Source organism: Ensifer sp. LC11, assembly GCF_001695835.1.
Taxonomy (GTDB): Bacteria; Pseudomonadota; Alphaproteobacteria; order Rhizobiales; family Rhizobiaceae; genus Ensifer.
Genome location: NZ_MBSO01000021.1, coordinates 1 through 56059 on the forward strand (window position 1 = coordinate 1; position 56059 = coordinate 56059).

Consider the following 56059-nt stretch of genomic DNA (forward strand, 5'->3'; position numbering starts at 1 on the left):
TCCACCCACCTGCAGGGCCAGCTCGTCGCCGTGCACCCGGCCTATGACGAGGCCTTCGACGGGTTTGCGGCACCCGAAGTGCGCGGCAACCCGAAGGCAAGGCAGGCCTGGGCGGTGGAACAGGTGAAGCTGGCGCTGACCGCCTCGAAGAACCTCGGGCTGAACGCGATGGCGAGCTTTTCCGGCGCGCTTGCCTGGCCCTTCGTCTATCCCTGGCCGCAGCGGCCGGCAGGTCTCGTCGAGACCGCTTTCGACGAGCTGGCGAAGCGCTGGAGGCCGATCCTCGACCATGCCGAGGAAAACGGCGTCGACATCTGCTACGAGATCCATCCGGGCGAGGACCTGCACGACGGCATCACCTACGAGATGTTTCTCGAGCGCACCGGCAACCATGCCCGCGCCTGCATGCTCTATGACCCCTCGCACTACGTGCTGCAGTGCCTCGACTATCTCGACAACATCGACATCTACAAGGACCGCATCCGGATGTTTCACGTCAAGGATGCGGAGTTCAACCCGACGGGGCGCCAGGGTGTCTATGGCGGCTACCAGGGCTGGGTCAACCGCGCCGGGCGCTTCCGTTCGCTCGGCGATGGCCAGGTGGACTTCGGCGCGGTGTTCTCGAAGATGGCCGCCAATGATTTCGCCGGCTGGGCCGTGGTTGAGTGGGAATGCGCGCTGAAGCATCCGGAGGATGGTGCGCGCGAGGGTGCCGATTTCGTCAAGCACCACATCATCCGCGTCACCGAGAAGGCCTTTGACGATTTTGCCGACGCCGGCACCGACGAGGCGGCCAACCGGCGCATGCTCGGCATCTGAGGTTGGCGTAACCGGAGGGGGCGATTGCCCCTCTCCTCGGGTTTAACCCGAGGACTAACCCTCTCCCCGCAGGCGGGGCGAGGGGACGCGGACTGTGGCCGGCGATGGTCGTGGTCAGGTTTCTGTGGTCCGAGCGGGGCCTGCATATCCCTTCTCCTCGCGCGCGGGGAGAAGGATATGCAGGCGGATGAGGGGCACTTGCTCGAAACAAACAACACACGAACGGAAACAGGGGAGACGACAATGGCAGAAGGAACGAGCGAGAAGCGCGAGCGCCGCATCCGGCTCGGCATGGTGGGCGGTGGCTCGGGTGCCTTTATCGGCGCGGTGCACTGGTGGTTCCAGTTCGCGTAATCTATCGAGTGGAATTCGACACACAAGCTACATCGCTTCCTGGTATCTACGAGACCAGCGCGGACATGTGCTTTCATCAATCACTTTCACCCGGCACGAGATCCATGGGCCAGAGCAGTCGCGCAGATCTTGCCGGATAGAAGTGGGCAAAAGCCGGCATCGTTGCGAGCAGAGATTCGGCAAGTGCAATCCCGAGGTCGCGCAGGGAAAGACGGAAGGATGTCAGCCGCGGCGACAGGAATTGCGAATGCGGACTCTGGCGACCGATGATCGCCATGTCATGCCCGGGCCTTATTCCGGCCTCCACCAGCCCGCGATAAAGGCCGACGGTGATCGCTTCATTGATGAGCACGACTGCCGTCGGTCGGGTCTCAAGCGCGCTTAGTTCACGGGCGATCTGGTAGCCGCCCGCCTCGTTCGGGGTTGAACGGAATATGTGGCGCTCGTCGAGGCGAAGCCCGTGGCGGGCAAGGGTCGCCCGGCACTGATCTTCAAACACATAGCCTAAGTTCATGTCGTCATGCGGTCGCGTAATCGCGACGTGCCTGTGGCCGCGGGCGACGAGTCGATCAATGGATGCCTCGGCCATGCCCTCGAAATCCAGATCGAGCCAGGGTTGACCGACATCCGTCAGGCTTCGTCCCAGTGTGATGAACGGGATCTTGCGCTTGGCCAATAGCTCGAAACGTGCATCGTGGCGCCGGGTCGCCGAAAGGATGATGCCGTCGGCAAATCCACGGGCAACGACACGCTTCAAGTAGTCGTTCGGATCCTCCTCAGAGGAGCAGAGCAAGGCGACGAGATCGAGCTTATGACGAGCAAAAACGGTTTGAACACCGTCGAAGACGCTCATGAAGAAGGTGTCGCCCTGACCGGTAATTTCGGACCCGGTCTGCATCATGAAGCCGATGACGCCGGTCGCCCCCTTCCTGAGCGCACGGCCCGATTGGTTGGCGACATAACCAAGGGATTCCGCTGCTTCCAGCACCCGTTTTCTGGTCTCTTCGTTGACGTCGGGCTTGCCGTTCAGCGCGCGGGACACCGTGCCGATCGAGATATCGAGGTGTTCGGCAAGTTCGCGAATCCCCTTCATTTTTCCGCGTTCCTCCCCAGACCCGCGACTGGCCATTTTCTCACCTCTTGACATAAAAACCCGTTGCCGCATAGTATCGTAAACGTTTACGGAAGCCAATTGAGGAGTTGCCGCTTCCGTTTCTTGGAGGAAATCACGTGCGATACAGGGCCGTTTTGTGCGGGTGCGGAGCTATGGCCAAAGGCTGGCTGAGAGCGCTTTCGGAGAGCGATGTTCTTCGGGAGAAAGTGGAAGTCGTCGGCTTGGTCGATCTCGATCGGGCGACCGCTGAGGCGCTCGCCACCGAATTCGAATTGGGCGACATCATAATCGGCACGGACCTGCCGACGGTTCTTCGCGAGAGCCGGGCCGACCTTTTGTTCGACATCGTCGTTCCGGCCGCGCGCCGCGCGGTGGTCGCCGCCGGTCTTGCCCACGGTTGCCACGTTCTAAGCGAGAAGCCGATGGCTGCTACGCTCGAAGAGGCGCGCGAGTTGCGGCGGCTTGCTGCAGAGACTTCGCGCACCCATGCGATCGTTCAAAACCGCCGCTTCATTAGTGGCGTTCGCCGCATACGCCGCCTCATCCAGTCCGGCGCACTCGGTGAACTGACGGCGCTGCATTGCGATTTCTTTCTCGGGCCGCATTTCGGCGGGTTCCGTGAACAGATGGACAATGTCCTGCTGCTCGACATGGCCATTCACACCTTCGATGCAGCGCGTTTCATGTCGGGTAAGGACCCTCTTTCGGTCTACTGCCACGAATACAATCCCGAGGGCTCCTGGTATCGCCACGGCGCTGCCGCCAATGCGATCTTCGAGTTCTCCGATAATGTCGCCTTCACTTACCGCGGCTCCTGGTGCGCTGAGGGCGCTAACACCAGCTGGGAAAGCACGTGGCGTATTACCGGTTCGAAGGGCACGCTGCTTTGGGATGGCGGCGATCGCTTCGACGCCAATGTCGTCACGGGTCGTGAGGGCTTCATGCGGTCTGTCGCGCCGATCGCGGTGCCCGAGGCCGAAGACCGTGCCGACACGCACGGTCATGCGAGCGTGATCGAGCATTTCATCCGCGCAATCGAGGCGGGAACCGTGCCGGAAACAGACGGCAGCGACAACATCAAGAGCCTTGCCATGGTATTCGGCGCGATCGACAGCGCCCGGGATGGCAAGCGCGTCAACATTGCAGCTTAGGGAGCCTGTTTTGACCGACCCCAGTAAATCTATCCGCATTGGCACGATGATCTCGGCCACGAAGGGCGGCGCCGACAGGCGCATCGGCCAGATCGCCGACATGGGCTTTGAGAGTTTCGAGCCCTTCTTCTGGCAAACCACCAATGGCCAGGACCTCGCCGAACTCGGAAAGCGTTGTGTGGCGGCGATCGGCGACCGCGACATCACCATCTCCACGCTCGGCATGTTCGGCAATCCGCTGGAGACGACCGCGCTCGATGAAGAGACCCTGCAGGGGTGGCGAGACTGCATCGACAACGCCCACCACTTCGGCGCCAGTTGCGTTGCCGGGTTCACCGGCCGTGTTCGTGGCAAACCTCTGACCGACAGCCTGCCGCGCTACCGGGAAATCTGGTCCGAATTGTCAAAACGAGCGGCCGACAGGGGCGTGAAGATCGCATTCGAGAACTGCGCGATGGACGGCAACTGGCAGAGCGGCGACTGGAACATCGCGCATAATCCGGACGCCTGGGAGCTGATCTTCAATGAGACGCCGGATGATCACATCGGGCTCGAATGGGAGCCATGCCATCAGATGGTCTACCTGATCGATCCGCTGCCGCAGATCCGCAAATGGGCGAAAAAGATCTTCCACGTGCACGGCAAGGACGCGACCATTCGCTGGGACGTCATTCGCGAACACGGGATCTTCGGCAAGGAGAAATTCGTCTTCATGCGCACGCCCGGCTTCGGCGACACCAACTGGACCGACGTGATTTCCGAACTTCGGCTGGCCGGCTGGTCCGGCTCGATCGATATCGAAGGCTGGCATGACCCGGTCTATCGCGACGATCTGGAAATGACCGGTCAGGTCCATGGTTTGAATTACCTCAAGACCTGCCGGGGCGGCGACTTCGTCATCGACCCGGCCTGAGACGTGCATGTCGGCCGGCATGGAGGATGCCGGCATGGGGATAACCAAAGGAGGAGAAAATGGCTATCCGCGGATCCGCAATCCTGGGCGCTCTCGCCCTTGCAGGTGTTTCTCTGTTCGGTCTCGCTGCCAAGGCGGAAGATGTGACGATCAGCGTCTGGTCGCTCGATCGGGACATACAGCCCGCACCGAACCTGATATCGGACTTCAACAAGCTGAACACCGGCATCAAGGTCGAATATCGCCAGATTCAGTTCGACGACGTCGTCAGCGAGGCGATGCGCGCCTACTCGACCGGGCAAGCACCCGACATCATCGCCGTCGACAATCCGGAACACGCGCTCTTTTCGTCTCGTGGCGCATTCCTCGATCTTACCGACATGATTGCCAAGTCGACCGTGGTGAAGACCTCGAACTATTTCCCGGGACCTCTCGCCTCCACCATGTGGGACGGCAAGAACTACGGCCTTCCCAAGGCTACGAACACGATTGCACTCTACTACAACAAGGACATGTTCAAGGCGAAGGGGCTCGATCCGGACAAGCCGCCACAAACCTGGGACGAACTGGTCGATGCAGCCCGCAAGCTAACGGATCCTGCGGCCAATGTTTACGGGCTCGCGTTTTCGGCCAAGGCGAACGAGGAGGGGACGTTCCAGTTCCTGCCCTGGGCCCAGATGGCAGGCGGCGGCTACGAGCACATCAATTCGGACGGTGCCGTCAAGGCGCTCGACATCTGGAAAACCATCATGACGGAGAAGCTGGCTTCTCCAGATACGCTGACCCGCGGACAGTGGGATTCGACTGGTACCTTCAATTCCGGCAACGCCGCCATGGCTATCTCCGGTCCGTGGGAACTCGACCGAATGGTGAGCGAAGCGAAGTTCGACTGGGGCGTCGCGCTGCTGCCGGTGCCTGAGCTCGGCGCGGAGCGTTCGTCGGCCATGGGCGATTTCAACTGGGCGATCTTCTCCAATACGCAACACCCGGCCGAAGCGTTCAAGGTGCTCGAGTATTTCGCCTCCCAGGACGACCGGATGTTCAAGGACTTCGGCCAACTGCCCGCCCGTTCCGATATTGCTATTCCGGAGACCGGCGTCCCGCTCAAGGACGAAGCCCTCAAGGTCTTCGTCGAGCAGCTCAAGTTCGCAAAGCCGCGTGGGCCCCATCCGGAATGGCCGAAGATCTCCAAGGCGATCCAGGACGCGATCCAGGCGGCCCTGACCGGACAGATGACGTCGAAGGATGCCCTCGACCAGGCGGCGGAAAAGATAAAGGCGGTCCTTGGCTAAAGCCTCGGGGCAAGGCGGCCCGCACGTTCCAAACTGACCGGAGCAGCCGGCCGCCTTTCACAAGCGCTCAATCGCATCGAGGCGATGGGGCGGGAAAACCGCAAGATCATGCCGGGTAGGCTGGTCGTTCTAGTTTGCAGGCCGAGTTGTGCGAGCGGTGTATGCTGGTGCCTTGGCGGCGGAGGAGCTCATGAAACGCTTTCTATCCAGCATGATCGACGGCCGCGGCTTCGATATCGGCCTTGTCAGCCTGCCGCTCGCATTCCTGCTTACTCTGTCCGGTCTGCCGCTGCTCTACAATATCGTCATGAGCTTCCAGGAGGTCGACATGTTCAGCCTCGGCAGCTTCTGGCGCCCCTTCGTCGGTCTCAAGAATTATCGCGATCTGTTCGCTCAACCGGAAACGTGGCCAATCCTGGCCAACACCGCGACCTTTGTCGCTGCCTCGATCGCCGGCCAGTTTCTCGTCGGTTTCGGTCTGGCATTGTTCTTCTGGACGAGCTTTCCAGGCGCCTCGTGGCTGCGGGGACTTTTCCTGGTGTCCTGGGTGATGCCCGGCCTTGTGGTCGGTGCGATTTGGAACTGGATCCTCTCGGGCGACTTTGGCGTGCTCAACTTTATCCTGCGCGAAACGGGGCTCATCGACGGCAATATCTTCTGGCGGTCAGACCCCGGCTTCTCCCTTTGGGCCGTGATCATCGCAAATATCTGGCTCGGCACATCCTTCAACATGATCCTGCTGTCCGTTGGCCTTTCGGCCATCCCGCGGGATCTTTATGAGGCGTCCGAGCTGGACGGCGCCAATGTCTGGCAACGATTCTGGACGATCACGCTGCCGATGATGCGCTCATCCATCGGCGCAATCATGGCGCTCGGGCTGATTTTCACGCTGCAGCAATTCGATCTTTTCGCAGCCATCACCTCGGGAGGGCCGAACAACGCCTCCAACGTTACGCAATACTGGGCCTGGGACTTGTCGTTCCGCCAATACGATTTCGCCAAGGGCGCGACGATTTCCGTGATCATGATAGCCTTCGTGATGGTCGCATCAGTCGTCTACGTGCGCTCCACACGGCATGAGGTGCGCGGATGAGCAATGTATCCCGCGACCGTCTGCTTCTTGCCGTCGCAATCATCCTCGCCGGCATCTATCTGTTCCCGCTCTACTGGATGTACATCACCACGATCAAATCCGGGTCGGAGATGTTTGCCACCCCGCCGACCTTCTGGCCAACAGATCCCCAATGGCAGATCTTCGGCAACGTCTGGCAAAGCCGCAACATGGGCCGGTACATCTGGAATTCTCTGGCCATTGCCTGCGGAGCAGTCTGTGTCATCACCGTGCTCGGTGTCGGCTGCGCCTACGTGCTGGCGCGCTATCGCAACATCTGGGTCGATATCGGGCTCTTCCTCATTCTCATGTTGCAGGTGCTTCCTGCCTCACTGATGGTCACGCCGATCTTCGTGGGTTTCTCTCAGATCGGGTTGCTCAATTACCCCCGCCTTGCGGTGATCCTTGCGATCGCGGCGAAAAGCATGCCGTTCTTCGTGGTATTGGTGCGTGCGACCTTCATGAGCGTGCCACAGGAATTGGAGGAAGCGGCCCTTGTCGACGGTAACTCGAGGGTCGGCGCTTTCTTCAACATCGTCCTGCCGCTCGCCCGAAACGGCATTCTCGTCAGCGCCATTTTGATCTTCATGCAGGCCTTCGGCGAGTTCGTCTATTCGAAATCGATGATCCAGGCCGTCGAACTGCAACCGGCCAGCGTCGGATTGAATTCCTTCATGGGGCCGAACACCAACGAGTGGAACAATATCATGGCCTATGCGGCGATCTATGTGACGCCGATTCTCGCCATCTTCGTCCTCCTGCAACGCCGCATCGTCTCTGGCCTCACCTCGGGAGCGCTCAAATGACCGCCCAGATCGAACTGACCAACGTAAACAAGTACTATGGCGCCTATCATGCCCTGAAGGACATCGAGCTTTCGATCCGCAAAGGCAGCTTCACCGCGCTCGTTGGCCCTTCCGGTTGTGGAAAGTCGACGTTGTTGCGATCGCTGGCCGGGCTGGAAAACATATCGTCCGGCACGCTCAAGATCGCCGGCGAGGTGATGAATGCCGTGCCGCCGCGCAAACGGGATGTGGCAATGGTTTTCCAGTCATACGCACTCTATCCGCACATGACCGTTGAGGAAAATCTGACCTACAGCCTGCGCATCAAGGGTGTTGCCAAGGCCGAACGCAAGAAGGCGGCAAATGAAGTTGCCGCCGTAACCGGGCTTACGCATCTGCTCGGGCGCTACCCGCGTGAGCTTTCCGGCGGCCAGCGGCAGCGCGTGGCGATGAGCCGGGCGATCATCCGCCATCCAAAGGCATTTTTGTTCGACGAGCCGCTTTCCAACCTTGATGCGGCCCTTCGCGTTCATATGCGCAAGGAAATCCGCGCGTTGCACGACCGCCTGGGGGCCACGTCGGTCTATGTCACCCACGACCAGGTCGAAGCGATGACCATGGCCGACCACGTCGTCATCATGCGCGACGGAGTTATCGAGCAACAGGGCAGCCCGCTTGAGCTTTATGACCGGCCGGCCAACAAGTTCGTGGCCGGGTTCATCGGATCCCCGGCCATGAATTTCTTGCCCGCGATCGGCGGTCAAGATGGACGGTCGATCATTTTGGACCTTGGTCTCAAACAAACGATCGCCCTCGGCCGTACCGTGCAGCCGGGGCAGGCCCTGAGCATCGGCTTGCGTCCGGAGCACATCGAACTTGCTGCGCCAGGGGAGGGCATTCTCTCGGCGCCAGTGGCGCTGGTCGAATCGACCGGGGCGACGTGCTTCCTGACAATGGCAACGACGCCCGAGCTATCGGTGGTCTTCAATGGCCGATCGGTGGCAAGAGCCGGCGATAGGGCCGGCCTGAACTTCGTGCCCGGGAGCATGCATCTCTTCGACGCCGAGACCGAACGGCGTTTGCCCGGTTGAACGGTGGAGGAGTATACCGCACCGAGTTGCTGCTCAGCGAGCACGGCAGACCTACAAAGCGAAGAAGAGAAAGGAAGCTAGTTCGATTCCCTTCAGGGCGGCTAGATTTTCCCGTGGTCCGATCGTCAGTCGATTCCAACGACCTTCGTCGGTGTCCATTACCTCCACCCTCCCTTGACATTGTCTCGTTCACGTGGCGGATGTTCGTCCTCCGGCATGTTCGTCGATAGCGGAAATGATCTGTTCCCAATCTCCGGGATGAATTTCGTGGCCGCCGCCTTCGATCTTCACGAACTTCGCATCCGCTACAGCGCGCGCGAGTGCCTCGCCGTGCTCAACCGCGAAAACCGGATCGGTCGTGCCATGAATGACGAGAAGCGGCACCCTTATTTCGTTCAGCCGGCCTTGCCATGTCTCGCCAACGTCAAAAAGGACGATATGGTTGGCAGTGTTGAGATAGCCTCCGGACCGGTCGAAGTCCCGTTCAAGGAAGGCACGGATCCTGGCTTCGTCAAATGGATGCGCCTTGCTCGCTGTCAGGCGAGCATCTTCGACCAGGTAGGCGACCGTGTCTGCTCGGTCCGACCAGTCCGCCTCCACGGACATATGTTCCATCCAGGCCTCGTCGCTTGCGGGAAACTGGGACGTGTCCATCCCGACCGGCGACGTGCTGATCGCCGTCAGCGAAAGCACATGCTCCGGATTCTTCAGTGCAGCCACCTGGCCGAGCATGCCGCCGAGAGAAAAGCCGACAATATGACTGTTCGAAATCCCGTAGCCGTCGAGCACGCGGAAGACGTCATCGACGGCGTCATCGAAGGTGTAACCCGGCTGACCGGCGGGATATTTCGTTGAAAGACCGGTGTCGCGTTGGTCGTAGCGGATGACGAAGTGGCCCGTTCGGCGAGCCGCTGGCAGAATTCCTCCGGCCACCACAGCATCGAGGCCATTCCGCCCATGATCAGAATTAGCGGCGGCTGGGCTCGCCAAAGCTCTGCGTTGCGAGTTCGACCCCATCGGTGCGGATCACCAGCTTGCTCATGCGACACCCTCGCGCAGCAGCGCCGCTTGTACCGCAGGCCGCTTTTCGATCCTGGCAACATAGTCGCCAAGCGGCTCGGGCAGGGGAAATCCGAGTTGAGCCGCGCCCCACGCAAGTTGGAAGAGATAGGCATCCACGACCGTAAAGGTCTCTCCGAAAAGGTAGTCCCGATCCAATCGGCCCGCGAGGAAGCCGAACCAATGCAGCAGTTGCTGGCCCGTGGGCTCCCTGACATCCTCCGGAAGCGACAGGTAGGTGGGAAACCGCTTGTGAATCTCAGTCGCGATGAAGCTCAGCATCTCGAGCAGGCGGTAGTGGCCCAGATGACCCTGGGGTGCAAGTTCGGCCGCCCGGTCGGCGATCCAAGTCAGGATCGCGACATTTTCGGTCAGCACTTCGCCATCGTCGAACATAAGGGCGGGCACATTAGCCCGTGGGGTTGATGTCCGTGTAGCGGCCGCCGCCTTCGATCTGTTTCGTCTCGAGGTTGACCTTGACCAGGTCGAACTCAATGCCAGCCTCCAGCATCGAGATATAGTCGGCCAAGCTGGTAAAACCTGGCGCCGAGTAAAGCTTCATCGATCCAAGTCCTTCCTTAGTGATTGGAATTAACAACCAGTTGTAGCTTAGGCACGGTATATTCGATAATGCAAGCGGTTCCTTGAAAGATGAGGAAGGAGGTGAAACGCCCATCGAACGGCGGATCAATCGCGCGGTTGCAGCGCTGGTAGCCTCTTTGTCGCCCGCGCTCAGGCGGAGGCCGATTGGAAATCTGGCACGTGGAGGACCACTCGGTTGCGTCCGTTTTTCTTTGCCTCATATAACGCTTCGTCGGCTTGCCGCTGCAACACCTCCGAAGATACTCCCTCGCCGCCGTGTTTCAGGACGGCCAGTCCAACGCTGACGGTGACATAAGCGCCAACGCTTGATCTCGGATTCGGCAAGGAAGCGGCTTCGACGCGGCGTCGAATTCGTTCCGCCACCGCCACGCCTTCCTCCTCATTGGCATCCCGCAGAAGGATGAGAAACTCTTCGCCGCCGTAACGCGCAACCTGATCGCGATCGTCGCGCAGGCTGCTCTGGATGATGCCGGCCACTTTTACCAGACAGCGATCCCCTTCGGCATGGCCGAGGCTATCGTTGAGTTGCTTGAAGTGGTCGATATCGCACATCAGAATAGCTGCGCTCTGGCTTTGCGCGGCCTCGTCGCTCCACACTTTGAGCGCGTCCATCATCCAGCGGCGGTTTGCGATACCTGTGAGCGGGTCTGTTCTTGCGAGCAACTCAAGACGTGAATTGGCGTCCGTCAGTTCGGCGAGCCGAGACCGGTCGCGCAGTTCGAGCAGAAATGTCTTGTGCGCCAGAATGCTAGCTGTGCGGCGCGCGACAACCGTCGCCACCACTCCGCTTGCAAAGAAGAGTGCTCCGGCCAGCGCATTCCCGGAAGCGATTTCTGGGTTTTGCAGCTGAAAGACAAGATAGAGACCGAGCACAAAGACGGCGATCGCCATCGACCATTCGAGCGGAACGGGAAATATGATAATCGCGGTCACGGCGACGAAAAGCATGATCGCGTGGGACTGGCATGGGGGCGCGGTGGGCTTGACAAAAGGACACCGTTCAAAATATAGGGTAATCGTTAACCCAAATTAGGTCGTGTAAAGATCGTGGCAATTTCGCTTTCTGATATCGCGGAGCGTGCGGGCGTCTCGGTAAAGACGGTTTCCGGCGCGTTGCACGGTGGCTCCGCCCGCATGTCGGATGATACGCGCCAGAAGGTGAAGGCGATCGCCGAGGAACTCGGTTACGTGACCAATCTCGCCGCGCGCGGTGTGCGTCAGGGGTGGCTGCCGCTGGTCGGTGTCGTTTCCGATGGCTTGATCACGTCACCGTTCGCCACCGAAATCGTGCGCGGGCTTGACGGTGCTGCGCGCAGTGCCGGCATGGCGGTGTTTGCGGTCAACCACAGCAGCGGACAGTCAATCGGCTCGGTGGTCGACGAGGTGCAACAGTTCCGGCCCCGTGCCGTTGCCTATGCCGCCATGTACCACAAGGACATCGACCTGCCGCCGACACTCGCGGGCTCCGTCGGCGTGATGATCAATTGCCGCGAGGCCTCCGGGCGCGTCACGTCACTGGTGCCCGACGAAGAAGGTGGGGCGCGGGAGATCGTGCGTTACCTGCTCGCCTCTGGCCGCCGCCGGATCGCCTTCATCAACCTGCCGGGCATCCTTGCTGGGGCGCTACGCGAGAAGGGTTTCCGCGCCGCTCTTGAAGAGGCAGGCATCGAACCGATTGGTGTGCTTCCAGCCGTGCGCCGCAGCGTTTACAGCGATCGCGCTCCGAGCCTCGTCGCCTCGCATGTCGAGACATTGCTGGCCACCGGTCAGCGACCGGACGCGATCCTGTGCGGCAACGACCGTGTCGCGATGGAAGTCTACGCGGCCCTTGCGCGCGCCGGCCTTAAAATTCCGGACGACATTGCGGTAGCCAGTTTCGACAACCAGGTCGAGCTGGCCTCGCGGCTGGATCCGCCGTTGACGACGATGGCCCTGCCGCACCGCGCGATGGGCCGCCTGGCCATGGAGATCCTGCTCGCAGGGGAGCCTGAGCCGCCGCATCTGCGAAAGCTGCCGTTTCATCTGGTCGAGCGGGCATCGGTTTAGCAACCAGCATTCTTGTCGAATTGAATAGGAGGAGAAGATCAATGACGACATATTTGGGTAATCGTTTACTTAGTTCACTTTTCGCGTCTTCTGCACTCTTGTGGAGTGCGGGTTTTGCAGAGGCAAAATCCGTCATCCACGTGATGCACCAGGGTGATCCGGGTTGGGTGAAGGCCTATGGCGACGTCGCCAAGCGCTTCGAGGAAGCCAATCCCGATATCGACGTCGAGATGATCTACGCGCCGCACGACGCCTATAACGAGAAGTTCAGCGCCGCCGTCATGGCCAAGCAGTTGCCGGACGTGATGGAACTCGATGCGCCGTTTCTGGCGAACTACGTCTGGTCGGGCTACCTGCAGCCCATCAAGCCGCTCGTCGACAAGGATGTGCTCGACGACATGACGGGCTCGAACATCGCCCAGGGCACCTATCCGATCGACAAGGATCTCTATGCGATCGGCCTTACCGACTCCTCGGTCGTGCTTTACGGCAACAAGAAGTATCTCGAAGCCATCGGGGCACGCATTCCGAAATCCGTCGACGATGCCTGGACGCGCGAGGAATTCGAAGGCTACCTCGAAAAGCTCTCCAAGCTCGAAGGCGTGAAGTGGCCGATCGACACGTTCCGTGGCTACGGCATCAAGACCGAATGGATCACCTATGCTTACGGCCCGCTGCTCGAAAGCGCTGGCTGCGACCTGATCGATCGCAAGGCGTGGAAAGCGAGCGGTACGCTCGACAGCGAAGCCTGCGTCAAGGCGCTGACCATGATGCAGACGTGGGTGAAGAACGGCTGGGTCGTCCCCACATCGTCCGGCACCAACCAGTTCTATGCGGAGGGGCAGCCGGCAGCGCTCGCCATGGGTGGGCACTGGTTCTACGCGGAAGCCGCCGCCGCGATGAAGGACAATATCGTCGTCATACCGCTGCCGAAGATCGGCAACAAGGGCGTCAGCCCGAACGGCACCTGGATCTGGGGCATCTCCGCGAGCTCCGAAAACCCTGAAGCCGCCGGAAAATTCCTGAGCTTCCTTCTGAAGGACAAGGACTACCGCGACTATGCAAAGACCCAGTCGGCCTATCCGGGCTTGAAGAGCTTTGCCGCTGAATCCCCGCTCTACGCTGAAGGCGGGCCGCTTGCCGTCGCCTTCGAGCAGGCCTCGAAGACCGCCGTCGCCCGTCCGCCGCACCCGGCCTATCCGACGATCACCTCGGCCTTCATGCAGGCGGTCGACAAGATCTTCAACGGCGGCGATGCGCAGGAGGCGCTGACGGCCGCGGCGAAGAAGATCGACCAGGACATCGAGGACAACGCCGGCTACCCGCCCTTCGACGAGCAGCAATAGGGCATCCTTTGCAAGGCCGCCCGGCTGGCCGGCCCTGCGCCACCTTGGGAGGATGAGCAAATGAGGAGGAGACCATGACCTTGCAAGAGACGTCCGCGGCCGCGCTGCCGCGCCCCGCCAGGCGGCGCGACCGGCAGCGGTTCTGGCAGGAAGTCGCGATGATCGCACCGGCCGTGCTGCTGCTCGCCGTCTTCCTGATCACGCCGTTTCTTTTGTCCTTCTGGACGGCGATGACCAATCAGCCGCTGGTGCCGCGTCCGACGCCGGTGCGTTTCGTCGGCTTCTTGAATTTCCAGCGGGTCTTCACCGACCCGCTGTTCTGGACCTCGCTCTGGAACGTCACGCGCTTCACGGTGTGGGTGCTGCCGGTTCAGTGCGGCATTGCGTTCCTGACCGCGCTGCTGCTGCACCAGAAGCTGCCGATGCAGAACGTTCTGCGCGGCATGTTCTTTCTGCCGGCGATCACCTCTATGGTTGTCGTCTGCGTGATCTGGGGCACGCTTTTCCAGTATCCGAGCGGTCCGCTCAACCAGATCGTCGGTTTTCTGTCCGGTGGCATGATCCAGCCGATCGACTGGCTCGGCGACCCCAATTGGGCGATGTTTTCGATCGTGTTGCTGTCGGCCTGGCAGGCCTATGGCTTCCAGATGATCATCTATCTTGCGGGCCTGCAGGGTATTCCGGAGGAGCTTTATGACGCGGCCCGCATCGACGGCGCGAGCGCGCTTCGCCGCTTCTGGCACGTCACCATGCCGGGCCTGCGTCCGACCCACGTCTTCGTGCTGGTCATCACCACGATCCAGGCCTTTAAGCTTTACACCCAGGTTGCGATCCTCACCCAGGGCGGACCGAAGGAAAGCACGGAGACCGTGGTGCACTACATGGTGCGCGCCGGCTTCGAGGAACAGAAGCTCGGATACGCATCCGCCGTCTCCGTCATTCTCTTCGTCATCGTTCTTCTGATCGCGCTCCTTCAGCGCAAACTCCTGAGGCGCTTCGATGTCTGATCTCGTTCTCAGCCAGCCAGCCCCGCTAGCGATCCCCCGCGGCAACAGCAAGACGGGCCTGCGTATCGTCCAGACCGTCTGCATCTTCATCATCGCTCTGGTAATGATCTCGCCGCTCTTCATGCTGCTGATCGCCAGCCTTAAGGATGACCGCTTCCGCATCCTTGCCGACATGGGCAGCTTCCGCGCCTTCTGGGTCAGCGAGCCGACCCTGTCGAACTACCGCGAGATCGCCAACTTTTCAGGCGAACTTGCCTATGGCCGCTACCTCGTAAATTCGCTGGTGATCCTCGTCGTCACCGTCGTGTCCGGGCTGATCATCAATTCGATGGCCGGCTTCGTGCTTGCCTGGGGGACGCTGCGCGGAAAGGCAATCCTGCTCGCTCTCGTGGTCGCGCTCTACGTCATCCCGCAGGAAAGCATTATCATGCCGCTCGTCGTGATGATGTCGCGCGCCGGACTGACGGATACGTTCGCAGTGCAGATCCTGCCCTGGGTGGCAAGCCCGCTCTATGTCTTCCTGTTCTACCAGTTCTTCGCGCAACTGCCGAAGGAACTCTACGAAGCTGCGGAGATGGATGGCGCGTCGGCGTTTCGCATCTATCGGTCGATTTACATGCCGCTGAGCCTGCCGGCGCTTGCGACGGTCTCGATCCTCATGGGGATCGAAAGCTGGAACCAGTACCTCTGGCCGACGCTGGTCACCCAGACCGACTATGCCCGGCCGATCTCGGTCGCGATCGCCACCTTCTTCGGACAGGACAGCATTTACTGGGACCGCGCAATGGCCGCGTCTGTCTTGATGATGATCCCCGTCCTCATTCTCTACCTCGCCTTCCAGCGCTGGTTCGTAAGTTCGTTCGTCGGCTCCGCCGTGAAAGGTTGACTATGACTTCGCAGACAAAACCCGCAAGCCCCGTGCTTGAAATCGTCGAGGCCGAACTCCCGGCCGGGACCGTGCTGCATCTCTGGTTGAAGGCGCGCGAAATTGGCGACGAGGCGAAACTGTCGGTCACCTTAGATCGCAGTGAGATTGCCGGTCCGTCCACGCGCCGCGCCGGGGAGTTCGAATTCTTCGCGGTGACGCTCGGGACGGCGGGTCGCACCGTGCTTGCCTATGATGCCGAAACAACTGCGCTCTCCGTCGCCTATGCGTTCCACCCGCAGACGGTGCTGGAGGAGGGGATCCGCGTCCTCCATCACGCCGTCCGCACTGCGCCGCCTGAAGTTGCCGGCGGCTACCACTTCCGCCCGCCCTTCGGCTGGATGAACGACCCGAACGGCTTCGGCCGGTTCGAGGGCCTCGGCCATCTCTTCTATCAGCACTATCCGCATGGCTTGCGTTGGAACACCATGCACTGGGGCCATGCGGTCTCCAAAGATTTGATCCGCTGGACGCACCTGCCCATGTTCCTGTTTCCGGCGGATCACCTGTCGGAAAAAGACGATGGCCGTGGCGGTGCCTTCTCCGGCTCGGCCATCCCCGTGTCAGGGCCGGACGGGGACGAAATCCGCGTCTTCTACACCGAACATGTGCGAGATCGGGAGCCGGAGGAGCAGATCCAGCTCTCCGCCGTCAGCCGTGACGGCATCATCGCCGGCCCGTCCGAGGTGATCCTGCCTCTCCGTCCGGAGGGCCTGAACCTCACCACTGATTTCCGCGATCCCTATGTGTTCAAGGGCCCGGACGGCCGGTGGAAGATGTTGCTAGGCAGTCGCGACCGATTGGGCGGTGTCGTCCTGCTTTACGAGACGGCAGATCTGCAGGGTGCCACGGGCTGGACCTTCCTCGGCATCATCCATCGCGAGGACGGTTTCGGCATGACCGCGGCGGAGTGCCCCTGCATGCTGCCGGTCGGCGGCATGGCGGATGATCCGCAGACCCGCTGGGCGCTGATCTTTGGCCTGCTCACAAGCCGTGACCCGGCCACCGGCCGGCGCAACCTCACATCTGTCACCGTCGGCCGCTTCGACGGCCGGGCGTTCACGGCCGAATTCGAACAGGAACTGGATTTCGGCTCCGACGCCTACGCCTTCCAGGGCTTCGTCGACGGCGACGAACCGGCTGGCATCGCCTGGCTTGCCAACTGGACGGATTTTTCCAAGAAGGACGATTTCCCAACGGCGATGACCCTGCCGCGTCGCGTGCTCCTCGACGGGGACGCCGTGTTGACACCGCCGGTCGCGGCCGTCGAAAGCCTGCGCCACAGGCTGCTCGATGAATCAGCCCTTGCTGCGGGCGAAACGGTTCCACTCGAAAGCGGTGCGGTTGAGATCGTGCTTGCACTGCCCGAGGCCGGCGCGGCCTTCGAGCTCGTCCTCGATCACCCGGATGTCACACTTGGCGTCAGTCTCGATGACGAAGGCCTTGCAATCCTCTTCGATGCCGCTACCGGCAAGCCGCCACCGCGATATCTCGCATCCGGCGCCAGGCCTTCGGAACTGCGCATCTTCCTCGATGCCGGTTCGATCGAGGTCTTCGCCGACAACGGCCGCTGGACAGGCACCAAGCGCCTCCCGGGATTTGCCGCCGCGCGATCAGCAAGGCTGACCGGCGCCGTCATGGGCGCGAAAATCTGGCAACTCAAGCTTTGAGGGAGGAAGAAAAATGGCATCGGTAGCGATCGATTGCGTTCTGAAACAGTACGGCGCGGCCTCCGTCATCCACGGCGTTTCCGTGGACATCGAGGACGGAGAATTCGTCACGCTCGTCGGACCTTCCGGCTGCGGCAAGTCCACACTCCTGCGCATGCTGGCGGGCCTCGAGGACATCAGCGGCGGCGAAATCCGCATCGACGGCCGCGTCATCAACGACGTGGCGCCGAAGGAGCGCGACATCGCCATGGTGTTCCAGAGCTACGCGCTCTATCCGCACATGACGGTCGCGGAGAACATGGGTTTCTCCCTGAAGCTCCAGGGTCGCGACAAGGCGACGATCGATAAGCTGGTGAAGGAGGCGGCCGGCATCCTCGCCCTCGACCCATTGCTTGACCGCCTGCCAAAGCAGCTTTCCGGCGGCCAGCGCCAGCGCGTCGCCATGGGGCGGGCCATCGTGCGTCACCCCAAGGTGTTCCTGTTCGACGAGCCACTCTCGAACCTCGACGCGAAGCTGCGTGTGACCATGCGCAGCGAGATCAAGGACCTGCACCGGCGCCTCGGCACCACCATCGTCTATGTCACGCACGACCAGATCGAGGCAATGACCATGGCCGACAAGATCGTCGTCATGCGTGCCGGTCGGATCGAACAGATCGGCAGACCGCTCGACCTTTACGATCGCCCGGGCAACACCTTCGTTGCCACCTTCATAGGATCGCCCGCGATGAACCTTTTCGAAGGCACCATCAGCGATGGCGGCTTCTGCATTGAAGGCGGGGTTTGCCTGCCACTACCGGCGTCGGTTGGCACCGGCACTGTCCGCACCTACGGCATTCGCCCCGAAGACCTGGAGCTTGCCGAAACCGGTATCCCGGCGACCGTGCTTACGGTCGAGCCGACCGGCGCCGAAACCCATCTTCTGGTGCGCGTTGGCACTCAGACTGCCGTGCTGGTGTTGCATCGCCGCGTGGACCTTAATCCTGAGGAGCAGATATACCTCTCGCCGAAGAACCAGAAGATCCATCTGTTCTCCGCCGAAGGCGCCCGGTTTAACTGATCTTTTGGTACCCCTAGACGCGGGTCGCCAGTTCGAATCTTTTCAAGGTGAGGGAGAGAAAACGTCCGCGAAACAGGCTTTCGGTCATCGGGGGTGAGTTGGCGTTACTACCAGAGAGCTCGTCACTCGACTGGTATGGCTCCCGGGAACTTCTACGAACCGCCGAGGACTTCTGAGTGTGGCCGGTACAGCCGGACTATGTAGTTCCAGCCGGCCTCGATCGGAAGGCCGTTGGGTATTTTGCCGTCGCAGCCGCCGAATTTTACGTCGAGCCGACGGCCGAGTGCCGACTTCTGCGCGGTGACGTTGTTGATGGAGTAGGCATTGAGGTCGGTGGGCGACGTCATTCCTTCGCTTGTTTCGACAGCTGCGGCTGCTTCCACGAGCCGTCGAGCGCTTCAGACTTCGGCCACTAGAGTCGCATGGCCAGGATAATGGGCCCCTCCGGTGCGGGCAGCCAGTTCACTTCCTTCTCCCCGCCCGGCGAGTCGTGCTGTACGAAGAGCGTGAGACCGCCGTCGGCGTCCTGTTTTAAGTTCGGCAGCATCGACGAGTTAACGAGGTAGCGGTTGATCGGGTTGTCGTAGAGCAGACTCATCGCGTCGACAAACCGCATGATCGCCTCGTCGAAACGACCGCCCAGGTACCCGGCGAGTACGCCAAGAATGCCGCCAATCACGAGAGCGATTGCTACTCCGCAAAAGGATACCATCGGGGCAATTCGCTCCCCTCGAGGATGCGGCTAAAATAGTCACGCCCGATCTGGTCGGTGCCCATCAGGAATTCCGACGACGGCGGCATGAGCGGGGCGCCGACGAGAGCACTGGCGTCGTACGGCGCGATCAGCGGGCTCAGGGCGCCGAGCAACAGATGCATGACAACGACGATGACGATAGCTCTTGCGAACGCGTGGATCGAGGACGAGGACGGCAAGATCGGCCACAAGATTTGCGGCGATCACTGTGAGAGCGGCAAGAAAGGCGATTGCCTGAATGGTCGGAATTTCGCGCTGGGAGATCGCCCGCAGCAACTCGCCACCGGCGCGGCTTCAATCCGCGCCCGTCGTCTCTACCGAGGTCTGGCCAAAGGAGTCCGCAGGATTGAAGCCGCGCGTCAAGCGCCGCAGTGGCAGCATCACAGCACGGCTTCCAGAAAAGCGTTGATCTTGCGTGACGAGCGTCGTTCCTGGAGGCAGGCCAGCCGATATTCGGTTCTCACGGCGCAATCGGCGATGCGAATGGTTTTCAGGCGGGAATGGGAGACAAACTCAAAATCGGCGACGACGCCAATACCAAGCCCTCGCTCGACAGCCTTCCACACCCCTTCTCGACTGCCAATTTCCAGGAACGGGCTCAAAGCTATGCCGGCACTCTCAGCAATTGTCTCCAGAGCTCGGCGCGTCGTTGACCCTTGTTCGCGAAGAATGAGCGGCTGCCCTTCGATCTCCCTGATGCTGATCGCGTCTCGACCATACCAAGGATGATCGCAGTTCACGAAGACGACGACCTCATGCGTACTGAAGGGCACGGTGTGTACTCTGGGGTCGTCAACCAGGTGGGCCAGGATCGCGACATCGGCTTCGAGATTGAGGATCCGGGAGAGCGTGAGATCGGAGTTGCCCAGCAGCATGCTGACCTTGAAGAGGGGGTAACGCGCCACAAAACGTGCGATCATTTCGGTTGCGTGGAATGGACCGACGGCAGCGATCTGCAGTTGCCCGGTCGTCAGGTGACCGCTGCTGGATAGAAGGTCTTCCGCTTCTTCGTGCAGCTTCAAGATGCGCGTGCTTATCTCGTAAAGGGCACGCCCGGTTTCCGAAAGTTCGACGCGACGGCCCTGCCGAAGAAACAGTTCCACTCCGTAGCGCTCTTCAAGCTCCCTGACCTGTGTCGTCACCGTCGGTTGGCTCACGCGCAGCGCGTTTGCTGCGGCTGTGAAACCGCGATGTTCGGCCACCGCATGAAATGACCGAAGATGGGTAAAAACGATGGCCACGACCATGCTCCTACAAACTGAGGCAGGCCACCATGCTGTGCGCACCGCTCGCTGTCCATAGGTTTTCTATATGAATAAGCAATAAACTATCAATTGGACAAATGTGACGCACGGCGCGCTTAATACCGTCCGAAGACGAAATTCGGAGGAAAGCGATGTCGCAATCGTGGAAATACGCCAACCCGGTCAACGTCACCTTTGGCGCGGGATCCATATCCAGAATCGGCGAGAAGGTTGCAGGCCGCAGCTACTGCCTGCTGACATACAATGATCACCCGGCTTTCGATGCGTTGGTGGACCGCGTCTCCAAGGAAGCCGGCCGACCATCGGTTGTGGTACGCGACGTCGAGCCCAATCCGAGCTTTCAGGGCCTTCGCGCCGCATGCGCCGCGTTCGCTGCGACTGCGGAGGTTCCGCAGGTGATCGTGGCAATCGGCGGCGGCTCCGTGATCGATACGGCAAAGGTCCTGGCCGCTTCGGGTAAGGATTTTGCACGCGTCCAAGCCTATCTTCAGGGCCGCGCTGGCGCCGACACCCTTCTTAATCTGCCGATCATCGCGGTTCCGACCACGTCCGGCACTGGGAGCGAGGTGACGTGTTGGGCCACGGTGTGGGACACCGACGCGAAGAAGAAATATTCGCTCGCCCACGAAAGCCTTTATCCCGAACATGCGATGCTTGATCCGGAACTCACGCTTGGCATCCCCCGTGCGCTCACGCTGAGCACGGGTCTCGACGCTTTGTCACATGCGCTTGAAAGCATCTGGAACGTGAATGCCAATCCGGTCTCATCAAACCACGCCGTTTTCGCGGCGCGTGAGATCATGGTGGTTCTGCCCCACTTGCTGGAACGTCTCGACGATCTCGATCTCAGGTCACGTATGTCCCGGGCAAGCCTTCTTGCAGGTCTTGCGTTCTCGAACACCAAGACGGCGCTGGCACACTCGCTTTCATATTACCTCACGCTTCACCACGGCACGGTTCATGGGATCGCGTGTTCATTCACGCTGCCGGCGATCCTGCGCAGCGTGATCGGGAAAGACGCGGCCTGTGATGCGGCACTCATGCAAATCTTTGGAGAAGATCTCGTTCGTGGCGCAAATGATCTCGACGCCTTTTTAGCGGGCCTTGGCGTGTCCACCCAGGCGACGGACTACGGCGTGACCCAAGACAACTGGCTGAGCGCTATCAACGACGCACTTCTGGGCGAGCGCGGCCGCAACTTCATCGGCAGCCGCGACGCAATCCTCGCCGCAGCATAAGGGAACCATCATGAACACCTACGTCAATTTCGATGCCGAGGTCGTCGCGAACGGTCGCAGCTACAAGCGACCCGACAGGCCTGTGGTGGTGATCTGCATCGACGGGTCGGAACCGGGCTACATCGAACAGGCGATCGAGAAGGGGCTGGCGCCGAACCTCGATCGGGTGATGAAGTCCGGTGCAAACACGAGCGCTCTGTCGGTAATCCCGAGCTTCACCAATCCCAACAACATCTCGATCATTACCGGTCGCCCTCCGGCCGTTCATGGCATCGCCGGCAATTACTTTTACGATCGGGAGAGTGGCGAAGAGGTCATGATGAACGATGCGCGCTTCTTGCGCGCGCCGACCATTCTTGCCGAATTCCAGAAGGCGGGCCTTAAGGTCGCGATGGTAACCGCCAAGGACAAGCTACGCACGCTGCTCGGCAAGGGACTCGATTTCACCAAGGGAACCGCCATCGCCTTTTCTTCCGAAAAGGCGGACAAGGCGACCGTTACTGAGAACGGCATCGCAGATGTCCTCGATTTCGTCGGTCTACCCTTGCCGGAGGTCTACTCGGCCGATCTCTCCGAATTCGTCTTTGCCGCAGGCGTCAAGCTGCTTAAGACGTTCAAACCGGACCTGATGTATCTGTCAACGACTGACTATGTGCAGCACAAGGCGGCACCAGGTTCCAAGGTCGCCAACGACTTTTATCAGATGTTCGATCGATATGTTGGCGAACTCGACAGCGCCGGCTGCACACTGGTCATGACGGCCGACCACGGCATGAATGACAAGCACCTGAAGAATGGCGAACCGGATGTCATCTACCTTCAGGAGATACTCGACGCGCGTTATGGCGCAGGTGCCACTCGCGTCATCCTGCCGATTACCGATCCTTACGTTGCCCATCACGGCGCGCTTGGGTCCTTCGCCACCGTTTACGCCGAAGAGAACGATCACGAAGATATCATCGATTTTCTGAATGGGATCGAGGGAATAGACGTCGCCGTTTCGGCGGATGAAGCCTGCGAACGGTTTGAGCTGCCAGCTGACCGGATCGGTGATGTCGTGGTGCTGTCTTCCCGCCACAAGGTACTCGGAACGGCAAGGGCACGCCACGATCTTTCCGGTCTGACCGAACCGCTTCGTTCGCACGGCGGTCTCACCGAGCAAAGGGTCCCTTTGATTGCCAACCGCAAGATCGAGGTTCCCGGCGGACGGATTCTCCGCAATTTCGACGTCTTCGACGTCGCGCTCAATCTGGTGCGCTGAACCATGGATACCAACATCACACTCTCTCCTCGTCGCGAGGCTATGCGGATCGCTGGCAAGCTGGTCGATACGGATGATCGCATCGAGGTGCTCAACCCCTATGACAATTCGGTTGTCGGAACGGTGCCTGCCGCCCGTGCGGAACACGTTCGCGACGCCTTCGCCAAGGCACGGGCGTTCAAGCCCAAGCTGACACGTTACGAGCGCCAGACGATCTTGCAGCGAGCGGCCGAATTGCTGCGCGACCGAAAAGAGGACTTCGCACGCCTCATCACAGCGGAAGCCGGCCTTTGCTGGAAGGACTCACTCTACGAGGCAAGCCGCGCCTACGATGTCTGGTCCTTCGCCGCGCAGCTTTCGATCAAGGATGACGGAGAAATCTACTCCTGCGACATCTCGCCGAACGGCAAAAACCGGAAGATTTATACGACCAGGTTGCCGCTGCTCGGTGTCATCTCCGCGATCACACCTTTCAATCATCCACTCAATATGGTGAGCCACAAGATCGCGCCCGCCATCGCGACGAACAACAGGGTGGTGCTGAAGCCGACCGAACTCACGCCGCTGACTGCCTTGGCGCTGGCCGATCTGCTCTACGAAGCCGGGCTGCCGCCCGAAATGCTGTCTGTCGTCACCGGCAATCCATCGACGATGGGTGATGCGATGATCACCGATCCGGACGCGGACCTTGTGACGTTTACCGGCTCCGTTCGTGTCGGCAAGCATATTGCCTCAACCGCCGGCTATAAGCGCGTGGTGCTGGAATTGGGCGGTAATGATCCGTTGATCGTCATGGAAGATGCCGACCTCGACAAGGCGGCGGAACTGGCTGTGACTGGCGCCACCAAGAACTCCGGTCAGCGCTGTACTGCCGTCAAACGCATTCTCGTGGTCGAAAGCGTCGCCGATGCCTTTTCCAAGCTGGTCGTCGAGAAGGCGAAACGGCTCAAATGCGGCAACCCGATGGATCCGGAAACCGATATCGGTACTGTGATCAACGAGCGCTCGGCGGCTTTGTTCGAAACGCGCGTCAAGGATGCCGAGCGCTTGGGAGCCGAGGTGCTTCATGGGCCGCCACGGCGAGGAGCCCTCTTTCCACCTGCTGTCGTCGACCGCGTTCCATACGATTGTGAGCTCGTGCATGAAGAGACCTTCGGTCCGGTCATTCCGATCATCCGTTGCCCGGATGATATCGCCGAGGTCGTCCGCATCTCGAACTCCACCGCCTACGGCCTGTCGTCCGGCGTCTGCACCAACCGTTTCGATTATATCTCGCACTTCGTCGCCGAGCTCGAGGTCGGCACGGTGAACATCTGGGAAGTACCGGGGTACCGGATTGAAATGTCTCCGTTCGGCGGCATCAAGGATTCGGGCCTCGGTTACAAGGAAGGCGTTGTGGAGGCGATGAAGAGCTTCACCAACGTGCGGACTTGGTCGATGCCATGGGGCTGAGGTAGGGCGGATCGGAGCCGCGCCGCGGATTGGCGCGCCGGCTCCGGTTCATCACTCGGTTCATCGGAAAACAGCTGCGGCGAAGGAGAGGAGCCTTCGCCTGCCACTGAAACCAGGGGAGGTTACCATGAGTTCTATCGACACGTCCCGCTACGCCGTCCACACCGTGGCTGGCAGCGGTTTCCGTCGGGCGCAGTGGCGAATGCTGCTTGCGGCCATGTTCTGCTACCTGTTTTTCTATACTGGAAGGCAGACCTTTGGGTTTGCCATCCCCGGCATCCAGGCCGAATTCGGTGTTTCCAAGGAAGCGCTGGGTTGGGTCAGCGCCGCCATGCTCTGGTGCTATGCGATCGGGCAGGCCATCAATGGCAATCTCGGCGACAAGTTCGGCGGAAGGCGCGTGATGAGCGCCGGCGCCATTCTTTCCTGCGCCATGAACTGGGCAACGAGCTTTGCCGGTGGCGTGCTCAGCCTGGGCATTCTGTGGGGCGCGAACGGCTACTTCCAGGCGCTGGGCTGGGCGCCCGGCAGTCGACTTCTTTCCAATTGGTGGGGCAGGCACGAACGGGGCAAGGTGTTCGGCTGCTACGTCTTTGCCGCTGGGCTTGCCTCCGTGCTCTCCTATGTGACCTCGCTGTTGGTCGTACACTATTTGCAGCTCGATTGGCGTTGGATCTTTCGACTGCCTGTGCTCCTCCTCCTGCTTGGAGGGATTACCTTCTACTTCGTTGCGCGTGAACGGCCGGAGGACCTCGGGTACCGCTCCCCGCACGACGACGCTATCGACGACGGTGAGGCGGCCAAGGTCGCCGACGATGAGACTTCACTGGAGCGCTACAAAGGTGTCCTCAAGAACTGGCGCCTATTGGTTGGCGGTCTGGCGATCGGCTTTCAAAACGCAGCACGATACGGCCTCCTCGTCTGGGTGCCGGTGCATTTTCTTGGCTCCAACTGGGCAAAGGCGAGTGCCGAAACCGCTCTTATCGACCCGAAATGGATCAGTGTGGCATTACCGGTCGGCATGGCTATCGGCGCGGCCACCAATGGCTGGGTCTCGGATCGGCTGTTCAACTCGAAGCGCTACATCGCCATCGTACTGTACATGGCGCTGGCGGCCGTAACGTCGCTCTACATGTACACGATTCCGGTTAGCGACATTTACAAAGGCTTGGTTGTCCTCTTTCTCTGCGGATTCTTCGTATACGGCCCGCAGTCGTCGTTCTGGGCACTGTGCCCCGACCTCGTCGGACACAAGCGTGCCGGTACGGCCATCGGGGTGATGAACTTCTTCGCGTATCTGTTTGCGGGGCTCGGCGAACCGCTCATCGGCAGCTATATGGACACCCATGGCGATACATCAGCGGTCTTTCTCATCGTTGCAATTGCCAGCGCGATTAGCGCGACCGTCGCGCTCTTTATCCGCCGGTGACTGGTTCCTCCCGGCCGGCAGCGATGGATTTGCCGACCGTCATTGCGGCGATGCTCCAGCATTTAGGGGCATCGCCGCTCTTTTTGTAGGAACGAGTGTTCACCCTACGGCAAATGTCTCGTGTGTTGGTTCGAATCTTTTCAAGGCGAGCGATGCGGAACCTAAGGTTACTTCGGCGAGTACCTGGGCGGGTTCGAGCTACGGCCCGACCACAGCATGGCCATCTTGGTGCAGTGGCGGCCTCACATGGATTAATCCTTGAGACCGAACTGTGGTGATGTGCCTGTTCTTGCTTCGCAAGACATGCAACGGCAAGCGCTGGCAGATCGCCTACGCGATAGCTGCCGCCTGGCGAAGGAAGGCTTGAAACTGTTCCTCGGGAACATACGAGCCGCCAGTAGTCCAAAGAACGTGGGTGCCCTTCGCCATCTTGTCGCGGAGGCCTTGTTCATCCTGGAACCTTTTGCCCTCCTTGTGGCAGACGAGGAAGTTTGGCCCTGCAAGTGCTGCCGCAGCCGATGGCTCCAACCTCTGGCCCTGGTGAGTCCATGCTGTCTGAACCAGCCTGAGCAGTTCATCGTCTGCGACGGTGAAGACGCCCGCAAGCATTTCACGCATCACTGTCGCCACAAATGCAGACATCCGGGCGACGGCCATGCCATCTGCTTCCGTCTTGTTCGTCAGCCCGACGTCGTAGACCGAGACCAGTTCCTGCGAGCCGGACATCATGTGGACGAGGGCGCACGGCGACTGCACGGGTTCGACGAAAAAAGCATGCACGTTGTCTCCGAAGATCGCTTTGGCTCCGAACGCCACACCTCCGGGGGCACCTCCGATGCCGCAAGGCAAATAGAGGAAGAGTGGACTGTCAGCGTCGACCGTGATCCGGCGTTCGGTGAGCTGCGTCTCCAGCTCCGATGCGGCCGCGCTGTAGCCGAGGAACAGGTGTTTGGACTGCTCGTCGTCGACAAAATAGATGGTCGGATCGGCGTCAGCGATCTCGCGGGCGTTTTCCACGGCGATCGTATAGTCGGCTTCGTGCTGAATGACCTCGACGCCAAGTTTCCGGAGCCGCTCGACCTTCCACCCCTTGGCATCCGAGGACATGTGGACGGTGGCGTGGAAGCCGAGCGAACGCGCGGCGATCCCGACGCTCAGGCCCAGATTGCCCGTGCTGCCGACGGCGATGGTGTACTTCGAGAAAAACATCCGAACTTCATCGGTTGCCAGCTTGCGAATGTCGTCGCCGTCGGCAAGCAGCCCGTTTTCGCGCGCCAGGGTCTCCGCAAACAGGAACACTTCGTAGACACCGCCACGGGCTTTGATCGAGCCGGCGACGGGCAAGTGGCTGTCAGCTTTGATGAACACGTTTCCGAATTCCCGTCCGTCGTAGCCGAGGGCTTTGCGGAGTTCCTTGAGTTCGACCAGTTCGGAACGGATTGCACCCTCCGAGGATTCAAGTTCTGGGAAGCACTTGGCGAGGAGGGGGGCAAGGCGGTGCCAGTTCGTGCGGGCCTGATCAACATCGGCAGTCGAAATCGGCAGGTTCGGAGAGACGATCGCCTGCTTTCGGTACCGTGGATTGAGCCAAAGTGTCGGGCGGGCACCAAGGACGTCGTCCCGAGCGGGTTCGGCAGGCAGGATTGCGTTCATCTCAACTTCCGATGGTTCCGTGGAGCGGGACATCTGGCTCACCCTTCAGTGCTTCAGGACACGCGCGAGGAAGGAGCGCGCGCGTTCGTTCTTGGGATTGTCGAAGAATTCTTCAGGCTTGCCGATCTCGAGGATTGATCCCTGGTCGATGTAGACCACCCGGTCTGCGACTTCTCTTGCGAAACCCATCTCGTGTGTCACGACCATCATGGTCATGCCGGAGGACGCAAGCTCGCGCATGACATCGAGCACTTCGCCGACCATTTCCGGGTCGAGCGCGCTCGTGGGCTCGTCGAACAGCATCAAGTGCGGTTCCATCGCCAACGAGCGGGCGATCGCCACGCGCTGTTGCTGGCCACCGGAAAGCTGCCCAGGGTACTTGTGGGCATGAGCCGTAAGACCGACGCGGTCGAGAAGTTTCATCGCCGTCGCCTCGGCTTCTACGCGCGTCTTCTTGCGCACGCGCATCGGAGCAATGGTGATGTTGTCGAGCACGGTCTTGTGGGGGAAGAGGCCGAACTGCTGGAACACCATGCCGACACCCTTGCGGATCTGAGCCAGTTCGCGCTCGCCGCCAAGCTTCCGATCCGCCTCGACCGGCATATCGAAGCCGTCCACGACGAGGCTGCCGTGCTGGTACATCTCGAGACCATTGACGCATCGGATCAGCGTCGACTTGCCGGATCCGCTGGCCCCGAGGATGACCATCACTTCACCCCGGGTGACGGCGAGATCGATGTCCTTGAGCACGTGGTGAGTGCCGTAGAACTTGTTCATGCTCTTCATTTCGACGATGGCCTTCATCGTGGTGTCTCCGTTGTTCATCAGATCAGCGCGTGCCCGTTGCCATGTGGTCTTCGAGCTTTCTTGCCGCATAGGTGATCATCGAGCCGATCACGAAATAGGTAACGAGAAGGAACGAGAGGACTTCGAATGTCCGGTCGCCATACTGCGGGTTCGCGAGAATCATCTGCCCGGCGCGCAGGAAGTCCGTGAGGCCGATGATGAACACCAGCGGCGCCGAGTTGAAGATGTCGAGCACGTTCCCGACAAGAGGGGCGACGACCACCCGCAGCGCTTGGGGCAGAACGATCGAGCGGTTGATATCGAACTCGCTCATGCCAAGAGAACGCGCTGCTTCGATCTGGGCCCGTGGCACTGCCTGAAGGCCGCTTCGTACGTATTCGGCCACGTACACGGAGTAGAATATTGTGAAGCCGATCATGCCACGCGCGACGTCGGCCAGTCCCCACTGCGGCGCCAATACGGGCATCAGGATCCAGATCCAGTAGACGACCAGGATCAGAGGGACCGATCGCATCACTTCAATGTACCAGGCAGAGATGATCCGCAAGCTCGACAGACGGCTCTGGCGGCCGAACGCAAGAAGGATTCCGATCGGCAGGGAAAGGACCGATGTTACGAGCGTAAGAAGGACGCTCAGCAGCAGCCCGCCCCAAAGTCCGACGCCCGGAGGGGCCATGACCGCAACGACGACTATGAAACCTGTAAATGCTGCCGCCGGAAGAACCTTCCGGGACAGGGGCGCATAGGAGGTCAGTGCCCAGCCAAGGATTGTCGATGCGATGATGCCGGTAGCGGGCAGTGCGTTCGTGAGTCCACCATCCACGATCAGCAGCAGGGCCGGCACCAACAGAAGAACGAGGCCGTGGTGCGGCTTGAAACAAAAGACACAGCCAAAGCCCGCCCCGAGGATTGCGCCGATGATTGCCGAAGCGGTCCAGGCACGCCACGCCTGGTCTGCCGGAAACACGCCGATCATGAGAACCCGAAGGCTCTGCACGACGATGTCCCACTTCGCTGACGCAAATGCCCAGTCGGTTATGGAGTAGACGAGCCAGAGGAGGCCCGGAATGACAAGCAGGGACAGGACGACGTCGAAGGGCTTGCCGAAAAGGTTGTGACGGGTCCACTTGATTGAGGTGGCGATCATCGCGGAACTCCCGTTGGATTCAGACGGCGGTTTGCCAAGTAAACGAGCGTGCTGATGATCCAGCTCAGGATCAGATAGGATGCCATCACGATGATGATGCCCTCGAGGCTGTGCCCCGTCTGGTTGGCAATCGTTCCGTAGATGTTGAAGAGGTCGGGATAGCCGACAGCAATGCCCAGGGCCGTGTTCTTCGTCAGGCTGATGTACTGGTTGCCGAATGACGGCAGGACCACGCGGAACACCTGGGGAAGCACGATGTCGTTCACGGTGTAGCGGCGGCTCAGTCCGAGTGAAGCGGCGGCCTCCCATTGCGACTTGGGCAGCGCGTCGATAGCACCACGGACGGTCTCTGCGATGAACGAGGCGCTGTTCACGACGATCGCGAGGAGGAGAGCTGCCATTTCCGGGCTGATGCTGGTGCCGCCGCTGGCCTTGAACTTGTTGGCAACCGGGAAGTTCAGTTCTGCGCCGCCCGTGACGAAGAGGAGTGCGAAGCAGACGACGGCTGCGGCAACGCAGATGCGGCGCATGCCTTTGACAGGATCGAAGATGGCTCCGACAACGGAAACCAGAATGAGCGTGGCAAGGGCAATCGATAGCATGGAATCGCCGCCGACCCACGAAAGGGAAGGGACATAGACGCCTTGCTGGCTAACGATAAGACCGTAGAAATGCGCGGCCGATGCCATGGGCGGAAAGCGCAGGACGACAGCGAAATACCAGAATACGAGCTGGATCAGCAACGGCGTATTGCGCACGAACTCGACGATCCAGAAGCAGAGATTGCGCACGACCCAGTTTGTCGAAAGGCGGCCGACACCGAGCATCGTGCCGAGAACGGTGCTGAGAATGATCGCAAGGATCGAGACCTTCGCGGTATTGAAGATGCCGGTGACGAAAGCCGAAGCAACGGTCATATCGGGCGAAAAGAGCGTGAGGTCGGGAAGGAAGCTTTCGCCGGAGGCCAGAGTCCAGCCTTCACTGATGTCGAAGCCCGCCGTGTTCGCAAGGAACGAGAAACTGAACCGGATGCCTCTCTCGGCCAGTCCGGACTTGATCGCGTAGGCCAGCAGTCCGAGCAGCGCCACGACGATGGCGATGACGCCAAACTGGATTGCTTCATGCCGTATTCGGTTGCGCAGGCGCCGTGACTTCAGGTGATCATGGTCTGCCATGCCGCGGACCGCACTCGTTTCATGGATGGTCATTTTCAGCTCCCAGTACCTAAGGGTCGGAGCTTGAGCTCCGACCCTCGGCATGCGTCAGTTCCAGAGCGGGGAGTAGATTGCGCCGCCCTGCGTCCAGAGCGCATTGGGCGTGCCCTTGCGATCGAGGTACATCTTGGTCCTCGGGCCGAGATTGCGGTCGTAGACTTCGCCGTAGTTGCCGACGGCTTTGACCGCCTGAGCGATGAAGTCGTCGGCGAGACCGAAGTCCTTGCCATAGCCGCCGTCCACACCCAGGAACTTCTGGACGAACGGATCTTCGCTCTTGAGCTTCTCGGCGAGATTGGCCTGCGTGATGTCGGATTCTTCAGCCTGGAAGAGGCCATACTCGATCCAGCGCAGGGCGTTGCGCCACTTGGAGTCGTTGGCGACGACGAAGCCGCCGAACGGTGACTTGTCCAGTGTGTCGGGGAGGATCAGATAGTCGGTAGGCGTCGGCGCATTTCCAGCCCAGGCGGCGAGCGCCGACTTGTCGGTGCTCATCGCGTTGCAACGGCCGGAATTGAGCGCGGAGAAAAGCTTCTCGAGGTTCTCGTAGGTCAGGACCTTGGAGTCCTTCCAGCCACGCGCCTTGAAGGCTGCCGTCAGGACGGTTTCGGTCGCCGACCCCTGCGTCGTGCAGATCGTTGCGCCGTCGAGATCACCGAATTCCTTGATACCGGCGTCCGCCTTCACCATCAGTCCCGTGCCGTCGTAGAAGTTGACCGGAAGGAAGTCGATCGCGATCGATGATTCACGCGCCGGCTTGATGGTGGTGTGTGCAAAGACAACGTCGACTTGGCCCGTCAGCACGGCGTCAAATCGGCTCTTGTCGGTCACGGTCATGAATTTTACCTTGGACGCGTCGCCGAGGACCCCGGCCGCTACCGCCTTGCAGAAGTCGACGTCGAGGCCCTCCATCTGACCTGTCGTCGTATTGAGATAGCCGAATCCCGGAGCGGTATTGTCGGTGCCGCAGTTCAGTACGCCGCGCTGTTTCACAGTATCCAGCACCGATGCGGATGCCTGGGCGGCACCGAATGCGGCGGCTGCAAAAACGCCGCCGGTCAGGATTTTCAATAGATTCATCTTGGTTCCCCTTTCGGATCGCGATAGCGAAGGTGATGCCAAGCAATGAGGGTCGGCCTGATCGAAAGTTTGGTCGGACGCTCGTGGCGTTATCGCCGTTCTGGACGCGTCGTCCCGTTGTTGGCCAAGGTCGACATGCGATCCTCGCTCCCAGTCCCATCAGTTGGCGTCAGGATCATAGGAAGCGGATCAATTCAAATATACTTAATTCTCCTTGATGGATACGTTAGCAGAACTGTTGAGTATTCGCCTTCCGTCGGTTGAAGAAGCGACCTCTGCCGGAAGTCGCCATGGCCGGAAAAGCCGCGAGGCGCACAGCACGGTGATGTGTTTCGGGACGGGACGTTAGGGAACGGGGCCGGTGTCGCAATGGTTTCCGGCTGTTGCGTCGCCTCCAGAGATGCCACGAGAGGTGGAACTAGGAGAGGGGCGGCTTCTCGGCTATACGATCCAGGAATACCTGAAGTGCGGGGCTACGCTTCTCGTCTCGCCGAAAGGCGAGGAAAATCCGCCGTCGGATTTCTGGCACCAGCCGACACACCCAGACATCCTCAAGATCGTAGCTTGCGCGGAGACCAGGCAGAATCGAAATCCCATAGTTTTGCCGTATCATGGCGATGGTGACTTCGAACCCTTTGCACCGAGCAACGATGTTGGGCTTGAAGCCTTCCCGTTGACAGGCTTCGGCGAGCATCCTGGTATAAGTGTCCGACGCTGTGTCAATTGCCCAGCGCTCGTCGCGGAGTTCTCGAAGACCAACTGTAGGATGGTCGGACAGGCGGTGATCTTTGGACACCATGACGTTGAAGACGTCCTCCATCAGGAAGATCGTCTCGATATTAGGGTCGAGTGCACCCGTCGGCATGTTCAGGTCGTCGATAATCGCGACGTCCGTCTGCCAACTCCGGAGTGCCGCGACGCTTTCTGCGGGCTCCATCTCGTCGAACTGCACCGTGAGGTGAGGATGGCGCTCGGCGAGGTCGTAAACGACCTTCGGAATGATGGCCGCTGCGACCGATGGGAAGGCGGCGACGCGAAGCTCGCCGGACACGACGCTCTTCAATTCGGCGATGTCGGCCTTCGCCGATTCAATCTCGGTGAGGATCTTCTCGGCTCGTTGGACGAGCTGGTGGCCCGCCGGAGTCATGACAACGCCCCTGCCGCGCCGTTCGACAAGGCGGATGCCCACCTCCTCTTCGAGGAGGGCTATCTGCTGCGAGACTGCCGAGGGCGAGACATAAAGTGCCTCCGCAACGGCAGCCATGGTTTTCCGTATCGACAGCTCCCGAAGAGCGCGCAAGCGTCCGATGTCCATGACCACTTCCTCGAAGCTTTTCACCAAATCATTAGTTCATCTGAACATATGTGCAAATATAATTAACTTTTTCTGGCCTTTCGGCCGAACTAGGCTCCGCTCAAGATTTTCGAGAATTTGGAGAACTGAGATGGCCCACACAGCCAAAGCGCATTTCACCACGACCGTTGAAGACGTTGACCCTCTCGTCGCCGATGCCCTCGCGTCGGAGCGGACACGTCAACAAAACCAGATCGAGCTGATCGCCTCGGAGAACATTGTCAGCCGCGCGGTGCTCGACGCACTGGGGCACGAGATCACCAACAAGACGCTTGAAGGCTATCCGGGCAATCGCTTCCACGGTGGCGGCCAGTTCGTCGACATCGCGGAGCAGGCGGCGATCGACCGCGCCAAACAGCTCTTTAACTGCGGCTACGCAAACGTGCAGCCCCATTCGGGCACCCAGGCCAACCTCGCCGTCTTCTTCCTGCTGCTGAAGCCCGGCGAGAAGGTGCTCTCGCTTGATCTGGCGGCAGGTGGCCACCTCTCGCACGGCATGAAGGCGAACCTCTCGGGCCGCTGGTTCGACGCCAACAACTACAACGTCAATCCGCAGAACGAGGTCATTGATCTCGACGAGATGGAGAGGCTCGCCGAGGAAATTCGCCCGAAACTGCTGATCACCGGCGGCTCGGCCTACCCTCGTGAACTGGACTTCGAACGCATGTCGAGGATCGCGAAGAAGGTCGGGGCATACTTCCTGGTCGACATGGCCCACATCGCAGGTCTCGTCGCCGGTGGCGTGCATCCGTCGCCGTTCCCTCATGCGGATATTGTGACATGCACGACGACGAAGACGCTTCGCGGTCCTCGCGGAGGCTTGATCCTCACCAACAATGAGGAATGGTACAAGAAGCTGCAGGCAGCCGTCTTCCCCGGCGTTCAGGGGTCCCTGCACAGCAACGTCCTTGCGGCAAAGGCAATTTGCCTCGGCGAGGCGCTGCGCGATGACTTTAAGGTCTATACACGGCAGGTCGTTGAAAACGCGAAGGTTCTCGCGAACACGCTCGCCGACCGTGGCGTTCGCATCGTTTCGGGCGGAACAGACACTCACATCGTCCTCCTCGATCTGTCGAGCAAGGGATTGCTTGGAAAACAGGCCGAGACGCTGCTCGCCAGGGCGAACATCACGTCGAACAAGAACCCGATCCCGGGTGACAGCCCGCGTCCTCCGGAATGGGTCGGGATGCGCCTCGGGTCATCGGCCGCTACGACGCGTGGTCTGAAGGAGGAGGAGTTCCGAATCCTCGGTACCGTGATCGCGGATCTGATTGACGCCGAGGTCGCCGGCAAGGCCGACGAGGTCGTCGAAGGCGCCAAGGCCAAAATCGCGGAGCTGACGAACAAGTTCCCGGTCTACGGGCAATAACCAGCTCACGCCGGACGCATCAGATGCCGCGCGCACATGTCGAACGCGCGGCATTTCTCTTCTCATAGGCAGCTTGCTGGTTCGAGCTTGAATCCAATGGAGACGTATCCGATGGACAGATTCACACGCGCCGCGGACATCGATGGAAAGAAGATCGCCACGGGACTGCTTGATCGCATCAAAGCCGACGTCGAGGCAGTGAAGGTAGAGACGGGCGTTGTTCCCGGCCTGGCGGTGGTCCTTGTCGGAGAAGATCCGGCTAGCGCCGTCTACGTGGCATCCAAGAATAGACAGACCGTCGCCGTGGGCATGAAGTCCTTCGAGCATCGCCTGGTTGCAGAAACCACCCAGGCCGAGCTGCTTGCACTCGTGAACCGCCTTAACGTGGATCCAGAGGTCCATGGAATTCTCGTGCAATTGCCATTGCCCGCGCATCTCGATCCGAATGCGGTGATCCAGGCGATCAGTCCGGACAAGGACGTCGATGGCTTCCACGTCTCGAACGCGGGGCGCCTTGCAACTGGAAATCCGGCGCTCGTGCCGTGCACCCCGCTGGGCTGCATGATGCTGCTGAAGGATACCCTGGGCGAGAACCTGGCAGGGATGCACGCCGTCATCGTGGGCAAGTCGAACATTGTCGGCAAGCCGATGGCCCAGATGCTCATGAACGCTCACTGCACCGTGACGGTTGTCCATTCGCAGACGAGGAACACTGCGGAGTTCTGCCGAGCCGCCGATATTCTCGTCGTAGCAGTCGGTCGCGCGGGTCTTGTCCGCGGAGACTGGATCAAGCCCGGTGCTGTCGTCATAGACGTCGGCATCAACAGGATACAGATAGACGGCAAATCGCGGATCGTCGGCGACGTTCTCTACGGAGAGGCGGGTCACGCGCGCGCGATCACCCCCGTTCCGGGTGGTGTCGGACCGATGACCATCGCCTGCCTGCTCTCGAACACGCTGACGGCCTTCCGTCGGCATTACGCTTTGGCAATTGCGGCCTGAGAATGAGGATACCTGAATGACGACCACCGCCCCCCGTTATGCTCTGCGTGTCGCCTGTCCCTCCATCCGCGGGGTGACAGCCGCGATCGCCACCTATCTGTCGCAGAATGGTTGCAACATTTCGGACAGCGCTCAGTTCGATGATGCCGACACCGGCCGCTACTTCATGCGTGTCAGCTTCCAGCCGGAAGAGGGTCACACCCTCGAGCAGCTTCGTGATGGTTTCAAGCCGATCGCGGAAAGGTTCGAGGCGAACGCCGAGTTTTTCGACGAGACCGAAAAGAAGAAGGTGATCCTTATGGTGAGCCGCTTCGGCCACTGCTTGAACGACCTCCTCTATCGCTGGCGGATCGGCGCACTGCCAATCGATATCGCCGGCGTCATTTCGAACCACCTGGACTATCAGCGGGTGGTCGTGAATCACGACATCCCGTTCCACTGCATCAAGGTCACCAAAGCGAACAAGCCGGAGGCCGAGGCAGCTCAGATGCAGATCGTGGAGGATGCTGGCGCGGAGCTCATCGTGCTCGCCCGTTACATGCAGGTCCTATCTGACGAGATGTGCCGCAAGATGTCCGGCCGCATCATCAACATCCATCACTCCTTCCTGCCAAGTTTCAAGGGAGCGAATCCCTACAAACAGGCCTATGAGCGGGGCGTGAAGCTCATTGGCGCGACCTCGCACTACGTCACGGCGGATCTGGACGAAGGTCCGATCATCGAGCAGGACATCGTTCGGGTGACCCATGCGCAGAGCGGCGAGGACTACGTGAGCCTCGGGCGCGATGTCGAAAGCCAGGTGCTCGCGCGAGCCATCCACGCCCACATCCACGGACGTGTGTTCATCGACGGCAACAAGACGGTCGTGTTTCCTGCGTCGCCTGGCTCTTATGCGTCAGAACGCATGGGCTGACTGCGGCGTGACACGGTAGCGACGCCCGTGAACACAAGCTTCGGTCGACAGGAAGCCGGCCGAAGTGCATATCTACAGAAGGCGGCTGAACCCCTTTCCGATCGGGATGACACCTTTCGGGTTAGGATGTATCAAACCGGAACTGCAGGAGAATGAAGTGTGCGTGGGGCGAAAGGGAGCGGTACGACCCCCACGTATCGGCCTGTTCCGGGGATGTTCACGATCTAGGCCAAAATGATCGCATAATGTATCTTCGGGAACGCGACCTCTGCGGTTGTTGCCCTGATGGGCTGTGCATTTCGATCTGCGCTTGAGGCCCTAAGGGTTTCCCTGCGAGCAGGGCGCTTTCGAAGAGGGCGCTCGCCTCATGTACGAGCATATCGACCACATACGTGGCGGGCTGGTCGCGCTGCTCGGCCGCGATGTGTTATCGGAGGCGAATGCCGGCATCTGACCTAGCGAGAGGATGGGGGCGGCGTGCCCAACTCATCTTGCCGCATTCCGGAGAGAGCCGAAGATGGTGAACCTGTCTCCCTGGGTTGGGATCCGCTTGCGGGATCCCTCTTTGCAAGAGAGGATCAGATGGAGGCCGAGTAGGGCGGAGTAACCATGATCAAGCTCGACAAACTGCGTGACCTCGACATTGACGCGTCTCATTCGCGTCGTTCGTACGTGAGCGCCGCGAGTGGGCTCGTTTGTCTCGATGCGGGGCTGTGCGTGATCGCCGATGACGACCTTCACCTTGGCGTGTTTCCCGTTGATAACTCGGGCCCCGGTCACTTGGTGCGGTTGTTTGAGGGCGTCCTGCCGGCCTCCAGCGCAGGTCGAAAAAGCAAGAAACCGGACTTGGAAGCGCTAACCGTTATACCGCCTTGCGCGGGTTTTTCGTTCGGCGCGCTTCTGGCGATAGGCTCGGGATCGCGACCCAATCGAAAGCGGGGCGCGTTGCTCGGGCTCGATCGTAGCGGCGCCTTGGCCGTGCCCCCTAAGAGCGTCGACCTGTCATTTCTCTTTGATCCGATCGAGGGGGAATTTGCTCAGCTCAATATCGAAGGTGCGGTTGTGACGCGCGGGGAACTGCGATTGTTTCAACGGGCCAACAGACGCCAAAACGACAGCGCGATCATCCGATACTCGCTGGCTTCAGTTCTGGATGCTCTGGAAAAGGATCAAAGCGAGCGGGTCGTGCCGATCGCGATCCAGCATGTCGATCTCGGCGCAGTTCGCGGCGTTCCGCTCGGTTTCACAGATGCCGCGTCACTCCCCAATGGGAATATGATTTTCAGCGCTGTTGCGGAGAGCACGGACGATGCGTACCTCGATGGGCCGTGTCTAGGGGCTGGCATCGGTATCATCGGCGACGGCGGCAATTTGCTTTCCTTTGATTTTCTCGCCATCCCCCACAAGATCGAGGGCATTCACGCATCTCAGCGAGGTGATCTGCTGGACCTTCTTCTCGTGACCGATGCCGACAACGCTGACGTTCCGGCTGGACTGTTTTCCGGCCGAATCCGTCGATAGCGCTCTATCCCCGCTGCCGCTCCGGCGCTCTAAAGGCGCAGCCTCGAATTGTTACGATAAACTATCTGCATTGCAGGGGGCTCGGTGACCGACCGGGATGGGAAGCGTGGAGCGGTGGTTCGTGATCTGCGGCTAGAAGTCGTTCTCGAGCCATCAGCCGACATGCCCAATGCGTCGCTTGCTGCGGTAATGTTTTGCGCTAAAAGGATCGAACAATGTATCGACTGAAATAGCGCACGCTGGTCTCGTCTTCGCAAGAGCGAATTGATTACGGCCCGCTACTGCGCCACTACGGGTGAGGGCCACCCCTTCGGCTTTAGCTTTGAGACTTTGCGACGACGGATCATTCCGCCGCATCAAGTCGGGAAAGGGCCTTCTGGCGTCGCGCGATCACCGCCGGATCGCTCACGAAATCCGTCCGCTTACCCGGCTTGCGGCCCCTCGGTTTGCAGCCATTCTTGTCGCTGTTCGGATACAGGGTTTGGTTGAAAGTCGTGCTGTCGCCGGTTGTCCGGGCATCTGCCAACGACTATGTGTGCGGCAGCAAAGAAAGGATCAGAGCCAATGCGTATTGTCACATTCTTGCTCGTACTCTCCGTGCTCGCCGGATGCTCCCAGACCGGCGGCGGTGCGAGCAGCGTCAGACAGGATTACTATGGTGGGGACGGCGGTTTCTACGCGGGCGCGGTTGCCCCGCGCTGAAGCGGCGCCGGCGACGCTGCAGCGCGCTGCTGATGGCCGTGAAAACTACGACAACGGGTGAGGCTGACCAGCCGAGCTCAAGTCGGTGCGTGGTGTCGATCTGAAGATCGGACTTGGGGTTGCCTGGAACAAGGAAGACCCGACAGCCGCGCGGGACGACATCATCGACATCGCGCGGTCGGGCAGGTGAGGCAGTGGGACGGCATGCCGAGGGCGAATCAGTTGGAACCCAGGAGGCCACGGCAAACTCCAACGGCGTGCGGCGCCGAAGTAACGCTCAACCCCGATAGCCAGACATTTCTTCGGCCGGCGCGAGACCTCTCACGAAGCCCTTCACGTCGCGGCAATTGATCGATGGCTGCCGCGATGCTTGTCGCGAAGCCCAATGCGGTTAGATTGCGTCATTGATCAGTGCATTGCGTTTGGACTTGCTTGAGGTACCATCTTAAGGCGGCTCCGCCGAGCAGCGATGCCGCGACCGGTGCCTGCCGTCGACGATGCTGTTTAACGTGAGTTCGTGGGAGCGGTCAAAATGCTGGTCGATATCAGCGATCCCAACGCATCCGAACAAGCCTTCCGTGCGAGCGAAGCGAAGTTCCGCGACATTTTCGAATGCGCCGGGGTTGCCGTTTGGGAACAGGATTTTTCCGGTGTCGCCGAACTCCTCGACAGGTTTCGGTCCGAGGGCGTTGAGGATCTGCGGGCCTATCTTGAGGCGCATCCCGACCGGTTGGACGAAGCGATTGCGAGCGTGCGGATCATCGACGTCAACCCGTTTACGGTGGAGATGTTCGAGGCCACGGAGAAAGGCGAATTGCTGCGCTCGCTCTCAAGCGTTTTCCTCCCCGAAACGGCACCGATTTTCCTGGAAGAGTTGGTGACCATCTGGGAAGGCCGCCGGCGCTTCGGCGCGGACACCGCCCTGCGTACGCTCCGAGGACGGCGGTTGGATGTTGTGTTCACCATCACTTTCGAGGGCCCCCATTACGAGCGCGCTTACGTCAGCATTCTCGACATCTCCCAGCGCAAGGCCGCGGAACGCCGGCTGGAGGCGGTCGATCGGATTGCCAAGGCGATCGCCAGCAACCTCGATCTCGATCACATCGTTCAGACAGTTACGGACGCAGCGACCGAACTGACCGGCGCGAAATTCGGGGCGTTCTTCTATAATCTCGTTGACCCACAGGGTGAAAGCTACACGCGCTACACACTCTCCGGCGCTCCGCGCATTGCTTTCGAGAACTTTCAACTGCCGCGCAACACGGCTGTGTTCGAACCGACTTTCCGTGGCCTGGGCGTGGTGCGTTCGGACGACATCAGAGCCGATCCGCGTTATGGCAAATTGGCGCCCCACTTTGGCATGCCGAAAGGACATTTGCCGGTGGTGAGCTATCTGGCGGTTCCGGTGGTGTCGCGTTCGGGGGAGGTGCACGGCGGACTGTTCTTCGGTCACGACCAACCCGCAATCTTTGCCGCCGATGCCGAGGACACGGTGATTTCGATCGCTGCGCATGCCGCGATCGCGATCGATAACGCCCACTTGCTCAAGGCAGCCGAACACGAGGTTACGGTGCGCCGCCAGGCCGAGCATGCCGCTCATCAGCTCGCCGCAATCGTCGAGTCGTCGGAGGACGCGATCCTGTCGATGGACTTGGACGGCATCATCACCAGCTGGAACGCCGGGGCCGAGCGGCTATACGGATACACGGTCGAGGAAGCCGTCGGAAAGCCGGTCACGCTTTTGATCCCAAATGATCGCCAGGGCGAAGAGCTGGACTTCCTGGCGCAGGTGCGCGCCGGCCGCCGCGTCGATCACTTTGAAACGCTGCGCCGGCGCAAAAATGGAGGGCTGATTCCGATCTCGCTCAGGATCTCGCCGATCCGCGACAATGCCGGGGCGGTCATCGGCGCCTCGAAGATTGCACGCGACATCAGCGATCGCAAACAGGCCGAGCAGCAGAAGGACCTGTTGATCCAGGAGATGGCGCACCGGGTCAAGAACCTGTTCATGGTATCGAGCAGCGTGGTGTCTCTGAGCGCCAAATCGGCCACGTCGGCCGACGAACTCGCCTCAGCCGTCATTGCGCGCTTGGGATCGCTGGCGCGAGCCCATGTGCTCACCTTGCCGACGGCGCATGGCGGTGGCTCGGGTGAGGGCCGGGCCAGTCTGCAGCCGTTGCTCGCCACAATCCTATCGCCGTATGTCGGCGAGAACGGTCAGGGCCAGTGCCGGGTGACGACGCGCGGATGCGATCTGGGCGTCTCTCGCGCGGCAATCACTGGCTTTTCCCTGGTTGTGCATGAGTTCGCGACCAATGCCGCCAAATATGGCGCGCTTTCAACGGACACGGGCCATCTCGATCTTGAGTGTATCGACAGAGGAGGGGCGCTAGAGCTGATCTGGACCGAACGCGGCGGTCCCCCGGTGTCGGAATCCGAGACCGAGGGTTTCGGCACCAAGCTCGCCAAACTGACCATCGAAAGGCAGTTCGGTGGAGAAATCCTTCGTCAGTGGCACCCGGAGGGACTTGTCATACGGCTCACCATTCCGAAGGACCGGCTGCAGCCGTTCGACGAGACGAAATCCTAGCGGACGTCCTTACTATTCTTGGCGTTGGCGATCCGACACCAGCCTTCCAGAAGCCCCCGGGCGAACGGAACAACGACGGAAACGCGAAGTTTGGTCACATCTTCTCTAGCCCAAGGAGACGAAGATGACGCAAGAGTTCGTCAAGCCGCCATTCCCCGATCAGAAACAGGAGCCGCCGGGTCTCACCGACGCCATGATACCGGTTCCCGATCACGGCGAAACAAGCTATCGCGGTTCAGGAAGGTTGGCGAACAAGCGGGCGGTCATCACCGGCGGCGATAGCGGGATCGGGCGCGCAGTTGCGCTTGCCTATGCCCGTGAAGGTGCAGACGTGCTGATCGCTTATCTCAGCGAAGACGAAGACGCGAAAACCACCCAAACGTTGGTTGAGGCCGAGGGGCGCCGCGCGATCCTTGTTGCTGGCGATATTCAGGAACCCAGGCATTGCCGGCGCATCGTGACCACCGCGATCGACAAGTTGGGCGGCATCGACATTCTGGTCAACAATGCTGCACACCAGGCGAGCTTCAAGGAGCTTCAAGAAATTTCGGACGAGGAATGGGAGCTGACATTCAAAGTCAACATCCATGCAATGTTCTATCTTGCCAAAGCCGCTGTGCCCCACATGCCGCCAGGCAGCGTCATCATCAACACCGCCTCGATCAACTCCGACCACCCGAACCCGACATTGCTCGCCTATGCGACGACCAAGGGAGCGATCCACAATTTCACGGCGGGCCTCGCGCAAATGCTCGCGGACAAGGGCGTAAGGGTGAACGCAGTTGCTCCGGGTCCAATCTGGACGCCACTCATACCGTCAACATTGCCGGAAGAAGCCGTCAAGACCTTCGGTCATCAGACGCCAATGCAGCGTCCTGGCCAGCCGGCAGAGCTTGCGACGGCCTATGTTATGCTTGCCGATCCGCTTTCGAGCTACGTGTCCGGCGCAACGATCGCCGTCACCGGTGGCAGACCATTTCTCTAGAAGCGGAACGATTGAGAACCAGCGATCAATGCCTTGCAGCCGCATTGTAGCTGGAACTTAAATGGCAACGGCGCATTGTTAGAAGAGCACGTTCAGCTTTTGCGAAAGGCAATTCTCAATGCCTTCTCTTCATGAAACGGACCAGCGGTCTCCGCCGCTGGAGACCCAGGTTGTTGACCTTATTCCAGCGCTTCGGGCCTTCGCCCGCACATTCGTGTCGTCGAGCTTCGAAGCCGATGATCTGCTGCAAGAAACGCTTTTTCGGGCATTGCGCGGAATTGACGGCTTTCAACCGGGAACAAATCTCAAATCCTGGCTCTTCACGATCATGCACAATGCTTTCCGCACCCAGTACAAGCTACGCCGGCGCGAGTCGCCTGGCGTTATCAACTGCGCCGAGCTCCCGATCCCAATGCCGGCACCGCAGGATTGGTGCGTCCTGAACGTCGAGCTGCGCACAGCTCTCGACACTCTGGCACCGGATCACCGAGAGGTGCTGATCCTCGTTGCCGGATATGGCCTGAGCTATAAGGAAGCCGCCGATATTTGCGACTGCGCAGTGGGCACGATCAAGAGCCGGCTTAGCCGAGCGCGCGACGAGCTTGCTTTTCGCATGAGCGGATTTCCAATTCAGTGATATCGGCCGCATACGATTGGACTGGAAGACTTCCTAGTCAAGGTCATCAGAATCCGCGTCACCGTTGCGAGATTGAGGCGCCATGGATTTCGTCTCGGAGACTTGTGCCAAGAGCTGGAGCCTGTGTCGATACTCAGCGCCGTTGCGGCCCAGCCTTTCCAGTTGTTCCAGATTGTCCTGCAAATCTGCCCGTTTCACCACCAGGCTGAGGGGATTTTTGGCGGCGCGAAGCGTCAAGGCATCCTTGGTCTCGCCCGACTGAATTGTCAGCATTTCGACAGCGCATACCACCTCCGGGGAAAAGCCTGTCTCGATCAAGCGATCACGCGTCCAGCCCGGAGACTTCTCCAGGACGTCGTGCAGGAAGGCGACTGCCTTAGCTTTTTCGCCGACGACGGCGTCTGCCACTCTTTGGCAATGATGGAAGTATGGATCGCCTGCTTTGTCGAGCTGGCCCGAATGCGCATGCGCCGCGACGTCTCGCGCCGCTGCGCATTCTTCCATCGGCGACAGCGGCACCGGGGAGCGCCTCATGTCGCGCCGGTCACGAGGATCGGTCACTGCGCCGGCTTTTGATTGTGGGGGCCGCCTGGTGTTGTCACGCCCTTCAGTCCAATGCCGGCAAGACCCGGATCGCCCCGTGCCGCGTCGGCGAGAGACACGATGCCAACCAGGCGCTTGTCACGGTTGATGACCGGCAGGCGCCGGATCTGCTCATCGCCCATGTGGCGCGCGACCTCCGACAGTTCATCATCGTCGAAGCAATACCTGACGTCGGTCGTCATGATGTCGCCGACACGCGTCTTGCCGTCGCGACCGTCCGCCACATGCCGTACCACAATGTCGCGATCGGTTATCATGCCGACAAGGCGGTCGTTTTCGCCGACCGGCAGGAATCCGATATCGTTTTCAGCCATCTGTCGTGCGATATCCTGGATCAGGTCGTCGGGGCTGGCCACATGCACATCCCTGGTCATGATCTCTGCAATGCGCATTGATTCGCTCCTTTCATCAGCTTTCGTCAGCGCCGCGGTGGGCCTTGCCGTGCGGAGCGGTCGCTGGCGCCACGATCGTTCCGGTATCTTCGTCCTCGCCCGAACCGGGTGCATCGGACGGCGGACCTTCCTCGATCTCTCGGCGCGCCTGTTCCCAGTGCCGTTCCTCCTCACCGAAAGGCCGCCCTTCGCTTTCCCAAATGGCATGGGCGCGGCGGCGAATACGTTCCTCTTTGTCATCCATTGCAATGAGCCTTCCTTGATGGATTTGCCTCGCAAACCAAGGAGAGCCAGATTTGTTCCGACAGGGGATGCATAGCCGCCACCGCAAGTCATAGGGGATGCGGGCTTGAAGACGTCGACGGAATCGAGCGGATCAGATTTGGGCGGATAGAGCGAAGCAACGTCGGGATGCAATCGATCGGCCGCACAGATGTTCGGCCAATGGGAGCCTGCAGTCGCGTGAGAAGAACCAAGCTTCGCTCGGCCGATCTGGTGTCAGTTCGGGCCGTTGGGGCTTTCGTTGTAAATGATGGCCATGAGCGCATGCAACCACTCTGCGAGCGGCTGGGATCTGCGCCTGATGGGTGCCAGATGGATCGCCCGCTCGAGTGTGCGCTCGACAAGAGTATCCGCGGCCGCCACATCCGACATCAATCGGCGCGCCCTCAGCCGCAATCCGGGAACAAGGTCGACAATGTTATGCTCGTAAACCTCGAAATCTATGGGCACCAGGGTCGCCAGCTTTTGAAGGTGTTGTTCGAAGACAGCGCTGACGAGATCGGACGAGCCCACGTCTTTGCTGAGACGAGCAGCGGAACTGAAACGTTCGGGAATGCTTAGACAGTCGTAGCCACTGAAAAAGATGAGAGGCACCGAGCGCCGCGCGAGTTCGTCAGCGACTGGATAGATCAACTCTCCATTGAGGTTGAAGTCGAGGACGGCGACCTGAATATCATCAGCGTTGAAGAGGCTCTTCAGCGCCTGCCGCACGGTCGGGCTCGGGCCGATGATTGTCGCCCCGGCTTGTTCCAGCCATGAGGCAATGTCATTTGCGACGTAAAATTCGTCCTCGGCCACCAACACCCGCAACTGCTGCAGGTCCGGCATCATTTCTTGTTCTCGGTCTGGTTCACGGGGTGCCTCAATTTCTTCTTGAGGTTTTAGCGTCCGCCATCGCCCGCCACGGCTCGACGCGAATCCAGCGCCTTTTGCAACCTGTTTGCGAGTATCAGCAGACGATCCGGTATATCGTCGATCCGCGCGCAGCCGGCGCCGGCGGGATCTGTTGCCGGGTTGGTCGCCAACATATTGTCGGCGTCATCGCTTGTCTTCTTCCCCGCAGCCATCTTCGTCCTAGCCGCCAATTCGTTGCGATCTCGGGCTTGCTCGTCTTCACCGGCACCAGTTTGATCGGGCAGGCATTGAAACCGCGCGGACATGGCTGGTGGTGTCAGGACCGCCAAAACCCCAATGATGCACGCAGGTCTCATCGCTGCCTCTCTGAAACTCCTGTCCGCGACATAACACTGATCGACCGCAAACGTTCCCGTTACGCCTCAAAGGATTCGGCGAAGGTCGCGTTTCTGTTGCCCGCCTCGGCTGGCATCGGAACAATTCGATGGCGCGGTTGGTTTGGAACGGAGAGTTCGAAGCAAAAATGAAAGGATCGAACATGCTTGGTACCCTATTGCTGATCATCGTAATCCTACTGTTGGTCGGAGCATTCCCGGCCTGGCCGCATTCCTCCGGATGGGGGTATGGCCCCTCCGGGTTACTCGGCGTGGTCCTCGTCGTCCTCTTAGTCCTCCTGTTGATGGGGCGTATCTGATTGGATGCGAGCAACGTGACGGGCCCTGCTGGCGCCGAGCTCGTCTATGTCTCCGACACAGAGCCCGGTTTCAGCCGCACGCGCCTCCGAAGGGGCTTTCGCTATCGACGGCCGGACGGTTCGGTACTCAACGATCCCAAGATCATTGCCCGGATAGAGGCGCTGGGATTGCCGCCGGCCTATGAGCGCGTCTGGATCTGCATGAAAGAAAATGGTCACCTGCAGGCGACCGGCTACGATGCCCGCGGCCGCAAGCAATACCGCTATCACGATGCCTGGCAGCAGCTGCGCAATCACAAAAAATTCGATCAGTTATCGGCCTTTGCCAGGGCGCTCCCGCGGATACGCCGAAAGATCAGGCGCCAAATGGAAGGAACAGCGGAAGAGACAACGACTGTCCTTGCCGCGCTTGCCGCTCTCCTCGACCAGGAACCGCTTCGCATCGGCAATCCGAGCTATGTTGAGGAAAACGGGACCTATGGCGCCGCAACACTTCTGAAGCGCCATCTCAGGATCCACAATGATTGCATCGAACTGAACTTCAAGGGAAAAGGTGGGCGCCGTATCAAACGACGTCTTAGAAATCCCAGGCTGCAACGCGTTCTGGAGGATATTTCAGACCTTCCCGGACGGCAGCTTTTCGTTTCGATCGGCTCCGATGGCCGCCCACAGCCGATCGATTCCGGCCGCTTCAATCGCTATCTCGCCGATATCGCCACGATCCCCATCTCGGCAAAGACATTCAGGACCTGGGCCGGGAGTGTCGCAGCCTTTGCCGTTGCGCGGCAGGCGTTGAGCCAAGGCTCGCGACCCACCATCAGGCAAATGTGTGAAGCGGCCTCGGAGGTCCTGCACAATACGAAAGCAGTCTGTCGCAAGAGCTACATCCATCCTGCCGTTCTCGCACTTTCGAACCCGGACACAAGGGCTTCCAAACGCCGCAGGAACGCGAAGCCCATTGCAGGTTTGCGAGCAGAGGAAGTCCTGCTTTTGAGGTTCCTGGAGTCGCAAAGATCCCAGAACTGCTGACGTCGCTCGACGTCCATCGGCCTTTTGCGCATCCCGGGCCGCTGCCGGTCCACACCCTCAGCCGGTTCAATTCGTCTGATCGATGGCATGCGGTGCCGGCTGGCTGCGGGGAACCTTGTGCGCCGGCAACGCAAACCATAAGGCGAACATGACCACAGCAAGTGCGATCAAAGTACCGATGATCTTGATCACGGCTGCCTCTCCTCCACTTCGCGGACTGCTTCAATCCCGAACGGCAAGCGATGTCCCGAACCGAGCGTCGGTGGCGGTCCACGATTGGCTCTCTGACCCCGCGGGGAACAAATGGCCTGGAGCCCAGTTGGAAATGGCTTCCTGAGGGCGCGCGCCGAGACGCTGGCGCAGGTGATCGCGCTGCTCTGGTCAGGAGTCCGCGATCCAAAAGCGCTCGAGAATGTGGCTGAAGGGTGACCTTCGAGCGCCCGCAGCCTTTGACGCGGCAGCGTTTGCACGTTCGGTTGACGGTTGTCCCGGGCCTGGTGCTGCGTCGGTCCAATGAACGAGGTGGTGAAATGCCAAAGCTCGTGCGTTTTCTGATCTGGCATATGTCCTCCGGGTTTGTCCTGGGTGCCCTGACGGCGATGGCCATCGCCGTCCTTTATCCCCATGCCCTCGGCCATCGTGATGCCATCGACCCGCTCGCGCTTGTGCTGCAAATCTTCGCCTTCGGCGCCTCATTCGCCCTCGGCAGCCTCGGCACCGCATTGATGGGAAAGATCGATTGACCTCAAGGTTCGATACGGACGCTTGGAGGCGCAATCGCCTCCAAGCGTCCAACGCTATCAGGCGGCGGCCTTCACGTTCGCCGCCGTCACCGCAAGCTTGCTGAGTGCCTTGTCGGTGGCGCCTTCTTCCTGGAGGGTCTTATCGAGTAGCGATACGGCGTCCTGCAGCCCGAGTTGCCAGGCCCATGTCTTCAACGTGCCATAGCGAGAGATCTCGTAGTGTTCGACCGCTTGGGCCGACGAAATAAGGCCGGCGTCGAGCGCCGGACTTCCCTTGAATGCCTCCATGATCTCCTCGCCCTCGGCGATAATGCCTTGAATGGCCTCGCAGGTCTTTCCCTGGGCTGGCTTGCCGAAAATTTCGAAGACCTGCTGCAAGCGTTCTACATGGACTTCGGTCTCGTCCCGATGCTTTTCGAACGCCGCCTTGCTGTCCGGCAGTTGCGCCGCGCGTGCCATCTTGGGCAACGCCTTCAAAATCTGTCGTTCGGCGTAGTAGATGTCCTTCAGACCATCATGGAACAGCGTTTCAAGCGTCTTTTGTGGCATTTCAGCCTCCTTTGCCGTGTGTGGAGGCGATCCAACATTGCCGAAGTACAAAGGTTCCGAAACGGGAACAAAAAGCCCGTTGGAAGACTTGGCTTACAGGCGCGCGGCCCTTCGTTTCGACGATGAACACATGTTTCGATGGAGCGTCAGCCCGCGCGGAAAAAAGGGAGGCCCATATGAAGAGAGACCAGCCTGCTTCGCGCGCGTTCAAGTCGATCGGGGGAAGCGATGTCGTAAAACGGGTTCGAGCCAAGGTCATAGATCCGGCAGAGGCCGTTTATCGGGGCCACTATGATCTGGCGGAGTTTATCGCCAGGTATGGTCTCACCCCCATGGAAGCCCGCGAGATTTTTGTTCGGCTCGGTCCGGCGCGCTCCAATCTCGATCAATACATGAGGGAGCGCGACATAAAACTCAGCGACTGAGCGCCGGCGCCGATTCAGGCCAGTGTCTCTGAGGCCTCCACGCCGTCTCAAGGGCGTGGAAATCCGATTTCGAAAGACGGCTGCTCCAGAAAGCGGTCCGCCGGACCTTCCAGTGTCCAACGGAGCGTGCCGTTACCGCGAACGACCTCGACGGCATGGTTGCTCCCACCGAGGAGCTAGTGCGAGGCGCGACGTTCGTTGCGTTTGCGCGTCTCGGCCGCCTTTTTCGCGGATGCGGAGCGCTCGGCTTTGGGGCGTTGCGCAGCAGCTCGACCGCCGATGCGTCCGCCCTTTTTCGCGGATTCGTTGGTGTCGGGCTGGCCGCGGCCGGAACCGGATTTATTGCCGCCACCGCTGTCCTTGTTGACGGTGGCCCAGGCACGGCGTTCAGCTTCCTTCTCAGACACGCCACGCTTTTCGTAGCCTTCGGCGATATGGTCCGCCTTGCGTTCCTGCTTGTCGGTGTACTTCGATTTGTCTCCACGGGGCATGCCCCACCTCCTTTGGTTGAAGTCGCGAACACCAACCGCGACCACAATCAAACGTTCCCCGGAGACAGGTTGGAACAAAGGTCGATGAACGTGGTTTTTGCGATCCCGGAGCGCGCATTGGCCTCCCTTGCGGAGGCCCTTTTTAATCGCTGCGCGTTCAACCCGGCCCAAGCGCTCGCCTCGCGCACATTCGTCCGGTCTCCTTGCCTGCCTTGACCGACTTCGATCTTCCGAACTGCAGCGTGATTGTCACAGACGGTGGGCCCGGCGCCGCCAAATGCCGCCCAGTTTCCTTTGAAGAACCACCTCGGTGATGATCCGTCCGGTGCGGAAGCCAAGGCGCCGGAGCCTGAAAATTCCAGCGAGAACGCTCCATTCGCGCATCGTTTCCCGAGTATCGCACAAACGGAGAACCAATCCGCCGCTGCCGAGTTGGGCACGGTTCAGAACGTTAGGAGGAACCGTCATGGACTGGAATCGTGTCGAAGGAAACTGGAAGCAGGTGAAAGGCAAGATCAAGGAACAATGGGGTCGCCTTACCAACGACGACCTCGACCAGATCAACGGCAATCGCGAACAGCTAGAAGGCAGAATTCAGGAACTCTATGGGATAGAGAAGGACCGCATTCGCCGCGAAGTGGACGATTGGTACGATCGTCAGGCGTGGGACCGCTAGGCCCCGCTGCGCCCGCCGGGCTGTGTTGCCCGGCGGGCGTAGTCGTCCAGCTTCCTGGACACGCTCCCGGTTTAGGGCGGTGGTGGACCGTTTTGCCGAGCTGCCCGTTCGGGAGGACAACTGATCCTCACGATGACGCGGCTCGCCCCGGCAATCGCCTCGGCGAGCTGCCGAACATATTCGGCCCCTCCGGGCCGATCGAGCACACCCTCAATGACGACGCTGTTTCCAAGCACCCGGAAATTGAGGCTCCGCGTCTCTACCGACGGTTCGGCTTCCAACGCACATTTGATCGATGCAACGAGGCCCGAGATGGCGGCTCCATCGCCGCCTCGGCAATGGAACTCGGGAAGGATCAAAATCATCGCCGGTCTCCTTTCCTACACCCAACCGACATACCGACGCGTTGTTCCGCAGCCTTGGTAAGCGCTCCGCGCGCCCTAGTTTTGCAGATAACGCGTCGGCGCAGGCTGGAGCGGACGCGGACCGGGCTTGACCCGCTGGAGCCAGTCTCAAGCAAGGAGCTGCCATGCGCATCGCCCTCCTCGTCAACGCGCTCGAAACCGAAAAACCCACCTATACGACGACATCCCTGGCGCTTGCCGCCCTCTCGCGCGGCCATGACGTTCTCTACATCACACCCGGCGACTTTAGCCTCGGCCCGGACGATGCGTTGATGATCCGGGCAACGAACTTGCCTGACGCACGGCCCAAGAAACCGGAAACGCTGCTGCGCGCCGTTACGGCACCGGAGCGGGAAAGAACGCTCGTGAATGTTGAAGAGGTGGATGTGCTGTTCCTGCGAAATGATCCGTCGGAAGATGCCGACAGCCGACCGTGGGCTGCGCATGCAGGCGCCAATTTCGGCCGCCTTGCCGCAGAAAGAGGGACAATCGTCGTCAACGACCCCTGCGGCCTGGCCCTGGCGCAGGACAAGCTTTACTTTCAGGACTTTCCCGCGAACGTTCGCCCCACGACGTTGATCTCCAAGGATATCGAGGAGATCCGAGCGTTCATCGACAAGCACCCCGACGGCGTCATCGTCAAGCCGTTGCAGGGATCGGGGGGCAAGAACGTCTTCAGGATCGCAAGCAGCACGGAATCGAACCTTAATCAGATCGTCGACGCTGTTGGCGAAGTCGGCTATCTGATTGCCCAGAGCTACCTTCCCAAAGCGTCGGAGGGCGATACCCGGCTGTTTCTCATGAACGGACGGCCGCTTCGGCGTGATGATGTCTATGCCGCGTTCAGGCGTGTTCCGGCCAAAGGGGACGTGCGGTCCAACCTCCACGCAAGAGGAACGCCGAAGCCGGCCAATGTCACGAAAGAGATGCTGGCAATCGCGGAAACTTTGCGCCCAAAGCTCGTTGAAGACGGTATGTTCCTGGTCGGCCTCGATATCGTCGGCGACAAGTTGCTCGAGATTAACGTGTTCACGCCCGGCGGCCTCCAGACCATCCGTGAGCTTTGCGGTGTCGACTTCTGCGAAGACATCCTGGATTCGCTGGAGAACAAGGTCGCGATCAGGAAGACGTATCGCCGCACGTTGAGCAACCGCATCCTGTCGACCCTTTAAGCGTCCGCCGCACAGGAGGAGTTCCGGTCCGTCACCATCGGGAACTTGCGGACCGTGTCGACGTTAAGAGGGCGCAGCACAAGGAACCAGCCATGGCGATCGACCGGACGAGCATCGATTTCGACCACAGTCGATTTGCCAAAGGCTTGGCTCGGGGATTGGCTGGCGCTCTCGTCTTCGCGCTCCCGATGTTCCTGACGATGGAGATGTGGGAACTGGGGCTTTACATCGACCGATCAAGACTCCTGCTGCTGCTTCTGGTCAACATTCCCTTGCTCATCCTCCTCGCGCGCCGGATCGGCTTCGAAAACATCTCGACTTGGCGAGAGGCGGTGCGCGATGCGAGCATCGCCTATTTCCTCGGCCTGACGGCCAGCGCCTTCGTGCTGTCCGCCATCGGCGTTCTAAGCGCCGCGCAGGCTCTTCCCGGGGCAGCCGGCATGATCGCCATTCAGACGGTTCCAGCCAGTATCGGTGCGCTGCTTGGACGGAGCGAACTGGGCCAGCGCGACGAAGATGACGAGGACGCGCAGGACCCGATCGACGATGACATGCAAACTGGTTACGGCGGCGAGCTTTTCATGATGGCCGTCGGTGCCCTGTTTCTCGGTTTGAATGTCGCCCCGACCGAGGAAATGATCCTGATCTCGTTCAAGATGTCGCCTTGGCACGCAATCGCCCTCATCGTTTCATCCATTTTGCTGATGCATGGCTTCGTCTACGCGCTCTCCTTCCTGGGCGGACACGAGCTGGAAGAAGGCACACCCGGTTGGCATGCCCTGATCCGCTTCACCATGCCCGGCTACATGATCGCATTTTCAATCAGCCTTTACTGTCTGTGGACGTTCCATCGACTGGACGGCATCGCTCTGACCCAGGCGATCATGAGCACTGTGGTGCTTGCATTTCCAAGCGCGATTGGCGCCGCTGCAGCGCGGCTCATTCTTTAGGTGCAGTGATGGCGAAGTCGGCGAGATCGGGCTCAACGGACAGTGGGCAGGCGCATTGGATCGAATGGCTGACGGGATCACTGTCAGCCATCTGTGTAATCTCGCTGATCGGTTGGGTCGGCTTCGAAGCGATGACGCAGAACGAGGCGCCTCCTGTCCTTTCCGTCAGCATCGTCAGCAGTGAAGCGCGACCTGGCGGATATATCGTCATCTTCGAGGTGGAAAACGCGGCCGACCGGACAGCCGCCGACGTCGTTGTGCGTGGCGAGATCACCAACGGAAGCAGCGTTGTCGAAACAGTGGAGGTTACGCTTGACTATGTCCCGATGCATTCAAGGACGCGAGGCGGATTGATCTTCCGTAACGATCCCGAGGGGCGATCGCGCATCTCCGCCACCGGGTTCAGCGAACCATAACAGAAAGACTCGGCGGCAAAGAACGCGTGAGAAACGAACGGGTTCTGGAAGTCGTCGTTGGAACTGTTTCGCTCGCGCCGGGCGAAACGCGATCGTTGTGTCATCCATGGGTCACATCGATTGCTGTGCTCTCAGCCTGCTCGGCGATTGACCGTAGGCCTTCGCAAATATTCTGGAGAAGTGCCCTGCGCTTTCAAAGCCAACTTCGAGGGCGATTTCTATCAACGATGCATCGGTCTGGGTGAGAAGGTGCTTGGCGCGCTCCAGCCGAAACTTCCTGTACACGAGGGCCGGTGACATCTTCGCCTTGTCCATGAACAGGCGCTCAAGCTGGCGGCGCGATAGCCCGACAGACGCCGCCAGTTCGGCGATAGAAATCGTGTTTTCGGTGTGCTGCTCCATGATGATGAGTGCCGCGTTCAAACGGGGATCGTTGCTTTCGATCGCCAGCGGTTTTCGCGGCTGAACATGATGATGCGAGCGCGCCCTGGCCGTCTGGTGCCTGCGGAATTCGCGCAACTCCGGTTGGCCCATCTTGACGACGTCGACACCATCGACGAGCACTTCGCCGGCGAAGGCACACCGCACCGGGGTTCGGCGGTGCTGATTACAGCGCAGCCTCGATCTTGGTGGCGGCTTCAGGCGAAACCCACTTCTTCCAGATATCCGGATTTTCTTCGAGGAAGTGCTTGGCACCTTCTTCGCCGCTCGCCTGGTTGTCGGTCATCCAGGCCATCAGCTTGGCGATCGTCTCGTTGCTCCAGGAGCGCTTGTTGAGATAGTCCATAACCTCGGGGCCTGCCTTTTCGGAGAAGGGCTTGGCAACAAGCGTCACGATCGTGTCGACCGGCCAGGCGCTTGGTTTAGGGTCGGTGCATTCGGCAACCGTGATGCAGCGCTTCACTCCGCCGCGTCGTAAGCCACGCCGGCGTCAAGCTGCACCATCTCGTACTTGCCGAGGAGGGCGGTCGGTGCCCAGTAGTAACCGACCCAGCCTTCCTTGCGTTCATAGGCCTTCGCGATGGAACCATCGAGGCCCGCCGCCGAGCCGGTATCGACCAGAGTCCAGCCGGCTTTCTCCGCCTCGAAGGCCTTGTAGAGCTGTGCCGTCACGACGGTGCCGCCCCATCCTTGCGGGCCATTGAAGATCGCGCCCTTGCTCGGGTCTTCTGGGTCCTTGATCAGGTCGGGATGCTTCAGGAGGTCGGGGATGCTCTTGATATCCGGATGAGCGTCGGCAAAATACTTCGGAATCCACCAGCCCTGGACGCCGCCATCGGGAAGCGGCGAACCGACCTTGACGATGCGGCCTTCCTCGGTTCCCTTCTTGACCACGTCGGGAAGCAGATCGATCCAGGCCTCGGGCGCGATATCGGGTTCGCCTTTTTCAGCCATCGACGTGATCGTCGGGACGGTGTCGCCGATGGTGATTTCGGCGCTGCATCCGTAACCTTCGTTGAGAATGATCTTGTCGAGGTTGGAAATCACCTCGGCACTTTGCCAGTTCATGCTGGCGATGGTGACGCTGCCGCAGTCTGCAGCGTTGGCGAGCGACGAACCGGCGACGGTTCCAAGGAAGAGGCATGTCGATGCAAGCAGGCTCTTCATTATCGTTGCCTCTTTTGGCGGCTTTTGTTTGGGGCGGGGCGCCGCGGACCCCGTCCCTGCGGCGCTAGGAGGCTTCTCCCATGCGAACCGATTTCCTGAACGCAGCCGTCAATCCGCGCGAAACGGCGGTATCGAAGCCGGCCGCGCGCATCTCCTCGATCGCCGCCGCGGTGGTGCCGCGATAGTCGAGGAAGGTCTGGACCGTTTCGGCGGGGCAGTCGTCCCGTTGCTCCAGCAGTCGACCCGCACCCAAGATGAGGGTGTTGACGGCACGCCGGGCGACTTCGCGCGGCAGCCCATGCGAGATGGCGTCTGCATCATCGCCTCGGCAAGCAGCGCTGGAAAGGCGGGACCTGAGCCGGTGAGGCCGGTCAGATAGTCGATATCGGCCTCTGAACCCACTTCGTCCTGAGAGCCGCATGCATCAAAGATCGCACGAATGATCGATCGATCATCCTCCCGCACCTCGGCCGCGGCGATCCACGGCGTATAGGACTTGCGAACTTCGGCCGCCGCATTCGGCAGCGAACGGACCACGCGGTCTGTTCGGTGGTGCGCAGCAAGGGCGCTCAGGCGAATGCCCGCCATGACGGAGATCAGAAGCTTGCCTTCGGCGTCGACATTCAGGCTGGGCCAGTCGGCCGGGCGGACGGAGAGAACGATAACGTCCGAACGGTCGGCAAGGGCCTGGCTGTCTGATGTCCAGAAGGAGCGGTTGAAACGGTCGGGGCGTTCGCTGCGATAGGAGAGCGACAGGTTTTGAGGCTCGACGATGCCGGCGTCGAGAATGGCTTCGGCGATTGCTTCGCCCAGCCAGCCCGCACCACCAATTATGCCAACCCTCAAAGGTCCGCCCGTTTCCATTCTTCTCTCACTCTGGTTTGTAGCCATGCCGGGCGAAGAAGCGGTCGATCTCCCTCTGCTGCGGCGTCTGTCCGGTGTAGATCGCGATGTATTCCGGAATGCGCTTCATGCGCAGCGCAAGGTCCTCCTTGGACTGCATCGAGATGTATCCGATCTGGACCAGATAGGTCGTCCGCGCGCGAACGTCCGCCGGCCCCGCTTCGTAACCGAACCGCATGAACATGCGGCCCAGCGCCTCCATTCTCGCCTGATCGGCTTCATGCACTTCGGCCTGTATTTCGGGCGATTGCAGCGCCCAGCTGCGAACGGCGAACTCGAACTGGGAATCGAACAGATCCTTGTTCACCCAGCAGTCGAAAACGTTCAGCATCGCCTCGGCCAAGGACTCCGCATAGGCCTCGGACTGCTTGATGAGGTTACCGGTATTCTTCTCCCTCCAGCGTGCGACGAGGGCGCTCAACAATTCCTCCCGGTCCTTGAAGAACCAATAGAAGCTGGTCCGGGAAAGATTGAGCCGCTTGGCCAACGGCAGAATCTTCACCGAGTCCACGCCCGACTCGAGCAGGGAGTCGTAGGCGGCTTCGAGCCACCCCTCCTGAGAACCGCGCCAGCCAGTGTCAGTCATCGCCTGTTCCATGATTGCCTCCTAACAAATCCAAATGGCCGCTTCAAGCAAAATGTACACTTGTGTCTAATAACCAAACCATAGTGTTTTTGATTATTGACACATATGTACATTTCCGCTTACCGTTGTGATAAATTCCCATAGACCGGAGCCCGTCGCATGTCGAACGATCCCCTGCTTCAGCCGTTTCAGTTGAAGCATTTGACCCTGCGCAACCGCATCATTGTCACGTCTCACGAGCCGGCCTATCCGGAAGACGGCATGCCGAAGGGCCGCTACCGGGCCTATACGGTTGAGCGGGCAAAGGGCGGCGTGGCGCTGACGATGACCGCCGGTTCAGCGGCGGTCTCAAAAGACAGCCCTCCGGTGTTCAACAACCTGCTCGCCTACAAGGACGAGATCGTTCCCTGGATCAGAGAGATGACCGACGCCGTGCACGAGGAGGGCGCTGCGATCATGATTCAGCTCACCCACCTCGGCCGCCGCACCCGTTGGGACAAGGGGGATTGGCTCCCGGTCGTTGCCCCCTCTCACCATCGCGAAGCGTCACATCGCGCCTTTC

General features: G+C 60.3%; 56 protein-coding genes and 7 pseudogenes (1 of these 63 cut by a window edge). 37 read left to right on the top strand and 26 right to left on the bottom strand.

Going from position 1 to position 56059, the window contains the following annotated elements; genetic code table 11:
* The coding region (locus tag BBX50_RS15540) for a sugar phosphate isomerase/epimerase (protein ID WP_065776238.1) at positions 1–819 on the top strand (819 nt) is incomplete at its 5' end.
* Positions 820–1249: 430 nt separating this feature from the next.
* Here the strand turns inward: BBX50_RS15540 and BBX50_RS15545 are convergent.
* Positions 1250–2266: a LacI family DNA-binding transcriptional regulator gene (locus tag BBX50_RS15545; protein ID WP_065776239.1), complete on the bottom strand. Its 1017-nt coding sequence runs from the start codon at positions 2264–2266 to the stop codon at positions 1250–1252.
* Between the two features lie 137 nt (positions 2267–2403).
* On the opposite strand from BBX50_RS15545, the gene BBX50_RS15550 reads away from it, so the two are divergent.
* The 6 genes from BBX50_RS15550 to BBX50_RS15575 all read left to right on the top strand — a co-directional run bounded on the left by BBX50_RS15550 (position 2404) and on the right by BBX50_RS15575 (position 8630).
* Positions 2404–3438: a Gfo/Idh/MocA family oxidoreductase gene (locus BBX50_RS15550; protein ID WP_083213647.1), complete on the top strand. Its 1035-nt coding sequence runs from the start codon at positions 2404–2406 to the stop codon at positions 3436–3438.
* Between the two features lie 10 nt (positions 3439–3448).
* Positions 3449–4351, top strand: coding sequence for a sugar phosphate isomerase/epimerase (locus BBX50_RS15555; RefSeq protein WP_065776241.1), 903 nt, complete (start codon positions 3449–3451; stop codon positions 4349–4351).
* Between the two features lie 59 nt (positions 4352–4410).
* Positions 4411–5643 carry a sugar ABC transporter substrate-binding protein gene (locus tag BBX50_RS15560; protein ID WP_065776242.1) on the top strand — a complete coding sequence of 411 codons (1233 nt, stop codon included), beginning with the start codon at positions 4411–4413 and terminating at the stop codon, positions 5641–5643.
* 190 nt (positions 5644–5833) lie between these two features.
* On the top strand, positions 5834–6736 hold the full coding sequence (locus BBX50_RS15565; RefSeq protein ID WP_065776243.1) for a sugar ABC transporter permease: 903 nt from the start codon (positions 5834–5836) through the stop codon (positions 6734–6736).
* Positions 6733–7560 (top strand): carbohydrate ABC transporter permease, encoded by an 828-nt coding sequence (locus tag BBX50_RS15570; RefSeq protein ID WP_065776244.1) that lies wholly within the window; start codon positions 6733–6735, stop codon positions 7558–7560. Before BBX50_RS15565 ends, BBX50_RS15570 begins: the two co-directional genes overlap by 4 nt.
* Complete coding sequence (locus BBX50_RS15575; protein ID WP_065776245.1) at positions 7557–8630, top strand: ABC transporter ATP-binding protein; 1074 nt, start codon at positions 7557–7559, stop codon at positions 8628–8630. Before BBX50_RS15570 ends, BBX50_RS15575 begins: the two co-directional genes overlap by 4 nt.
* Before the next feature lie 189 nt (positions 8631–8819).
* Here BBX50_RS15575 and BBX50_RS15580 read toward each other — a convergent pair.
* The 4 genes and pseudogenes from BBX50_RS15580 to BBX50_RS15590 all read right to left on the bottom strand — a co-directional run.
* Positions 8820–9672 (bottom strand): annotated as a pseudogene (locus BBX50_RS15580) (alpha/beta hydrolase).
* On the bottom strand, positions 9669–10085 hold the full coding sequence (locus BBX50_RS15585; RefSeq protein WP_244513164.1) for a glutathione binding-like protein: 417 nt from the start codon (positions 10083–10085) through the stop codon (positions 9669–9671). Before BBX50_RS15585 ends, BBX50_RS15580 begins: the two are co-directional and overlap by 4 nt.
* A gap of 13 nt (positions 10086–10098) precedes the next feature.
* A complete protein-coding gene (locus BBX50_RS30770) occupies positions 10099–10251 on the bottom strand; it encodes a hypothetical protein (protein WP_244513165.1) in 153 nt (50 codons plus the stop codon).
* A 170-nt stretch (positions 10252–10421) separates the two neighbouring features.
* Positions 10422–11243: pseudogene (locus tag BBX50_RS15590) on the bottom strand (diguanylate cyclase); the annotation flags it as partial.
* A 96-nt stretch (positions 11244–11339) separates the two neighbouring features.
* Between BBX50_RS15590 and BBX50_RS15595 the strand changes: the two are divergent.
* The 6 genes from BBX50_RS15595 (at position 11340) to ugpC (ending at position 18346) form a co-directional block, all read left to right on the top strand.
* Entirely contained in the window at positions 11340–12338 is a 999-nt protein-coding gene (locus BBX50_RS15595) for a LacI family DNA-binding transcriptional regulator (RefSeq protein ID WP_065776247.1), read from the top strand.
* Between the two features lie 41 nt (positions 12339–12379).
* A complete protein-coding gene (locus BBX50_RS15600; protein ID WP_139108289.1) occupies positions 12380–13684 on the top strand; it encodes a sugar ABC transporter substrate-binding protein in 1305 nt (434 codons plus the stop codon).
* Between the two features lie 74 nt (positions 13685–13758).
* Positions 13759–14691, top strand: a complete 933-nt coding sequence (locus tag BBX50_RS15605) for a sugar ABC transporter permease (RefSeq protein ID WP_065776248.1) — start codon at positions 13759–13761, stop codon at positions 14689–14691.
* Positions 14684–15577 (top strand): carbohydrate ABC transporter permease, encoded by an 894-nt coding sequence (locus tag BBX50_RS15610; RefSeq protein WP_065776249.1) that lies wholly within the window; start codon positions 14684–14686, stop codon positions 15575–15577. Before BBX50_RS15605 ends, BBX50_RS15610 begins: the two co-directional genes overlap by 8 nt.
* A gap of 2 nt (positions 15578–15579) precedes the next feature.
* Positions 15580–17286 carry a glycoside hydrolase family 32 protein gene (locus BBX50_RS15615; RefSeq protein ID WP_065776250.1) on the top strand — a complete coding sequence of 569 codons (1707 nt, stop codon included), beginning with the start codon at positions 15580–15582 and terminating at the stop codon, positions 17284–17286.
* A gap of 13 nt (positions 17287–17299) precedes the next feature.
* Complete coding sequence (ugpC, locus tag BBX50_RS15620) at positions 17300–18346, top strand: sn-glycerol-3-phosphate ABC transporter ATP-binding protein UgpC (RefSeq protein ID WP_065776251.1); 1047 nt, start codon at positions 17300–17302, stop codon at positions 18344–18346.
* Between the two features lie 152 nt (positions 18347–18498).
* Here the strand turns inward: ugpC and BBX50_RS15625 are convergent, their stop codons facing one another.
* The 4 genes and pseudogenes from BBX50_RS15625 to BBX50_RS15640 all read right to left on the bottom strand — a co-directional run bounded on the left by BBX50_RS15625 (position 18499) and on the right by BBX50_RS15640 (position 20341).
* Positions 18499–18693: a hypothetical protein gene (locus BBX50_RS15625; RefSeq protein ID WP_065776252.1), complete on the bottom strand. Its 195-nt coding sequence runs from the start codon at positions 18691–18693 to the stop codon at positions 18499–18501.
* Between the two features lie 68 nt (positions 18694–18761).
* Positions 18762–18941 (bottom strand): annotated as a pseudogene (locus tag BBX50_RS30775) (DUF1214 domain-containing protein); the annotation flags it as partial.
* A gap of 95 nt (positions 18942–19036) precedes the next feature.
* The gene (locus BBX50_RS15635) at positions 19037–19279 is read right to left on the bottom strand and encodes a hypothetical protein (protein ID WP_139108290.1); all 243 of its coding nucleotides are present in this window, start codon (positions 19277–19279) and stop codon (positions 19037–19039) included.
* A gap of 201 nt (positions 19280–19480) precedes the next feature.
* Positions 19481–20341, bottom strand: coding sequence for a LysR substrate-binding domain-containing protein (locus BBX50_RS15640; RefSeq protein ID WP_161490876.1), 861 nt, complete (start codon positions 20339–20341; stop codon positions 19481–19483).
* 155 nt (positions 20342–20496) lie between these two features.
* On the opposite strand from BBX50_RS15640, the gene psrA reads away from it, so the two are divergent.
* From psrA to BBX50_RS15660, 4 genes are all read left to right on the top strand, one after another.
* Positions 20497–21603 carry an iron-containing alcohol dehydrogenase PsrA gene (gene psrA, locus BBX50_RS15645; protein WP_065776256.1) on the top strand — a complete coding sequence of 369 codons (1107 nt, stop codon included), beginning with the start codon at positions 20497–20499 and terminating at the stop codon, positions 21601–21603.
* A 10-nt stretch (positions 21604–21613) separates the two neighbouring features.
* Positions 21614–22864 (top strand): phosphonoacetate hydrolase, encoded by a 1251-nt coding sequence (gene phnA / locus BBX50_RS15650; RefSeq protein ID WP_065776257.1) that lies wholly within the window; start codon positions 21614–21616, stop codon positions 22862–22864.
* Positions 22865–22867: 3 nt separating this feature from the next.
* Positions 22868–24316 carry a phosphonoacetaldehyde dehydrogenase gene (gene phnY, locus BBX50_RS15655; RefSeq protein ID WP_065776258.1) on the top strand — a complete coding sequence of 483 codons (1449 nt, stop codon included), beginning with the start codon at positions 22868–22870 and terminating at the stop codon, positions 24314–24316.
* Between the two features lie 127 nt (positions 24317–24443).
* Positions 24444–25745 carry an MFS transporter gene (locus BBX50_RS15660; protein ID WP_065776259.1) on the top strand — a complete coding sequence of 434 codons (1302 nt, stop codon included), beginning with the start codon at positions 24444–24446 and terminating at the stop codon, positions 25743–25745.
* Between the two features lie 330 nt (positions 25746–26075).
* On the opposite strand, the gene BBX50_RS15665 is transcribed toward BBX50_RS15660, so the two are convergent.
* The 6 genes from BBX50_RS15665 to BBX50_RS15690 form a co-directional block, all read right to left on the bottom strand.
* Positions 26076–27398: a D-serine ammonia-lyase gene (locus tag BBX50_RS15665; protein ID WP_065776260.1), complete on the bottom strand. Its 1323-nt coding sequence runs from the start codon at positions 27396–27398 to the stop codon at positions 26076–26078.
* Positions 27399–27443: 45 nt separating this feature from the next.
* On the bottom strand, positions 27444–28202 hold the full coding sequence (locus BBX50_RS15670; RefSeq protein WP_065776261.1) for an amino acid ABC transporter ATP-binding protein: 759 nt from the start codon (positions 28200–28202) through the stop codon (positions 27444–27446).
* A gap of 25 nt (positions 28203–28227) precedes the next feature.
* Positions 28228–29352, bottom strand: coding sequence for an amino acid ABC transporter permease (locus BBX50_RS15675; RefSeq protein ID WP_065776262.1), 1125 nt, complete (start codon positions 29350–29352; stop codon positions 28228–28230).
* Positions 29349–30560: an ABC transporter permease subunit gene (locus tag BBX50_RS15680; RefSeq protein WP_065776263.1), complete on the bottom strand. Its 1212-nt coding sequence runs from the start codon at positions 30558–30560 to the stop codon at positions 29349–29351. The genes BBX50_RS15675 and BBX50_RS15680 overlap by 4 nt, the downstream gene beginning before the upstream one ends.
* 54 nt (positions 30561–30614) lie before the next feature.
* Complete coding sequence (locus BBX50_RS15685) at positions 30615–31646, bottom strand: transporter substrate-binding domain-containing protein (RefSeq protein WP_065776264.1); 1032 nt, start codon at positions 31644–31646, stop codon at positions 30615–30617.
* 418 nt (positions 31647–32064) lie between these two features.
* The gene (locus tag BBX50_RS15690; protein WP_065776265.1) at positions 32065–32961 is read right to left on the bottom strand and encodes a LysR family transcriptional regulator; all 897 of its coding nucleotides are present in this window, start codon (positions 32959–32961) and stop codon (positions 32065–32067) included.
* 130 nt (positions 32962–33091) lie between these two features.
* Here BBX50_RS15690 and glyA point away from each other — a divergent pair, with 130 nt between their 5' ends.
* The 9 genes and pseudogenes from glyA (at position 33092) to BBX50_RS15730 (ending at position 42719) form a co-directional block, all read left to right on the top strand.
* Positions 33092–34369: a serine hydroxymethyltransferase gene (gene glyA / locus BBX50_RS15695; protein ID WP_065776266.1), complete on the top strand. Its 1278-nt coding sequence runs from the start codon at positions 33092–33094 to the stop codon at positions 34367–34369.
* A gap of 96 nt (positions 34370–34465) precedes the next feature.
* Entirely contained in the window at positions 34466–35371 is a 906-nt protein-coding gene (gene folD / locus BBX50_RS15700) for a bifunctional methylenetetrahydrofolate dehydrogenase/methenyltetrahydrofolate cyclohydrolase FolD (RefSeq protein ID WP_244513166.1), read from the top strand.
* Between the two features lie 16 nt (positions 35372–35387).
* The gene (purU, locus tag BBX50_RS15705) at positions 35388–36284 is read left to right on the top strand and encodes a formyltetrahydrofolate deformylase (RefSeq protein WP_065776268.1); all 897 of its coding nucleotides are present in this window, start codon (positions 35388–35390) and stop codon (positions 36282–36284) included.
* Between the two features lie 609 nt (positions 36285–36893).
* Positions 36894–37805, top strand: coding sequence for a hypothetical protein (locus tag BBX50_RS15710; protein ID WP_065776269.1), 912 nt, complete (start codon positions 36894–36896; stop codon positions 37803–37805).
* A gap of 564 nt (positions 37806–38369) precedes the next feature.
* Positions 38370–38507, top strand: coding sequence for a hypothetical protein (locus BBX50_RS30495; RefSeq protein WP_201723474.1), 138 nt, complete (start codon positions 38370–38372; stop codon positions 38505–38507).
* 73 nt (positions 38508–38580) lie between these two features.
* Positions 38581–38697 (top strand): annotated as a pseudogene (locus tag BBX50_RS29320) (LysR family transcriptional regulator); the annotation flags it as partial.
* A 342-nt stretch (positions 38698–39039) separates the two neighbouring features.
* The gene (locus tag BBX50_RS29325; RefSeq protein WP_083213649.1) at positions 39040–41097 is read left to right on the top strand and encodes a PAS domain S-box protein; all 2058 of its coding nucleotides are present in this window, start codon (positions 39040–39042) and stop codon (positions 41095–41097) included.
* A 124-nt stretch (positions 41098–41221) separates the two neighbouring features.
* The gene (locus tag BBX50_RS15725) at positions 41222–42082 is read left to right on the top strand and encodes a glucose 1-dehydrogenase (protein ID WP_065776271.1); all 861 of its coding nucleotides are present in this window, start codon (positions 41222–41224) and stop codon (positions 42080–42082) included.
* A 118-nt stretch (positions 42083–42200) separates the two neighbouring features.
* Entirely contained in the window at positions 42201–42719 is a 519-nt protein-coding gene (locus BBX50_RS15730) for a sigma-70 family RNA polymerase sigma factor (RefSeq protein WP_065776272.1), read from the top strand.
* A gap of 33 nt (positions 42720–42752) precedes the next feature.
* Here the strand turns inward: BBX50_RS15730 and BBX50_RS15735 are convergent, their stop codons facing one another.
* The 4 genes and pseudogenes from BBX50_RS15735 to BBX50_RS15750 all read right to left on the bottom strand — a co-directional run bounded on the left by BBX50_RS15735 (position 42753) and on the right by BBX50_RS15750 (position 44827).
* Positions 42753–43223 (bottom strand): HD domain-containing protein, encoded by a 471-nt coding sequence (locus tag BBX50_RS15735; RefSeq protein WP_065776273.1) that lies wholly within the window; start codon positions 43221–43223, stop codon positions 42753–42755.
* A 53-nt stretch (positions 43224–43276) separates the two neighbouring features.
* Entirely contained in the window at positions 43277–43714 is a 438-nt protein-coding gene (locus tag BBX50_RS15740; RefSeq protein WP_065776274.1) for a CBS domain-containing protein, read from the bottom strand.
* 130 nt (positions 43715–43844) lie between these two features.
* A pseudogene (locus BBX50_RS30780) lies at positions 43845–43958 on the bottom strand (DUF2934 domain-containing protein); the annotation flags it as partial.
* A gap of 254 nt (positions 43959–44212) precedes the next feature.
* Positions 44213–44827 (bottom strand): hypothetical protein, encoded by a 615-nt coding sequence (locus tag BBX50_RS15750; protein WP_083213650.1) that lies wholly within the window; start codon positions 44825–44827, stop codon positions 44213–44215.
* 26 nt (positions 44828–44853) lie between these two features.
* Between BBX50_RS15750 and BBX50_RS30500 the strand changes: the two genes are divergently transcribed.
* From BBX50_RS30500 to BBX50_RS15765, 3 genes are read left to right on the top strand one after another with little or no spacing between them, the layout of a single operon-like run.
* On the top strand, positions 44854–45378 hold the full coding sequence (locus BBX50_RS30500; RefSeq protein WP_162493758.1) for a hypothetical protein: 525 nt from the start codon (positions 44854–44856) through the stop codon (positions 45376–45378).
* An 11-nt stretch (positions 45379–45389) separates the two neighbouring features.
* Positions 45390–45545: a DUF3309 family protein gene (locus BBX50_RS15760; RefSeq protein ID WP_065776309.1), complete on the top strand. Its 156-nt coding sequence runs from the start codon at positions 45390–45392 to the stop codon at positions 45543–45545.
* Between the two features lie 15 nt (positions 45546–45560).
* Complete coding sequence (locus tag BBX50_RS15765) at positions 45561–46574, top strand: DNA topoisomerase IB (protein ID WP_065776310.1); 1014 nt, start codon at positions 45561–45563, stop codon at positions 46572–46574.
* Between the two features lie 66 nt (positions 46575–46640).
* Here the strand turns inward: BBX50_RS15765 and BBX50_RS30945 are convergent, their stop codons facing one another.
* Complete coding sequence (locus tag BBX50_RS30945; protein WP_274534015.1) at positions 46641–46766, bottom strand: hypothetical protein; 126 nt, start codon at positions 46764–46766, stop codon at positions 46641–46643.
* Positions 46767–46877: 111 nt separating this feature from the next.
* Here BBX50_RS30945 and BBX50_RS30950 point away from each other — a divergent pair, with 111 nt between their 5' ends.
* Positions 46878–47003, top strand: a complete 126-nt coding sequence (locus BBX50_RS30950) for a hypothetical protein (protein WP_274534017.1) — start codon at positions 46878–46880, stop codon at positions 47001–47003.
* 101 nt (positions 47004–47104) lie between these two features.
* Complete coding sequence (locus BBX50_RS15770; RefSeq protein WP_065776277.1) at positions 47105–47317, top strand: hypothetical protein; 213 nt, start codon at positions 47105–47107, stop codon at positions 47315–47317.
* Between the two features lie 57 nt (positions 47318–47374).
* Here the strand turns inward: BBX50_RS15770 and BBX50_RS15775 are convergent, their stop codons facing one another.
* Positions 47375–47866 carry a ferritin-like domain-containing protein gene (locus BBX50_RS15775; protein WP_065776278.1) on the bottom strand — a complete coding sequence of 164 codons (492 nt, stop codon included), beginning with the start codon at positions 47864–47866 and terminating at the stop codon, positions 47375–47377.
* Positions 47867–48042: 176 nt separating this feature from the next.
* Here BBX50_RS15775 and BBX50_RS15780 point away from each other — a divergent pair, with 176 nt between their 5' ends.
* Positions 48043–48291, top strand: coding sequence for a hypothetical protein (locus BBX50_RS15780; RefSeq protein ID WP_065776279.1), 249 nt, complete (start codon positions 48043–48045; stop codon positions 48289–48291).
* Positions 48292–48467: 176 nt separating this feature from the next.
* Here the strand turns inward: BBX50_RS15780 and BBX50_RS15785 are convergent, their stop codons facing one another.
* Positions 48468–48782: a plasmid stabilization protein gene (locus BBX50_RS15785; RefSeq protein ID WP_065776280.1), complete on the bottom strand. Its 315-nt coding sequence runs from the start codon at positions 48780–48782 to the stop codon at positions 48468–48470.
* Positions 48783–49248: 466 nt separating this feature from the next.
* Between BBX50_RS15785 and BBX50_RS15790 the strand changes: the two genes are divergently transcribed.
* The 4 genes from BBX50_RS15790 to BBX50_RS15810 all read left to right on the top strand — a co-directional run bounded on the left by BBX50_RS15790 (position 49249) and on the right by BBX50_RS15810 (position 52400).
* The gene (locus tag BBX50_RS15790) at positions 49249–49458 is read left to right on the top strand and encodes a CsbD family protein (RefSeq protein WP_065776281.1); all 210 of its coding nucleotides are present in this window, start codon (positions 49249–49251) and stop codon (positions 49456–49458) included.
* A 529-nt stretch (positions 49459–49987) separates the two neighbouring features.
* Positions 49988–51034: a glutathione synthase gene (locus BBX50_RS15800; RefSeq protein WP_065776283.1), complete on the top strand. Its 1047-nt coding sequence runs from the start codon at positions 49988–49990 to the stop codon at positions 51032–51034.
* Positions 51035–51126: 92 nt separating this feature from the next.
* A complete protein-coding gene (locus BBX50_RS15805) occupies positions 51127–51984 on the top strand; it encodes a TIGR02587 family membrane protein (RefSeq protein ID WP_065776284.1) in 858 nt (285 codons plus the stop codon).
* Between the two features lie 8 nt (positions 51985–51992).
* Entirely contained in the window at positions 51993–52400 is a 408-nt protein-coding gene (locus BBX50_RS15810) for a hypothetical protein (RefSeq protein WP_065776285.1), read from the top strand.
* Positions 52401–52511: 111 nt separating this feature from the next.
* Here the strand turns inward: BBX50_RS15810 and BBX50_RS15815 are convergent, their stop codons facing one another.
* From BBX50_RS15815 to BBX50_RS15830, 4 genes and pseudogenes are all read right to left on the bottom strand, one after another.
* Positions 52512–52964, bottom strand: a complete 453-nt coding sequence (locus tag BBX50_RS15815; protein ID WP_320410508.1) for a helix-turn-helix domain-containing protein — start codon at positions 52962–52964, stop codon at positions 52512–52514.
* A gap of 43 nt (positions 52965–53007) precedes the next feature.
* Positions 53008–54008 (bottom strand): annotated as a pseudogene (locus tag BBX50_RS15820) (ABC transporter substrate-binding protein).
* Positions 54009–54072: 64 nt separating this feature from the next.
* Positions 54073–54872: pseudogene (locus tag BBX50_RS15825) on the bottom strand (pyrroline-5-carboxylate reductase).
* Between the two features lie 7 nt (positions 54873–54879).
* Entirely contained in the window at positions 54880–55509 is a 630-nt protein-coding gene (locus BBX50_RS15830; protein ID WP_065776287.1) for a TetR/AcrR family transcriptional regulator, read from the bottom strand.
* A gap of 147 nt (positions 55510–55656) precedes the next feature.
* On the opposite strand from BBX50_RS15830, the gene BBX50_RS15835 reads away from it, so the two are divergent.
* Positions 55657–56059: the 5' end (the start) of an NADH:flavin oxidoreductase gene (locus tag BBX50_RS15835; RefSeq protein WP_065776288.1), read on the top strand. Its footprint extends 1634 nt past the window's final position; 403 of the gene's 2037 nt are visible here — the first part of the coding sequence; it begins with the start codon at positions 55657–55659; its stop codon lies beyond the right edge, outside the window.

What these genes read in the sequence shown, in the direction of transcription:
- BBX50_RS15775 (WP_065776278.1), bottom strand. Translation starts at nt 47,866, where the DNA reads ATGCCACAAAAGACGCTTGAAACGCTGTTCCATGATGGTCTGAAGGAC.
- folD (WP_244513166.1), top strand. Translation starts at nt 34,466, where the DNA reads ATGGAGACGTATCCGATGGACAGATTCACACGCGCCGCGGACATCGAT.
- BBX50_RS15560 (WP_065776242.1), top strand. Translation starts at nt 4,411, where the DNA reads ATGGCTATCCGCGGATCCGCAATCCTGGGCGCTCTCGCCCTTGCAGGT.
- BBX50_RS15545 (WP_065776239.1), bottom strand. Translation starts at nt 2,266, where the DNA reads ATGAAGGGGATTCGCGAACTTGCCGAACACCTCGATATCTCGATCGGC.
- phnA (WP_065776257.1), top strand. Translation starts at nt 21,614, where the DNA reads ATGAACACCTACGTCAATTTCGATGCCGAGGTCGTCGCGAACGGTCGC.
- BBX50_RS15625 (WP_065776252.1), bottom strand. Translation starts at nt 18,693, where the DNA reads ATGACGTCGCCCACCGACCTCAATGCCTACTCCATCAACAACGTCACC.
- BBX50_RS15800 (WP_065776283.1), top strand. Translation starts at nt 49,988, where the DNA reads ATGCGCATCGCCCTCCTCGTCAACGCGCTCGAAACCGAAAAACCCACC.
- psrA (WP_065776256.1), top strand. Translation starts at nt 20,497, where the DNA reads ATGTCGCAATCGTGGAAATACGCCAACCCGGTCAACGTCACCTTTGGC.
- BBX50_RS15830 (WP_065776287.1), bottom strand. Translation starts at nt 55,509, where the DNA reads ATGGAACAGGCGATGACTGACACTGGCTGGCGCGGTTCTCAGGAGGGG.
- BBX50_RS15810 (WP_065776285.1), top strand. Translation starts at nt 51,993, where the DNA reads ATGGCGAAGTCGGCGAGATCGGGCTCAACGGACAGTGGGCAGGCGCAT.
- BBX50_RS15605 (WP_065776248.1), top strand. Translation starts at nt 13,759, where the DNA reads ATGACCTTGCAAGAGACGTCCGCGGCCGCGCTGCCGCGCCCCGCCAGG.
- BBX50_RS15615 (WP_065776250.1), top strand. Translation starts at nt 15,580, where the DNA reads ATGACTTCGCAGACAAAACCCGCAAGCCCCGTGCTTGAAATCGTCGAG.
- BBX50_RS15675 (WP_065776262.1), bottom strand. Translation starts at nt 29,352, where the DNA reads ATGATCGCCACCTCAATCAAGTGGACCCGTCACAACCTTTTCGGCAAG.
- BBX50_RS30495 (WP_201723474.1), top strand. Translation starts at nt 38,370, where the DNA reads ATGCGTATTGTCACATTCTTGCTCGTACTCTCCGTGCTCGCCGGATGC.
- BBX50_RS15575 (WP_065776245.1), top strand. Translation starts at nt 7,557, where the DNA reads ATGACCGCCCAGATCGAACTGACCAACGTAAACAAGTACTATGGCGCC.
- BBX50_RS15690 (WP_065776265.1), bottom strand. Translation starts at nt 32,961, where the DNA reads ATGGACATCGGACGCTTGCGCGCTCTTCGGGAGCTGTCGATACGGAAA.
- BBX50_RS15685 (WP_065776264.1), bottom strand. Translation starts at nt 31,646, where the DNA reads ATGAATCTATTGAAAATCCTGACCGGCGGCGTTTTTGCAGCCGCCGCA.
- BBX50_RS15670 (WP_065776261.1), bottom strand. Translation starts at nt 28,202, where the DNA reads ATGAAGGCCATCGTCGAAATGAAGAGCATGAACAAGTTCTACGGCACT.
- BBX50_RS15785 (WP_065776280.1), bottom strand. Translation starts at nt 48,782, where the DNA reads ATGCCCCGTGGAGACAAATCGAAGTACACCGACAAGCAGGAACGCAAG.
- BBX50_RS15760 (WP_065776309.1), top strand. Translation starts at nt 45,390, where the DNA reads ATGCTTGGTACCCTATTGCTGATCATCGTAATCCTACTGTTGGTCGGA.
- BBX50_RS15585 (WP_244513164.1), bottom strand. Translation starts at nt 10,085, where the DNA reads ATGTTCGACGATGGCGAAGTGCTGACCGAAAATGTCGCGATCCTGACT.
- BBX50_RS15600 (WP_139108289.1), top strand. Translation starts at nt 12,380, where the DNA reads ATGACGACATATTTGGGTAATCGTTTACTTAGTTCACTTTTCGCGTCT.
- BBX50_RS15790 (WP_065776281.1), top strand. Translation starts at nt 49,249, where the DNA reads ATGGACTGGAATCGTGTCGAAGGAAACTGGAAGCAGGTGAAAGGCAAG.
- BBX50_RS15570 (WP_065776244.1), top strand. Translation starts at nt 6,733, where the DNA reads ATGAGCAATGTATCCCGCGACCGTCTGCTTCTTGCCGTCGCAATCATC.
- purU (WP_065776268.1), top strand. Translation starts at nt 35,388, where the DNA reads ATGACGACCACCGCCCCCCGTTATGCTCTGCGTGTCGCCTGTCCCTCC.
- ugpC (WP_065776251.1), top strand. Translation starts at nt 17,300, where the DNA reads ATGGCATCGGTAGCGATCGATTGCGTTCTGAAACAGTACGGCGCGGCC.
- BBX50_RS15750 (WP_083213650.1), bottom strand. Translation starts at nt 44,827, where the DNA reads ATGATGCCGGACCTGCAGCAGTTGCGGGTGTTGGTGGCCGAGGACGAA.
- BBX50_RS15710 (WP_065776269.1), top strand. Translation starts at nt 36,894, where the DNA reads ATGATCAAGCTCGACAAACTGCGTGACCTCGACATTGACGCGTCTCAT.
- BBX50_RS15610 (WP_065776249.1), top strand. Translation starts at nt 14,684, where the DNA reads ATGTCTGATCTCGTTCTCAGCCAGCCAGCCCCGCTAGCGATCCCCCGC.
- BBX50_RS15680 (WP_065776263.1), bottom strand. Translation starts at nt 30,560, where the DNA reads ATGACCATCCATGAAACGAGTGCGGTCCGCGGCATGGCAGACCATGAT.
- BBX50_RS15660 (WP_065776259.1), top strand. Translation starts at nt 24,444, where the DNA reads ATGAGTTCTATCGACACGTCCCGCTACGCCGTCCACACCGTGGCTGGC.
- phnY (WP_065776258.1), top strand. Translation starts at nt 22,868, where the DNA reads ATGGATACCAACATCACACTCTCTCCTCGTCGCGAGGCTATGCGGATC.
- BBX50_RS30770 (WP_244513165.1), bottom strand. Translation starts at nt 10,251, where the DNA reads ATGAAGCTTTACTCGGCGCCAGGTTTTACCAGCTTGGCCGACTATATC.
- BBX50_RS15780 (WP_065776279.1), top strand. Translation starts at nt 48,043, where the DNA reads ATGAAGAGAGACCAGCCTGCTTCGCGCGCGTTCAAGTCGATCGGGGGA.
- BBX50_RS15805 (WP_065776284.1), top strand. Translation starts at nt 51,127, where the DNA reads ATGGCGATCGACCGGACGAGCATCGATTTCGACCACAGTCGATTTGCC.
- BBX50_RS29325 (WP_083213649.1), top strand. Translation starts at nt 39,040, where the DNA reads ATGCTGGTCGATATCAGCGATCCCAACGCATCCGAACAAGCCTTCCGT.
- BBX50_RS15770 (WP_065776277.1), top strand. Translation starts at nt 47,105, where the DNA reads ATGCCAAAGCTCGTGCGTTTTCTGATCTGGCATATGTCCTCCGGGTTT.
- BBX50_RS15565 (WP_065776243.1), top strand. Translation starts at nt 5,834, where the DNA reads ATGAAACGCTTTCTATCCAGCATGATCGACGGCCGCGGCTTCGATATC.
- BBX50_RS30950 (WP_274534017.1), top strand. Translation starts at nt 46,878, where the DNA reads ATGGCCTGGAGCCCAGTTGGAAATGGCTTCCTGAGGGCGCGCGCCGAG.
- glyA (WP_065776266.1), top strand. Translation starts at nt 33,092, where the DNA reads ATGGCCCACACAGCCAAAGCGCATTTCACCACGACCGTTGAAGACGTT.
- BBX50_RS15665 (WP_065776260.1), bottom strand. Translation starts at nt 27,398, where the DNA reads ATGAACGCAATCCTGCCTGCCGAACCCGCTCGGGACGACGTCCTTGGT.
- BBX50_RS15725 (WP_065776271.1), top strand. Translation starts at nt 41,222, where the DNA reads ATGACGCAAGAGTTCGTCAAGCCGCCATTCCCCGATCAGAAACAGGAG.
- BBX50_RS15735 (WP_065776273.1), bottom strand. Translation starts at nt 43,223, where the DNA reads ATGGAAGAATGCGCAGCGGCGCGAGACGTCGCGGCGCATGCGCATTCG.
- BBX50_RS15740 (WP_065776274.1), bottom strand. Translation starts at nt 43,714, where the DNA reads ATGCGCATTGCAGAGATCATGACCAGGGATGTGCATGTGGCCAGCCCC.
- BBX50_RS15730 (WP_065776272.1), top strand. Translation starts at nt 42,201, where the DNA reads ATGCCTTCTCTTCATGAAACGGACCAGCGGTCTCCGCCGCTGGAGACC.